Genomic DNA, 56,832 nt, shown 5'->3' on the forward strand with positions numbered 1-56,832 from the left:
AACCATGGCACGCGGCTTGCACCCTTCCCGGCACCTGACCGTCCGTGGCCCGACGCCCGCTCCCATGTCCGACGCCATCTCCTCCGTGCTGAGCCAGATCCGCAGCTACCAGAGCCAGGTGGGCCAAGCCCTGCCCGGTGGCGGCCTCGGTGCTGCCGGCGGCGTGGGTGGTGCGGGAGGCGTGGGCGGCGTGGGTGGTGCGGGAGGTGTCGGCGGTGCCCCCGGCATTGGCGCGCCGAGCTTCGGCGACGCCCTCGGCAACGCCCTGAAGAAAGTGAATAGCCTGCAGGCCGAAACCCGCGACCTGCAGGCCGCCTTCGAGCGCGGCGATCCGAAAGCCGACCTCGCCCGCGTGATGGTGGCCGCCCAGGCCTCGAGCGTCGCCTTCCGGGCCACGGTCGAGGTGCGCAACCGACTGGTGCAGGCCTACCAGGACGTCATGAACATGCCGCTGTAAGGCACGGACCGAACCCATGAATGCCGTTGTCGTCCCGCAATCCCCACCGTCTTCGCCCGGCCTGATCGCACAGATCGGCCAGGCCGGCCTGATGCGCCAGCTGTGGACGATGGGCCTGCTCACGCTGGCGATCGCCGGCGGGCTGTGGGCGTTCTTCTGGTTGCAGAAGCCGGCACTCGTGACGGTGCAAAGCGGCATCGACGCCGCGACCGCCGCCGAGTTCGCCGATGCGCTGCGCGGCGCGCAGATTCCCGTCGAGATCAATGCCGCCACCGGCGATGTGCAGGTGCCGGGTGAGCGCCTGCAGGAGGCGCGCATGGCGCTGGCCACCGCCGGCCTGAGCGGCAGTGACGGCCCCGGCATGGCCCTCATCGAGCGCGACCCCGGCTTCGGCGTGAGCCAGTTCGTCGAGACCGCCCGCTACCAGCGCGCGCTCGAAAGCGAGCTCGCCAAGACCATCAAGCAGCTGCGGCCGATCCGCGAGGCCCGCGTGCACCTCGCCTTGCCGCGTCCCTCGGCGTTCACGCGCCAGCAGCAGCCGGCGGCCGCCTCGGTGGTGATCGGCCTGCTGCCCGGCCGCTTCATGAAGCCCGACGAAGTTCAGGCCATCCAGCATCTCGTCGCCAACGGCATCCCGAACCTCACGCCGGACCGCGTCACCGTCGTCGATGAATCCGGCCGCCTGCTGACGCGTGACAAGCCGGACAGCGCGGGCGCCATCAGCGCCGAGCAGTTCGCCCTGACGCGCGAGAAGGAATCCTCGCTGGCGGCCAAAGTCGCCGGCCTGATCGAACCCCTGGTCGGCGTGGGCCGCGTGCGCAGCGAAGTGGCCATCGACATGGACTTCGCCACCGTCGAGGAGGCGCGCGAGATCTACACGCCGGAATCCGGCCAGCTGCGCAGCGAGCAGGTGAACGAAGAGCGTCGCGCCGAAGCCGCCGACCGCGGCGTGCCGGGCGCTACCAGCAATACGCCGCCGGGCCCGGATGCCGCGGCACCGGCCGATCCCGCCGCCGACCCGGCCGCCCCGGACCCCGCCGCGACCGCCGCCGCCGGCAACGCCGCGCCGGTCGATGGTGGCGCCAGCGAAACGGCGAGCAGCCGCACGCGCAACTTCGAACTCGACCGGACGCTCACGCACACCCGCCAGCCGGTGGGCCGCGTGAAGCGCATCACCGTCGCCGTCGTGCTCGACAACGTGCCGAACGTGCCGGCGCCGCTGGCCGAGGGCGAGGAAGCGCCCGAGGGCGAGCCCGCCCCGTTCCGTGCGCTCAGCGCCGACGAACTGGGCCGCATCGAGGCGCTGGTGAAACAGGCCGTCGGCTTCAACGAGCAGCGCGGCGACGTCGTCACCGTGGTCAACGCGCCCTTCATCGTGCCGGAGCCGCTGGAAGAGATCGCTGCGCCGATCTGGGAGAACCCGCTCGTCTGGCAGATCGGCCGCATCGCCATCGGCGCGCTGCTGGTGCTGCTGCTGATCTTCCTCGTCATCCGCCCGGCCATGAAGCAGCTGCTGGCCGTTCCCGTCCGTAACGCCGACGAGAACAGCCCGGCGTATGCTGCCGATGGCACCCCGCTGCTGCCTGGCAGCGCCGGTGCCGCGGGGCAGGCCGCGCTGCCGCCGGGGGCTCCCGGCACGGCGCTCGCGCTGCCCGGGCAGGCCGGCGCCGGATTCGCGCCGCCGACCAGCATCGAAGGCAAGATCGAGTACGCGCGCAATGCCGTCAAAGAGGATCCGCGCCGCGTCGCCCAGGTCGTGAAGGAATGGATGGCGAACGATGCCTGACAAGAAGAGCGAATTCAGCGGCGTCGAGAAGGCCGCGATCCTGATGCTTTCGCTCGGCGAGGTCGAAGCCGCCGAGGTGCTCAAGCACATGTCGGCGAAGGAAGTGCAGAAGGTCGGCCAGGCCATGGCCGGGGTCGGTGCCGTCTCGCGCGAGCAGATCGAGGCCGTCGTCGGCGAGTTCGCCACCGCGCTCGACAAGCAGACCTCCGTGGGCGTCGGTGCCGATGACTACGTGCGCAAGGTGCTGGTGCAGGCGCTCGGCGAGGACAAGGCCGGCAGCGTCATCGACCGCATCCTGCTCGGGCGCAACAGCTCGGGCATGGAGATGCTGAAGTGGATGGACCCGCGCGCGATCGCCGACCTGATCCGCAACGAGCATCCGCAGATCATGGCCATCGTGATGTCGCATCTCGAGCCCGACCAGGCCGCCGAGACGCTGAGGAGCTTCCCCGAGCGTGTGCGCGCCGACGTGGTGCTGCGCGTGGCCACGCTCGACAACGTTCCGCCGGTGGCGTTGAACGAACTGAACGAGGTGATGGAGAAGCAGTTCGCCGGTTCGCAGAACAGCAAGGCCACCACCATCGGCGGCATCAAGACGGCCGCGAACATCCTCAACTTCGTCGAGACCGGGCAGGACCAGATCATCCTCGGTGCCATCGGCAAGATCGACCAGGCGCTGTCGGACCAGATCCAGGACCTGATGTTCGTGTTCGACGACCTCGCGGGCGTCGACGACAAATCGATGCAGGCCATCCTGCGCGAAGTGCCCGGCGACCGCCTGCCGCTGGCCCTGCGCGGCGGCTCGCCCGAGGTCAAGGAGAAGGTGCTCAAGAACATGTCGCAGCGCGCCGCCGCCATACTCAAGGAAGACATGGACGATCGCGGCCCGGTCAAACTCAGCGATGTCGAAGCCGCGCAGAAGGAAATCCTCGCCATCGTCCGTCGTCTCGCGGACGAAGGCACCATCAGCCTCGGTGGCGCGAAAGAGGAGTTCGTGTGAGCGACGCCGCCGCCCTCTGGCGTGTACCGGCGCTCGACGCGCCGCCGCCGCCGAAGCCGCCCTCGATCGACGAGCTGCAGCGCATCGAGGACGCCGCGCGCAAGGAAGGTTTCGAAGCCGGCCGCCGCGAAGGCTTCAAGGCCGGCGAGGCCGAGGTGCGCAAGCTGGTCGCGCAGATCGAAGGCGTCGTCGAAGCCATGGCACGGCCCCTTGGCCGCCTCGATGACGAGGTGCATGCCGCGCTCGGGCAGATGGCCGTGCGCATCGCCGGTGCGCTGATCGGCCGCGCCTACGAGGCCGACCCGGAGTTGCTCGCGCAGCTGGTGCGCACCGCCATCGATGCGGTGGGCCCCGGCCAGCGCGACATCGAACTGCGCGTGCATCCCGAGGACGCCAAGGTGCTGCAGCCGTGGTTGCCGCAGTGGCCGGATGCCCGCGTCATCACCGACCCGCAGCTGGCGCGCGGCGACGTGCGCATCCATGGCGACGGCGTGCGCATCGACGCACGCACCGATTCGCGCCTGCAGGCGGCGCTCGCCGCCGTGCTTAATCCCGTGGGCGGCGGCGCATGAGCACGGCCACCGGCCAACTGCTGGCCTCGCGCGACGCCCGGCTTGCGGCGCGTCTGTCCACCCTCGAACCCCAGCTCGATCGCCTCGGCACCGTGCGCGAAGGCGTGCTGCGCCGCGCCGTCGGGCTCACGCTGGAAGCCGAAGGCTGCGAAGTGCCGCTCGGCTCCGCCGTGCGCATCGAAGCGCAGGGTGGCCAGTTCGTCGAGGCGGAAGTCGTTGGCTTCGCCGGCGACAAGACCTTCCTGATGCCCACCACCGACCTGCACGGCCTGCTGCCGCGCGCGCGCGTGGTGCCGGGCTGGGCGCGCGGGCGCGTGGCGGTGGGCGAGGGCCTGCTCGGCCGCGTCATCGACAGCGATGGCCACGCGCTCGACGGCCGGCCGCCGCCGCGCCCCGACGGCTACACCGGGCTCACCGGCGTGCCCTTGAACCCGCTCGCCCGCGAGCCGATCACCCAGGGCCTCGATGTCGGCGTGCGCGCGATCAACGCGATGCTGCCGATTGGCCGCGGCCAGCGCGTCGGCCTGTTCGCCGGTTCCGGTGTGGGTAAATCGACGCTGCTGGGCATGATGACCAAGTACACGCAGGCCGACGTCGTCGTGGTCGGGCTGATCGGCGAACGTGGTCGCGAAGTGCGCGATTTCGTCGAAAGCACGCTCGGCCCCGCGGGCCTGAAGCGCGCCGTCGTCGTCGCCTCGCCCGCCGATCGTCCGCCATTGGCGCGCATCCATGGTGCGCTGCGCGCCACCGCCATCGCCGAGTATTTCCGCGACCAGGGCTTGAACGTGCTGCTGCTGATGGATTCGCTGACGCGCTTCGCCCAGGCGCAGCGCGAGATCGGCCTTTCCATCGGCGAGCCGCCCACCACGCGCGGCTACCCGCCGTCGGTGTTCGCGCGCCTGCCCGGCCTCGTCGAGCGGGCCGGCATGGGCCCAGCCGGGCGCGGTTCGATCACCGCGTTCTACACCGTGCTCACCGAAGGCGACGACCAGCAGGAACCCATCGCCGATGCCGCGCGCGCCATCCTCGACGGCCACATCGTGCTGGATCGCCGCATCGCCGATTCCGGCCTCTACCCGGCCATCGACATCGAGCGTTCGGTGTCGCGCGTCGTCACCGAGATCGCCGACCTCGCCACGCGCGAGCGCATCCGTCGCCTCAAGCGGCTGATGGCGGCGTACTCCGCGCAGCGCGACCTGATCGCCATCGGCGCCTACCAGCGCGGCGCCGACCCGCTGGTGGATGAAGCCATCGCGCGCTGGCCGGCCATCCAGGCCTTCCTCGGCCAGGACGTGCACGAAGGCGCCAGCCTCGAATCCAGCAAGGCCGCGCTGGCCCAGCTGCTGGAGGCCAGCCCGTGAATTCCAAGCGCCTCGACCCGCTGATCCGCCGCGCCGAGAGCCGCGAGGATGCGCTCGCCAAGGAGCTCGCCAAGCGCGTGCAGGCGCACCAGCAGCAGGCGCAGCGCCTCGGCGATCTCGAGCGCTTCCGCGGCGAGTACGAAGCCCCGCCCGTGCCCGGCACCGCCGTCTCGGCCAGCCAGCTGCTCAACCGTGCGGCCTTCCTCGCCAAGATCGACGACGCCGTGGTGACGCAGCAGAAACACATCGCCACCAGCGAGGAGTCGCTGGCCATCGAACGCACGCGCCTGCTGCTCGCCAGCCGCGACAAGCTGGTGCTGGAGAAGCTCGCGGCGAGCTACCGCAGCGTCGAGCTCAAGGCCGAGGAGCGCCGCGACCAGAGCGTTCTCGACGACCTCGGTGCCCGTGCGCACCGCGAACGCCAGACCAAGGACACGCCATGACGCTGCCCAGCTTCTCCGCCGCGCTCGGTGCGCCTTCGACGACGCCCATGCCCGCTCTTGCCGACGGGCCAGCGCCCGACGGCGCCGGCGCAACGACGGATGCCGCACCGGGCGGCTTCGCCGCCGTGCTGGATGAAGCCGCGGCGAGCCTCGATGCGCTGGCCGCGAACGTGCTCGAAGGCGCGATGCCCGTGCTGCAGGCGCTGCCCGAAGTGCCGGTACCGACGCTTCCTTCGGCCGCTGCGATCGCGACGGCGCTCCCAACGACACTGCCGACGACACTCGCCACCCTTGATGCGGGCACCGGTCCGGCGACGTCGAGCGATGCCGGCCTCGACGCCGCGGCGCCGCCACCCGGTTGGCCGCCGCCGGGCCTGTCGTCCCTGTTCCCCGGCAGCCCCGTGCTCGCTGCCCAAGCCGGCGCGCAGGCCGCGGCATCGACGCTGGCCTCGGCGCGTGGTTTCGCGCTCGGCGCCCTGCTCCCCGAGGCCGTCGATGCACGCCTGCCCGACAGCACCAGCCCCTCGCCGGCCACCGGGCTCGCGCTCGACAAAGGCGTGGCGTCGACGATGGTCGCCACCGCGATGCCGATGCCGCAAGCGAACGCCGCGGGCCCCGATGCCTTGGCCGCCGCGCTGGCGCGCCAACCGGCGCCGCTGCGCTTGCCGGTGTCCGACGACAGCGATGCGTCGTCCCTCACCGCACTCACCGAAACGCTGGGCCTCGAACGGGCGCCGGACGCCGCGCCTCTCGCGCCGACGTTGCCCGCGCCTGCCCTGCACAAGCTCGACCTCGCCGCGGCCTTTCCGGCCCCGGTGCCGCTGCCCTCGCCGCGCTTCGCCGAAGAGGTGGGCGCGCGCCTGCAGTGGATCGCCGAGCAGCAGGGCGGCGAAGCCACGCTGCGCATCAGTCCCGATGGCCTCGGCCCGGTCGAGATCCGTTTGAAGCTCGACGGCGATCGCGTGGAGCTCGGCTTCACCGCCACCCAGCAGGACACCCGCCAGGCCCTGCAGGACGCGCTGCCGAAGCTGCGCGAGATGCTCGCGCAGCAGGGCCTGCAGCTGGGGCAGGCCGATGTCGGGCAGAAGCATGCGCAGTCGTCGAACGATGACGCAGCGAAGACCGCGAAGGGTTTCGCGGGCGACGACGAGGGCGAAGCGATCGTGCTTGCCACACCGGCTCGGGAAGCCCATGTGCTCATTGGTCGCGGTGGGCGTGGGGTGCTCGATCTTTACGCGTAAGCGGTGTCAGGATGCCGACTGTCCGCTGCCAAACAGACGCATCGCATGGCGGCACTTGACGCCCTCCCGGTCCTGACTTTCCTCGCTTCCGGCCTTTGCATCGCCAAGCTCAATCGCTTGACGGGTGAATTCCTCGATCGCTTGTGGCGCCTCGTTCCTGCGGCGATGAAGAACCGGCCACCCACGCTCTGGGCGTCCGGGGAAGCGCTGGCGTTCGTGCTTTCCTTCAGAGTGCCCGACCGTTATCCGGTCGACCTCAACCGACTGCATCAACGTGCGATGACTTGCCTCGGTCTGGTCGGCGCCATGCTCGGCGGGGTATTCCTGTTTTGGATCGGCCAAGCCGTGTGGACTGCTGTAAACGCTCCGGGGCGCTGAGGGGCCTGATCCTTCTCGGATTTCGAAGCACGCTGCCGGCTGCTACAGTCCCGACGACCCCCCCCACTCCGCTTTCGATGGATCGCCCGCTCCCTCCCGCTCCCTCATCGCCCCGGACGCCGCGATGAGTGAAGCCCCCCCGCTCGACACCCTTCGCCAAGTCGAAACGCCGGAAGGCGTGGCGCTGGTGCTGCGTGCTGCCGGCGCCGTGCCGCGGGCGCTGGCCTGGCTGATCGACCTCGCCGTGCGCGCCACGGTGTACTTCAGCGCCGCGACCGTGCTCGGCCTCGCCGGCGAGACCGGCGCGGGCGTGATGCTGCTGCTGCTTTTCGTGCTCACGTGGGGCTACCCGATCCTGTTCGAGGTGCTCTGGCACGGGCAGACGCCCGGCAAGCGCGCCCTCGGCCTGCGCGTGCTGCGCGGCGACGGCGCGCCGGTGGGTTGGCTGGCCTCGATCACGCGGAACTTCCTGCGCACCGTCGACATGCTGCCGGTGCTCTACGGCGCGGGGCTGGTGAGCATGCTGGCCGACGCGCATTCGCGCCGCCTCGGCGATCTCGTGGCCGACACCGTCGTTGTCTACGTCGACCCGCCGCGCCGCCCCAGCGTGCTGCCGCCGGGCGAGGTGCAGCGCTGGCCGGTGCCGCTCGGTGTCGAGGAACAGCAGGCCCTGGTGGCCTTCGGCGAGCGCAGCCGGGCCTTGAGCGTGGCGCGGCAGAACGAGCTCTGCGAGCACCTCTCGCCGGTGACCGGCCTGCAGGGCGACGCGGCGCGTGAGCGCGTGCTGGCGGCGGCGCGCTGGTTGGCCGGACGGAGCGCGGGCGATGCGTAGGCAGGAGCCCTTCGTCGCCCACCACGCGGGGGAATGGGCGCAGCTCGCCGACTGGCTCGACCGTCGCGAATCCGATGCGCCGCTCAAGCGCCCGCCGCCCGAGGCGGGCGTGCTCGCCGATGCGGATTTCCCCGCGCGCTACCGCCGCGTGTGCCAGCACTTGGCGCTGGCCAAGCAGCGCGGCTACAGCCCGGCCGTGGTCGAGCCGCTGCAGGGGCTGGTCGAACGCGGGCACCGCCAGCTGTATCGCCCGCCGCGCCCGCGCTGGCGCGCGGCCTGGGATTTCGTGCTGGCCGGTTTCCCGCGCCTCGTGCGCAAGCACGCCGGCTGCATGGCGCTCTCGGCGGCGCTGTTCCTCGTGCCGCTGGTGGGCGTGTTCACGCTGCTGCAGTTCCGCCCGGACGCGGCGTGGCTGCTGTTCGACGCCTCGATGCTGGCGCAGGCGGAAGCCATGTACGACCCGGCCGCCGAGCACTTCGGTCGTGATCGCGGTGCCGACGGCGATTTCCAGATGTTCGGCTTCTACGTGATGAACAACATCAGCATCGGCTTCCGCAGCTTCGCGTCCGGCCTGCCGGCGGGCCTTGGCGCGCTGTACGTGATGGTGTTCAACGGCGTCACGATCGGCGGCATCGCCGGGCACCTGCATGTGTCCGGTTACGGCGACACCTTCTGGCGCTTCGTCGTCACGCATGGCGCGCCGGAACTCACCGCCATCGTCATCGCCGGTGGCGCCGGTCTGCGCATCGGGCTCTCGCTGATCGCGCCGGGCCGCCTGCGCCGCCGCGACGCGCTGGTCGAGGCCGGCCGCGACGGCGCCAAGCTCTGCCTCGGCGTGTTCGTGATGCTGCTGCTGGCGGCCTTCATCGAGGCCTTCTGGTCGTCGAAGTCGGACCTGCCGGATCTCGTGCGCTTCCCGCTGGCGGCGGCGCTCTGGGCCGCCATCTTCTGGTGGCTGGCGATGGGTGGGCGAGGGCGCCGCGATGCGGATTGACCGCCTCGGCATCGCGCTGCGCGCGCGCACCTCGTGGGAGGCCGTCGATCTCGGCATCGCCCTGGCACGCCAGCACGCGCGGGTCTGGCTCGGGCCGTGGCTGCTCTGCGCCTGCGTGCTCTGCGCGCTGCTGCTGGGCCTGGGGCATCTGCTCGGCTGGCTGTGGCTGGCGCCGCTGATGCTGTGGTGGCTGAAGCCCGCCCTCGACCGCATTCCGCTGTTCGTGCTGTCGCGAGCGGTGTTTGGCCATGAGCCGACGCGCGCCGAGGTGTATCGCGCCGCATGGGGCTGGGGCTGGGGCCCGACGCTGCCGCGCCTCCTGTGGCTGCGCTTCGACCCGTTCCGCGCGCTCTCCTTGCCCAGTGATCTGCTCGAAGGCCTGCCGCGTGCCGAGCGCGGCCAGCGCCGCAGCCTGCTGCGCCGCGACGGGGCACCGCAGGCGGCCGGGCTGTGGCTGCTGCTGCCGTGGTTCGAGCTGGTGCTGGTGGCCAGTGTCTGGGCGCTGGTGGGCTTGATGATCCCGCTGGAATGGTGGGAAGCCCGTGGCGGGGATTGGATGGGTGCGCTGGGCAACGACGCCACGCCGTGGCTCGACCTCGTCCTCAACGCCGTGGGTTGCGTCGGCGTGCTGGTGATCGAACCGTTCTTCGTCGCCGCCGGCTTCGGCCTGTACTTGAGCCGCCGCGTGCACCTCGAAGCCTGGGACCTCGAGCTCGGCTTCAAGCGCATGGCCGCGCGCGCCGTGGCAGCCGGTCGCGGTGCAGGCGGCGTGCTCGTGCTGCTGCTCGCGGTGCTGGCGATGCCGACGGCGCTCGATGCGAAAGAGAAGGTGGCGAAGTCGCTCGACCTGCCCGAGCGCGCGACTCGGCTGCCCGAGGGCTTCGCCGATGACGCGCAGACCGCGCGCCTGGATGCGGCGTTGCGCGAGGCGCGCGACGATGCCTCGCTCGGCGGCACCAAGACGGTGCAGCGCTGGCGCATGAAGGACCTGCTCTCCGACCTCGACGAGGAACAGGCGCAGCCCCTGATCGACTGGCGCGAAAAGCTGGGCGAGCTCGTTGGCCGCCTCGTGGGCATGGCGGCGGAACTGCTGCTGTGGACCGTGGCCCTGTTGGCGTTGGCCTACGTGCTCTGGCGCTATCGCGATTGGTTGCCGTGGCGGCGCGAGCCTGCGGCGGAACGGCATGCGCCGCCGCCGCTGCGCCACCGGGGCCTCGCGCCGGAGGACGTCGCCGCTGCGCCGGAACTGCTGCAGCGCGCGCGTGCGGCATGGGCGCGCGGCGAGGCCCGCGAGGCTTTCGCCTGCCTGTACCGCGCCGGCCTGCGCGAGGTGTCTGCGCGACGTCCGCGGCCGCTACCGCCCGGCACCACCGAAGGCGAGCTGCTACGCGCCGCGCGCACGCTGGCGCATGCGCCGGCCGCCGAGCACGTGCGGCGTCTCGTGCAGGCCTGGCGCGCCGTGGCCTACGCCGGCGCGCGCCCCGATGCCGCGGCCTTCGAGGCCCTGATCGCCGCGTGGCCCGATGCCTTCGGCGAGGCCCGCGCATGACGCCTCGCCGTCGCAACCTCGCCATCGGCGCGGCCGCCTTGGTCTTCATCGGCCTGATGGTCGGGGCCTTCTTCGCCACCCACGAGCGTGTCACCGTCGAGCAGCCCACGCCGCCCACCGCGGAAGCGCGCGCGAACCCGCTGCATGGGCTCACGCTGGCCTTGCGCGCCGCCGGGCAGGCCGTGGTGCTGAAGGGGCATGTCGATTTCCGTCGCACCCCGCCGCCGCCGCGCGGCACGCTGGTGCTGCTGTACCCGGGAGCGCAGGTGGAAACCGACGACGACAGCTGGGCCCTGCTGGACTGGGTGGAGCAGGGCGGACGCCTCGTGCTGCCCATGCCTTCCGGCGATGCCGCGCCCTCGCTCTCCGCGATGCTCGGCGACAGCCTCGGCGTCGAAGCCTTGCGCGGTGCTGCGGCGGAGATCGACTGCCCGCGCCTCCGGCTCGCCGAGGGCGTGACGGAGACGGTGTGCGGCACCCCGTTCGCAGTGACGGAGGTGGGCGACGACGCCCTCGTGTGGCCGAAGGCCGGCCACGCCCGCATCGCCCGCCTGCGTTACGGCGAGGGCGAAGTGCTGGTGCTGAGCGAGCTCGACGCCTTCACCAACCGCCGGCTTTCGCCCCTCGGCACCACGGCCGATGCCGAGGCCGATGCCGAGCGGCAGCAGCGACGCGACGCGCAGACGCGCCTGATGGCGCAGCTGGCCGGCGCCTGGGTGGACGGCGAAGCGGTGTGGATCCTCAGCCACCGCGGTGGCTCGCTGGCCGCGCTGCTGTGGCGCGAAGGTTGGCCGGTGATGCTCGGCCTCGCGCTGGCCCTGCTGGCGTGGTTGCGCTGGGCCAGCCAGCGCCTTGGCCCGACGGTGCCAGCGCCGGCCGCGCATCGCCGCGCGCTGATGGAGCACATCGACGCCGCCGGGCAGTTCGCCTTCCGCAACGACCACGGCGCCTCCCTGCATGCCGCGCTGCGCGACGCCGTGCTCGAACGCCTCGCCCAGCGCCACGCCCTCGCCCGCCTCGACGAGGCCACGCTGGCGCGGGCCTTGGCCGACCGCAGCCGCGTCCCCGTCGACGTCGTCACCGCGGCGCTCGTGCTGCCGCACCGCGCCACGCCCGACCAGTTCCGCGAGGCCGTCGCCACGCTCGCCACCCTGCTGCACCGACTCTGATCCCTTCTACCGCCTCGCCACCCGAACCGGACCCGCGCATGAGCCCCGACCATCCCGCCCCGCCGCCGCTGCCCTTCGCCGAACTCGCCGACCGCGTCGCCGCGGTGCGCCGCGAGATCGGCCAGGCCTTCATCGGCCAGGACGCCGTCCTCGACCAGCTGCTGTTGGCGCTGCTTGGCGGCGGCCACGTGCTGATCGAAGGCGTGCCCGGCCTCGGCAAGACCCTGCTGGTGCGCGCGCTGGCCGCCGTGATGCGCTGCCAGTTCTCGCGCGTGCAGTTCACGCCCGACCTCATGCCCAGCGACGTCAGCGGCCACGCCGTCTACGACCCGAAGACCGAGACCTTCAGCGTTCGCCGTGGCCCGGTGTTCACCAACCTGCTGCTCGCCGACGAGATCAACCGCGCTCCGGCGAAGACGCAGTCGGCCCTGCTCGAAGCCATGCAGGAGCAGCAGGTGACGATCGAAGGCCAGAGCTTCCCGCTCGCTGCGCCCTTCATGACCATCGCCACGCAGAACCCGGTCGAGCAGGAAGGCACCTACCCGCTGCCGGAAGCCCAGCTCGACCGCTTCCTGCTGAAGATCCTGATCGGCTACCCCTCGCTCGCCGACGAAGTGCGCATGGTCGAAGCGATCAGCACCGGCCGTGCGCGCGCCGACTTCGATCTCTCCACGCTGAAGGCCCTGCTCGCGCCCGAGGACGTGGTGGCGATGCAGCAGGCGGTCGCGTCGGTGCGCGTCGATGCCGCCGTGCTCGACTACGCGGTGCGCCTCGTGCACGCCACCCGCGAGTGGCCCGGCATCGCCCTGGGCGCGGGCCCGCGCGGCAGCCTCGCGCTGGTGCGCCTCGCGCGCGCGCAAGCAGCGATCGAAGGCCGCGACTTCGTCTTACCCGACGACGTGCGCGACGTGCTGCTGCCGGCGCTGCGCCACCGCATCGCCCTGAGCCCGGAACTGCAGCTCGAAGGCCAGTCGCCGGATGCGGTGCTCTCGGCCTTGCGTGAACGGGTGAAGGCTCCGCAGAAGTGAGGCCGACCCGCGCCACCATCGCGCTGCTGGCCGTTTGGGGCTTCGTGGGCCTGGCGATTCCGCTCGCCGGCCTCGCGACGCTGCATTGGCTGTGGGCCGGCGGCGTGCTCGGCCTCGCACTGCTGCTCGATGCCGTGGCGCTGTCGCGCCAGCCGTCGCCCGCGTTCGAGCGACAGATGCCGGCGGTGCTGCCCTTGGGCCCGTGGGCGAGCGTCACGCTGCGGCTGAGCAACACCGCCCGCGGCGCCTTGCGCGGCACGCTGCACGACGGCCACCCCGGTGACTGGGCCGTGGAGGACCAGCCGCGGCGCTTGAGCATCGCCGCGCGCGAGGTGCTGGAGCTTGCCTACCGAACGCTGCCGCCACGTCGCGGTGAAGCGGCGTTCGAGCCCGCCTGGTGGCGGCAGGTTTCGACGCTGCGGCTCTGGACGCAGACGCGGCGCCTCGGCACGACCACGCCGGTGCGCGTGTTCCCGAACTTCGCCCCGCTCGCCGGGCTCGCCCTGCACACCGCCGAGCAGGCCACGCGGATGACCGGCGCGCACCTCGCGCGGCGTCGCGGCGACGGCACCGAGTTCCACCAGATGCGCGAGTACCGCACCGGCGACAGCCTGCGGCAGATCGATTGGAAGGCCACCGCGCGCGCGCGCCGGCTGATCTCGCGCGAGTACCAGGAAGAGAAGAACCAGCGCGTCACCCTGCTGCTCGACTGCGGGCGTCGCCTGCTCGCGGAAGACGGCGGGCTCACGCACTTCGACCACGCCCTCAACGCCGCCCTGCTGGTGGCGTACACGGCCCTGCGGCAGGGCGACGCCGTGGCCCTGCAGACCTTCGGCGCGGTCGACCGCAGCGTGCCGCCGGTGCGCGGCGTCGGCGGGTTGGACGCGCTGGTGGAGGCGACCTTCGACGTGCAGCCGGCGCCCGTCGCCGCCGATTACCTCGAAGCCGCGCGCCGCGTGCTGGCGCAGAACGCGCGCCGCAGCCTCGTCCTCGTGATCACCAACGTGCGCGACGAGGATGCCGACGACCTGCTCGCCGGGCTCGAACTGCTGCAGCGCCGGCATCTCGTCTGCGTGGCTTCGTTGCGCGAAAGCGCGCTCGACGCCGCGATGGCGGCCGAGCCGGCGCGATTCGAGGACGCGTTGCGCCTCGGCGCCACCCAGCAGTACCTCGCCTCGCGGAAGCGCGCCCACGCGCAGCTGCGGGCGCGTCGCATCGATGTCCTGGACGTGCGCTGCGAGCAGCTGCCCGCGGCCCTCGTGCAGCACTACCTCGCCATCAAGCGGGCCGGGCGGCTGTAAGGGCCGGGCGTGCGATGGCGTATCACGGACATGACCTCCGTCACTTCCACCCCTCGGCGCCAGGCCACAGTCTGAGCTCGAGGACTCTCCCTCCACGCATTGGGGAATGCGCGCATGAAACTCGTCGACATCTTCCTTGACCCGGCCAAGGTCTTCACGGCCGAAAAGGACAAGCCCACCTTCCTCCTGCCGATGGCGATCATGGTCGCCGTGTCGGCCGGGATGATCCTCGCCTACTACCTGCGCGTGGATCCCGTGTGGTTCCAGGACTTCTCGCTGACGATGATGGGCCAGGAGATGACGCCGGCCGAGATCGCCCAGGCCAAGCAGTTCATGCCCAGCGCGAAGGTGCAGGGCTACATCGGCGCCGCCGCCACGCTGATCTTCGTGCCGATCATGTATGCCGTGTTCGCGCTGTACTTCTTCCTCGCCGGCAAGATCGCCGGCGCTGGGCTCTCGTACAAGCACGGCCTGTCGCTGGCCACGTGGGCGGCGATGCCGACCGCGCTCGGCGCGCTCGTCGCCACCATCAGCGCGCTGACGATGGCGCCGCAGACGCCGCTGCACGCCATCTCCTTGACGCGCATCGACCCGCTGCTGGTGCAGCTGCCCTTCGACCATGCGCTCAGCACTCTCGCCAAGGGCTTCGACCTGCTCGGCCTCTGGGCCATCGCCCTGGGCGCCATCGGCTGGAGGGCCTTCACGCGCAGCGGCTGGGCCTCGGCCGTGGTCGTCGCCGCGCTGCCTTCGGTGCTGATCTACGGCATCTGGCTGCTGATCGCCCTGCTCTGACCCTCCCGGCCCCTCGTCCATGCGCATTCCGAAGAAAGCCTTGATCGCGGGCGGCATCGTCCTGCTCCTCGCCCTGCCCTTCATCGCCAAGCGCGGTGGCGGCGACGCGGTGGAGGTGCAGGCCGCGACCGCCGCGCCGCAGGCCATCCGCCCCACCATCCTGGCCTCCGGCACGCTGGCCTTCCGCACCGAGGTGAAGCTCACCGCGGAAGTGCTGGCCCAGGTCAGCGAGGTGCTGGTGAAGGACGGCGACCGCGTGCAGCGCGGCCAGGTGCTGCTGCGCCTCGACCCGGAGACCTACCGCAACGCCATCGAGCGCGAGGAGGCCAGCCGTCGGCAGGCCCTGATCAGCATCGAGCGCCAGCGCGTGACGCTGGCGCTTCGCGAGAAGCAGTTCGAGCGCTACCAGCGGCTGGCCGACGCACAGACGATCGACCGCGCGCGCTTCGACGAGGAGAAGAACCAGCTCGAGCTCGCGCGCATCGAACTGAAGAGCAGCGAGGAATCGCTCAAGCGTTCCGAGGCCATCCTCGCCGACGCCCGCGAGACCCTGCAGAAGACGGAAGTGGTGGCACCGATCGACGGCACCGTGGTGGGCGTCACCATCAAGGCCGGCGAGACCGCCGTGCCGTCGACGCAGGCCTTCGCCGGCGCGCAGCTGATGACCATCGCCGACACCAGCGCCATCGAGGCGCGGCTGAGGGTCGACGAGGGCGATATCGCCAAGGTCGCGGCCGGCCAGAAGGTCGATGTCTATCCGGCGGCTTTCCCCGACACCGCCGTGCCCGGCGTGGTGAGGCAGGTGGCCTTGGCGCCGATCCTCGAGAACCAGGGTCGCGCCTATGAGGTCATTGCCGAACTCACGCCGCCGGAAGGCTTGGCCATGCGCTCCGGCATGAGCGCGCGCGCCGACCTGTTCCTTGGCGATGGCGCGTCGACGCTCGCCGTGCCCGTGGAGGCGGTGATCGCCAGCGAGCCCGAGCCGCGCAAGACCGCCCACCACGTGTGGCGCATCGTCGACGGCAAGGTGAACAAGATCGAAGTGCAGGTGGGCGAGGCCGACGACCGCTGGCAGGCCATCACCTCGGGTCTTTCCGAGGGTGATCGCGTGGTCTCGGGCCCGGGCCGTGCGCTGCGCCAGCTGATGGACGGCGGCAGCGTCAAGGAGATCGAGGCCAAGCACGACGAGGACGCCGAGGACGAAGACACCGACGCCGAGGACGACGCCGGGTGATCGAGCTCGTCGGCATCCACAAGCACTACCTGATGGGCGACCAGGAGGTCCGCGCCCTCGACGGCGTCGACCTCTTCATCGACCGCAACGAGTACGTCGCGTTGATCGGCCCCTCCGGCTCCGGCAAGTCGACGCTGATGAACCTGCTCGGCTGCCTCGACACGCCGAGTGCCGGCCACTACCTGCTCAACGGCCGCGACACCGCGACGCTCGACGACAACGAGTTGGCGCACGTGCGCAACCGTGAAGTGGGCTTCGTGTTCCAGAGCTTCCACCTGCTGCCGCGCATGAGCGTGCTCGACAACGTGATGCAGCCGCTGGTCTACCGCGGCCTGCCGCGCGCCGAGCGTCGCCGCCGCGCCGTGGAATCGCTGGAGCGCGTGGGCCTGGGCAACCGCCTCGACCACCGGCCGAACCAGCTCTCCGGCGGCCAGCGCCAGCGTGTGGCCGTGGCCCGCGCGCTGGTGGGTGAACCGTCCCTGTTGTTGGCGGACGAACCCACCGGCAACCTCGATTCGCGCACGTCCTCCGAGATCATGGCGCTGTTCGACGCGCTGCACGCGCAGGGCCAGACCGTCGTCGTCGTGACCCATGAACCCGATATCGCCGCGCATTGCCACCGCACCGTGCGCATCGGCGACGGTCGCATCGTCGAAGACCGGAGGACGCGCTGATGCAGGCCCTGCTCGAAGCCTTCCGCGCGGCGCTGGCCAGCCTGATGGCCAACCGCATGCGCAGCGTGCTCACCACGCTCGGCATCGTCATCGGCACCGGCTCGGTGATCGCCGTCGTGTCGCTGGTGCAGGGGTTCTCGGCCTCGATCAAGAACCAGCTCGCCGACCTCGGCGGCAGCACGCTGACCCTGCAGGCTGTCAACACCAACGAGAACTTCCAGAGCGGCCGGCTCAACTACATCACCTTCGACGACCTCGACGTGCTGCGCTACCGCGTGCCCGGCGTCGGCCAGGTGGCGCCGATCCTCGCGGTGAACGTGCCCGGCATCAGCTACCAGGGCCGCACGGTCACGGCGCAGGTGCAGGCCAGCAACGCCGATTACGCGGCGGTGTACGCACGCTGGCCGGTGAAGGGCCGCTTCCTCGCGCCGGCGGACGATCGTGGCCGCCGCAAAGTGGCGGTGATCGGCGACAAGCTTCGCGTCGACCTCGACCTGCCCGAAGACCCGATCGGCGAATACATCCGCATCGGCAACGAGTGGTTCAAGGTGATCGGCCTGATGGAGAAGCAGGGCGACCTGCTCGGCTTCAGCCTCGACAACTACCTGATCATCCCCTTCGACGTCGGCCGCTCGATGATGGGCGCGAGCAACCGCCCCTTCATGCAGGCGAGCTTCACCGTGCCCGACCTCGAGCAGGTGAACACGGTGCGTGAGCGCGTGACCCGCGCGATCCGCACCGCGCGCCGCACGCCGGCCAGCGAGGGCAACACCTTCAAGGTCGAAGCGGCCGACGCCTTCGTGAAGCAGTTCGACCAGATCGCCGGCACGGCCACGCTGGTGGTCGGCGGCGTCGTCGGGATCAGCCTGCTCGTGGGCGGCATCGGCATCATGAACATCATGCTGGTGTCGGTGACCGAGCGGACCCGCGAGATCGGCATCCTCAAGGCGCTGGGCGCCACGCGGCGCGACATCCTCGTGCAGTTCCTGCTCGAAGCCGCGATGCTCGCCCTGCTCGGCGGAATCATCGGAATCATCCTGGGCATTGCTGCGGGCGTGGGCATCGCCGCGATGATCCCGGGCTTCCCGCCGGCCTCGGTGCCGATCTGGGTGATCGCCGCGGCGGCCGGATTCTCGGCCCTGGTGGGCGTCATCTTCGGCATCATGCCGGCCTCGAAGGCCGCGGGGCTCGACCCGATCGAGGCGCTGCGCTACGAGTAGCGCCGCCGCCCCCTCGCCGTGGGATGGTTCCTGCGTATGCTTCGGCTTTCCTGAAGCGATCCGCCACGACCATGCCGCTGCCCCGCGCCGTCGCCCTCCGACTTGCTCCGCTCGCCGTGCTCGCGTCCGCGCTGGCCTTCGCGCCGTCCGCCGCCCACGCGGCACCGGCCACCGCCGCGCCGCTCGATGCGGCCATCGCCGAGGTGCTGCCCGAGCTCACCGCGTGGCGGCGCGACATCCACCAGCACCCCGAGCTCGGCACGCTGGAAACGCGTACCGCCGCCAAGGCCGCCGCGCATCTGCGGGGCCTTGGCCTCGAGGTACGCGAAGGCCTCGGCGTCACCGGCCTTGCCGCCATCCTCAAGGGCGGGAAGCCCGGCCCGCGCATCGCGCTGCGCGCCGACATGGACGCGCTGCCCGTTACCGAAGCCACCGGCCTGCCGTTCGCGTCGACGGTGCGCACGACCTACCGCGGGCAGGACGTGGGCGTGATGCACGCCTGCGGCCACGATGCCCATGTCGCCCTGCTGATGGCCGCGGCCGAGATCCTCGTCGGCATGAAGGACGAGCTACCCGGCGAAGTGATGTTCGTGTTCCAGCCGGCCGAGGAAGGCCCGCCGCAGCCCGGGCAGATCGTCGGCGCAAAGGCGATGATCGACGACGGCCTGTTCGCCGATTGGAAACCCGACGCCATCTACGGCCTGCACGTGTGGGCGGCGCTGCCGGCCGGCACGGTGGGTTACCGCAGCGGCCCGACGATGGCCTCGGTCGATGAATGGAACCTCGTCATCCGCGGGCGGCAGACCCACGGCGCGCGTCCCTGGGACGGCATCGATCCTGTCACCATCGCGGCGCAGGTGCAGATGGCGATGCAGACCATCGTCTCGCGCCAGACCGACATCGTGCGTTCGCCCGTGGTGCTCTCCACGGGCCAAGTGCAGGCCGGCGTGCGCTTCAACATCATCCCCGACGAGGCGCGCATGGCCGGCACGCTGCGCGCTTTCGACGACGGCGTGCGCGCCGACGTGATCGCGCGCTTCGAACGCACCGCGAAGGCAATCGCCGAGTCGGCCGGCGCGACCGCCGAGCTCAGCGTCAACCTCAATGCGCCGCTCACCGCGAATACCGCCGAGCGCGCGGAGCGTGGCGGTGCGGCATTGCGCGCGGCGCTGGGCGAGGACAAGGTCGTGGAGATGCCGCTGCTGACGATCGGCGAGGACTTCTCGCAGTTCAGCACGGTCGCTCCGACGTTCTACTGGTTCGTCGGCAGCACCGGCCCGGGCATCGACCCGCGTCGCGCGCCGATGAACCACTCGCCGGAATTCCTGTTCGACGAATCGGCGTTGGAGCCGGGTCTGCGCAGCCTGCTGGCCGTGGCGCTCGACGCCCTGCATTCACCGCCGCCCGCGGCGCCGTCCGCCGCCCGCTGAGTCGATGCGCCGCCTGCCGATCCACGCGCTGGTCATCCCGTCGCTGGCCGCCCTGCTGGTCGGCTTCAACCTGCTGGCGCCGTTCGACACGCGGGTGTACGACCAGCTGATGCGCCTGCACCAGCGCGAGGCGCCGCCGGAGATCGTGCTCGTGCACATCGACGGCGAAGCCGAGCGCCGCTACCCCGACTTCATCGATCGCCGGCCGCTGGCGGTGGCCCGCCTCGTCGATCGCCTGAACCAGGTGAAGCCGCGCGTGATCGGCGCCTACCTCGCCTTCGACCCGCGCGATCCGCGCGACCGCGAAGGCCTCGGCGTGCTGCGCGAAGCGCTGGCCCGCCATGGCAACACGGTCGGCAAGGCCTTCGTGGGCGACACCGCGCACCAGAGCGCCGAGGAAGCCTTCCGCGCCGCCGAGAAGGTGGGCTTCCGCACCCTGGGCCTGCAGCTCATCGCCACCGGCGACGACAACGTCATCCGTGGCAGCTTCCATGCCGCGCCGCTGGCCGGCGCGCTGCGGCCGAGCTTCGCCGTCGCCCTGCTGCAGCAGGCCGGCGACCTCGTGCCCGAGGAGCGCCGCGCGGCCCTGCAGGCCGCGTTCGACTCGCCCACCGTCGCCGAGGACGCCTACGTCTTCGCCTTCCTGGGCGGTGGCGGCACCGTGCGTCGGGTCAGCGCCGCCGACGTGCTCGATGGCGAGGTGCATCCGGACGTCTGGCGCGACCGCCTCGTCATCATCGGGCAGTCCGAGCAGGACACCGAGATCAACCTCACCACGGCCGTCTCGGGCTGGGCCGAACACGGCCTCACGGTCGATGAGTACGAGGCGCAGGCGACCGCGGCCCTGCTCACCGGCCACGTGTTCCGCGTGCTCGCCCCGTCGACCGACGCGGCCATCGTCGGCGGCGTGCTGCTGCTCTTCGCCCTGGCCCTGAACCACCTGCGCCAGCGCCGCGCCGCGGTGTTCGCGGTCGGCTTCCTCGTCCTCGTGGGGGTGGCCTACCTCGTGGCCTACCGCATGCTGCTGTGGCTGCCGCCGGTGGCGCTGGCGATCGCCTTGCCCGTCCAGGTGTTCGTCGAAGTGATCCATCGCTACGTGCGCTCGGCCTCGATGCTGGCCGCCGAGATCGCCGTGCTGCGCCGCGAAGCCACCGCGCCGCCGGCCACGCGCCGCGGCTTCGATTTCGACGAGGCGCTGGCCGCGGTGCGCCAGGCCGTCGCGAGCATCCGTCGCCAGCGCGAGTACGTGCATCGGCTGATCGACGTGCAGCCGGCCGCCATCATCGTCATCGACGGCCAGCAGCGCCTGCGCCTCGGCAACGCCCAGGCCGTGGCCTGGCGCACCGACCCCGAGGCGCCGATGGGCACGCTGCGCGACTGGCTGGCTGCGGTCGACCTGCGCCTGCCGGCCGACGCTGGGCAGTACGTGGGCGCCGGCAGCGCGCGCCTGCTGGCGCAGTGCGGCGAACGCGAGGTGGTGGTCGCCTTCGAACCCTTGCCCGGCGGCCGCGAGCCCGACCAGCACGACACCCTGGTCTGCGTCACCGAGCTCACCGGCCTGATGGCCGACCAGCGCGAGCGCCAGGCCGCCATCGATTTCCTCTCCCATGACCTGCGCGCGCCGGCGCATGCGCTGGTGGAGCTCTGCGAAGGCGTGCTGGCCGATCCCACCCTGACGCCGTCCACCCAGCAGGTGCTGCGCAGTGCCGAGCGGCTCTCCCGCCGCATGGTGCAGATGGCGACGACCTACCTCGATTTCGTGCGCTCGGCCTCGCCGGAAGCCTTCACCCGCGCCGAGCCGGTGCTGCTCGCCGACGTGGTGCTCGAAGCGGTCGAGACCAGCACGCCGGAAGCCACGGCGAAGCAGGTGCGGCTGGAGCTGGCCCTCGACGACCAGGAGGCCGGCTGGGTGATCGGCGACGCGGCCCTGCTGCGCCGCGCGGTCGAGAACCTGCTGAGCAACGCCGTGAAGGTGACCCCGCCCGGCGGGCATGTGGACGTGCGCGTGGAACGCCGGCGCGAGGCGCTGGCCATCGTGGTCCGCGACGGCGGCCCGGGCATCGCCCCGTCGCGGCGCAGCCAGCTGTTCCAGCGCTTCGGGCCTCTGGCGCGCACGCCGAAGTCGTCGACGCGCTCGGTGGGCCTGGGCCTTGCCATGGTGATGAGCGTGGTGGCGCGCCACCGCGGCACCGTCTTCGTCGACAACCCGCCGGAGGGCGGCGCCGAGTTCCGCATCGAGCTGCCGCTCGAGCGCGAGGCTTCAGTCGCCTGAGGCGCCGGCCGCCGCGGGGGCGAGTTCCAGCCGGTAGCCTTCGCGATAGACGTTCGAGAGGCGCAGGCCGTTCTCCGCGAACATCAGCTTGCGTCGCAGCGTGTACAGGTGGGTGTCGAGCGTCCGGGCCGAGCCGCCGAGGTCACGGCCCCAGATGGCGGCCACCAGTTCCTCGCGCCGCACCAGCCGGTCGCGATGCAGGAACAGGTACCAGGCGAGGTCGAATTCCTTCGGCTGCAGTTCGATGCGCTCGCCGTCGCGGCTGAGCTCACGCGAAGCGCCATCGATCCGGTAGGGGCCGAACTCCACCCGCAGCGGGGCCGTGGTCGCGCCCTGGAAGCGTCGCGTCACGGCGGCGATCCGGGCCAGCAGGACGGTCGCCGAGGTCGGCTTGATGATGTAGTCGTCGGCGCCGACGGCCAGCGCCTCGACGATGCGCTCGTCGTCGTCGAAGCGGCTGAAGATGATGATCGGCGCCCGGCGGCCGACGGAGCGGTGGACCCAGCCCACGAGGGCGGTGCCCTCGGTGTCGGGCAGGTGCCAGTCGAACAGGAACAGTTCGTGCCGCGCCTCGCGGACCTCGGACATGAACTGCACGCCCTCGGTGAACCACTCCACCTCGTGGCCGGCGGCCCGCAGGGCGGCGATCGCGCGTTCCGCCTCGATCCGGTCGTCCTCCACCAGGGCCACGCGCAGCGGCGGGTGCGCCGTCACCATCGGGGTGCTCATGCGCGGCGGCTCCCGGGGTGGGGGGAGGCGGGCGTCGCGAAGCGGGGCGGGCAGGCGGGCATGGCGTCGAGTGTGGCGATCGATCCCGGCGAAGTGAAGCCGCGCAGAAAAAGAAAACCCGACCACGGCGGGGGCCGGGTCGGGCTCGGAGGGGGTACGACCACCAAGCAGCACGGTCGCAGGACAGGGCGGAAGCGAAGGCCGGGGGGGTGCCTCGCGTCGCGCCGCTCGAAGCGTATCGAACCGCTCCTCCACCCCCCGGGGGTGAGGGGCGCGCGAAGCATGACCGAATCCCCGCGGCGAAGAGTCAGGAATACTCAAAACGCGCCGATTGAACGACGAACGGTTTCAGCGCCTACTAGCCGCGAACCGGCCCGGAGGCCGCCGGTGGCGGGTTTCCGGCAGGTCCGGGCCCCTGCCGCGGCACGGGTCTTGCACTCCCCACCACGACCGCAAGGACCCACCCATGGCCGACAAAAAGCCCGCACCCGCCGCCGCACCCGCCGACGCCGCCGCCAAACCCAACGTGCCGCTGGTGCCGATCATCGGCGCCGCGCTCGGTTCGGCCGTCCTGGTGGCCGGCATCATGTTCTTCATGATGCCCAAGCCGGCGCATGCTCCGGCCGAGGGCGACGAGGCGGCGGAAGGCGCCGAGGCGGAGGAGGGCGAGGAGGGCGCGCCGAAGGCCGAGACCCGCTACATCGAGGTCAAGGACCCGCTGGTGGTCAACCTCACCGGCGGCAGCGCCAAGTACCTGCAGGTGCAGATCCAGCTCGCCACCAAGAGCGAGGAGGGCCAGAAGGCCATCGAGACCCACCTGCCGGCGATCCGCAGTGGCTTGCTGGTGATGTTCCGCCAGCTCACCAACGAGGAGCTGTCCCAGCCCGACATCATGGTGACCCTGCAGGAGAAGGCCCTCGGGGAGACGAACAAGGTGCTGGAGGCTGAAACCGGCAAGAAGGACACCGTGACCGCCCTGCTGTTCACCAGCTTCGTCACCCAATAAGCGACGGCCATGAGCGACCTGCTTTCCCAGGATGAGATCGACGCCCTGCTCCACGGCGTCGACTCGGGCGCGGTCGAGACCGAGACCGACGTCGATCCCGGCGTGGCGCGGTCCTTCGACTTCGCCACCCAGGACCGCATCGTCCGCGGGCGCATGCCCACCCTGGAGATGGTCAACGAGCGCTTCGCGCGCATGTGGCGCGTTGGCCTGTTCAACCTGCTGCGCCGCTCCGCCGACCTCTCGGTACGCGGCGTCGAGCTGATGAAGTTCGCCGACTACCTGCACACGCTCTACGTGCCGACGAACCTCAACCTGATCAAGATGAAGCCGCTGCGCGGCACCGGCCTCATCGTCTTCGAGCCGACGCTGGTGTTCGCGGTGCTCGACAACTTCTTCGGTGGCGCCGGCCGCTTCCCCGCGAAGATCGAAGGCCGGGAGTTCACGCCGACCGAGATGCGCGTCATCCAGCTGATGCTGAAGCAGGCCTTCGCCGACCTGGCGGAAGCCTGGGCGCCGGTGATGAACTTCGAGTTCGAGTACACGAGCTCGGAAGTGAACCCGCATTTCGCCAGCATCGTCAGCCCGCGCGAGTACGTGGTGGTCAGCAAGTTCCACGTCGAGCTGGAGGGCGGCGGCGGCGAGATGCACGTGACGCTGCCCTACGGGATGCTCGAACCGATCCGCGAGCTGCTGGATGCCGGCATCGCCTCGGACCGCTCCGAGAAGGACGAGAATTTCCCGATCCAGCTCCGCGAGGGCGTGAACCTCGCCGAGCTCGACGTCGCCGGCGTGCTCGCCACCAAGCGCCTGAGCGTGCGCCAGCTCGTCGCGCTGAAGGTCGGCGACGTGCTGCCGATCGACGTGCCTTCGAAGACGCCGCTGCACGTCGAAGGCCTGCCGCTGTTCGAAGGCGAGTTCGGCCTGCACAAGGGCAAGAACGCCGTGAAGATCACCCGCATCACACCCATGGCCGGCAGCAAGCCGCGGGCGAACTGAGGACCACCCCATGAGCACCGAAAAAGACGCCGCCGACCTCGCCATGTGGGGCGACCTCGCACCCAGCCCGGCTCCGGCCGCCAGCAGCGGCGCCACCGGCGACGCCAACCTCGACCTCATCCTCGACGTGCAGGTCACCCTGTCGCTCGAAGTGGGCCGCGCGCGCATCCCGATCCGCAACCTGCTGCAGCTCAACCAGGGCTCGGTGGTGGAACTGGAACGCGTCGCCGGCGAGCCGCTCGACGTCTACGTTAACGGCACGCTGGTCGCCCAGGGCGAAGTGGTGGTGGTGAACGAGCGCTTCGGCGTGCGGCTGACGGAAGTCGTCAGCCCCAGCGAACGCATCAAGCGCCTGCGCTGAAGCCACGCCATGAGCGAGCCCACCTCACTGTTGCTGGCGGCCACGGCCGCCGCACCCGCCGCCGCCAAGACCGTGCAGGTCGGGCAGGCCGTGCCGCAGACCGCCGGCCTCGGCGGTGCGCTGATGGCGCTGGTCCTCGTGGTCGGCCTGATCCTCTTCCTCGCCTGGGTGCTGAAGAAGCTGCCGGGCGCCGGGCTCAAGTCGATGTCCGGGCTGCGGACCGTGGCCAGCCTCGCGGTGGGGCCGCGCGAGCGCGTCGTCATCGTCGACTGCGGCGGCCAGCAGCTGCTGCTGGGCGTCACCCAGCACAGCGTCAACCTGCTGCACACCCTGCCCGAGCCCCTGCTCGACGCGCCGACGCAGGCCGGCTTCGCCGAATTGCTGGCGCGGCTGAAGGCGCGCGACTCCGCGTAATCCGGCACGCGGCTTGCACGTCACCGGGCATCCCCGCCGGATGCCCGTCGTGCCCTCTCTCTCTTCTCTCCTCCGCTACTCGTTCTTCGCGCTGGCCCTGCTCCTGCCAGCGCTGAGCTTCGCCACGCCGGCCGGCCCGCAGCCGACGGGTCTGCCCGAGGTCACGGTCGCCAACGTCGGCGGCGAGAACGTCTCGGTCTCGCTCGCGGTGCTGCTGTCGATGACGGCCATCACCCTGCTGCCGAGCCTGCTGCTGGCCTGCACCGCGTTCACGCGGATCATCGTGGTGATGGCCCTGCTGCGCATGGCGCTCGGCACCGGGCAGACGCCCTCCAATCAGATCATGGTCGGGCTGGCCCTCTTCATCACGATGATGGTGATGATGCCGGTGGCCGACCAGGCCTGGACCGCGGGCTTGAAGCCCTACCTCGACGGCACCTTGCCCTTCGACGCCGCGTGGACCGCGACCTCCGAACCCTTCCGCGCCTTCATGCTGGCGCAGATCCGCGAGACCGACCTGCTCACCTTCGCCAATCTTTCCGGGCACACGCAGGGCTTCGCCTCGCCGGAAGAGATCCCGTTCGGCGTGCTGGTGGCCTCGTTCATCACCTCGGAGTTGAAGACGGCCTTCGAGATCGGCTTCCTGATCTTCATTCCCTTCGTCGTCATCGACCTCGTCGTCGCCAGCGTGCTGATGTCGATGGGCATGATGATGATGTCGCCGATGCTGGTCTCCGCACCGTTCAAGATCCTGCTCTTCGTGCTGGTCGACGGCTGGGTGCTGGTGGTCGGCACGCTGGCGGGCAGCTTCAACCCGGCAGTGGTGAGCACGGCAGCGACCGCGGTGGGAGCGGGCTGACATGACGCCGGAAACCGCCATCACCGAACTCCGCGCCGGCCTCGAGCTGGCCCTGCTGGTCGGCGGCCCGCTGCTGGTCGTCGTGCTCGGCGTCGGCGTCACCGTCGGCCTCGTGCAGGCGGCCACGCAGATCAACGAGCCGACCGTCGCCTTCATCGCCAAGGCGGTGGCGCTGGCCGTCGCGCTCGCCGCGATGGGCAGCTTCCTGCTCGGCAAGCTCGTCGACTACACGATCGCGCTGTTCCAGCGCATCCCCGCGCTGGTGGGCTGATGGCCGCCGCCGGCAGCATCCCCGGCATCGTGCTTGACGGCGGCGACATGTTCGCCGTCATCAACGCGACGTTGTGGACCAGCCTGCGCGTTGGTGGCCTGCTGATGGTGGCGCCGCTGTTCGGTACGCGCACGGTGCCGCGCCGGGTGAAGGCCATGCTGGCGATGGCGCTCGCCTTCGCGATGGCGCCGCTGGCCGGGCCGCCACCGCCGCTGCCCGGCGTCGACCCCCTCACCGTGCTTACCGCCGCCCGCGAAGTGCTGACCGGCGTGGGCATGGGCTTCGTCTTGCGTCTTGCCTTCGAGGCTGGCGCGCTGGCCGGCGAGTTCGTCGCGCAGGGCACCGGCTTGTCGTTCGCCGTGATGGCGGACCCGCTGCGCGGCACCAACGCGGGTGTGGTCGGGCAGTGGTTCTACCTGTGCTTCGCGCTGATTTTCCTCAGCATGAACGGGCACCTGATGATCGTGGAGCTGCTCGCCGACTCGTGGAGGGCGGTGCCGCTGCAGTCGAACTGGGCGCCTACGCCCGAAGCACTGCGCGCCATCGCCGATTTCGGCGGGCAGATGTTCCTCGTCGGCATCCAGATCGCGCTTCCGGTGGTGCTGGCGATGCTGGTGATCAACCTCGCCTTCGGCGTGATGAGCCGCGCCGCGCCCTCGCTCAACCCGATCCAGCTCGGCCTGCCGGCCTCGGTGCTGGTCGGCCTGCTGCTGATGGGCACGCTCACCGGCCAGCTCCTCGGACCGCTGCGCGCGAATCTCGAAGTGGCCTTCGAACTCTCCACCGGCTGGTTGGGCTAGGACCATGGCGGAAAACGAGAACGGCCAGGAGAAAACCGAAGAGCCGACCCCAAAACGGCTCCAGGACTCGCGCGAGAAAGGCGACAGCCCGCGATCACCGGAACTCGCCACCGCGGCGGTGTTCGTCGGCGCCCTGCTCGCCCTGTTGGCCTTCGGCGGCTGGATGGCCGGACATTCGATGGCGTGGATGAGCAACCAGCTCCGCCACGCCGGCGAGGGCCAGGGCTTGGGGGCGGACCTCGTCACTCGCGCCGGCCTGTCGATCGGCGAATTGATGCTGGCGGTCGGGCCGCTGATCGCCACCTGCCTGCTGTGCGCCTTCATCGCGCCGGCCGTGATGGGCTTCAACTTCAGCACCGAGGCGCTGACGCCGAACGCCGAGCGCCTGTCGCCAATCGCGGGCTTGAAGCGCATTTTCGGCACACAGGGTCTCGGCGAGCTGGTGAAGTCGCTGCTGCGCATCGCCATCCTCGGTGCCATCGGCACGGTCTACTACCTGTCCTACGAGGACCGCCTGCTGCAGCTTTCGCAATTGCCCGTGGCGACGGCCGCGGCCCAGGGCTTTGACCTGATCCTCGGCCTGCTGATCGCGATGGGCGTGGGCCTCGTCCTCCTCGCCGTCGCCGACGTGCCCTGGCAGCTGTGGAGCTGGAAGCGCCGGCTGAAGATGACGCGGCAGGAGCTGCTCGAGGAGATGAAGGAGATGGAGGGCCGCCCCGAGGTGAAGGGGCATATCCGCCGCATGCAGCAGCAGCTCGCCAGCGGCCGGATGATGGAGGCCGTGCCCACCGCCGACGTGGTGGTGGTGAACCCCACGCACTACGCCGTCGCGCTGAAGTACGACCCGAAGAAGGCGCAGGCGCCCATCGTCGTGGCCAAGGGCCTGGACGAAGTCGCGCTGAACATCCGCAAGGTCGCGAGCGCCCACAAGGTCGCCATCGTCGAGGCGCCGCCGCTGGCCCGCGTGCTGCACGCGCAGGCCGAGCTCGACCGCGAGATCCCGGTGAAGCTCTACCAGGCCGTCGCGCAGGTGCTGAGCTACGTCTACCAACTCAAGGTGTGGACGCCGAAGCGTGGCGCGTACCCGACGCTGCCGGATTTCGGGGCGCTCGAACGCGAGCCCTGATCGCAACGCGGCGGGCGCCGCTGGTGCGCCTGCCGCGCGTAGCGCTGGGCCGCTCTTCGCGGACTCGGGGCTGTCCTGCCCCGAGCCGCGCGCTCGCCATCCATGGCTCGCTTGTCGCTGGCCCAACGCCCCGCGGGCGCGGCGCACTGCCAGCGTCGTCGCTTCGACAGCACAAAAGGTGGCGAGCTGCGTCACGGCGTGAACGCCACGCGCGCCGTGCGATCCGTAGGCGCGGCCGGATGAGGCGAATCAGGAGCCCCGACGCGGAATCCAGGCGCCAGCCCCGAAGGGGTCGCGCAGGATGCGCGAACGGCCCAAGGGGCAGGACGCCCCCTTTGGGCCGACCGCCGGGCAGGTTGCGCCGAAGGTGACGGGGCGAGCCAGCCTCATCCGGCCGCGCCTGTGGAGCGCATGGCAGCGCCCCCGGCACACGTCTTGCACGTCTCGCCCGACCCCACGCCCACGCGAGACCCGATGGCCGCCGTGATGACTCCCTTCGACCGCACCCGCCAGCTGATCCAGCAGGGGGCGGTCGTGCCGCTGGTGCTGATCGGCGTGCTGGCGATGATCGTCGTGCCGCTGCCGCCGCTGGCGCTGGACGTGCTGTTCACGCTCAACATCGCCGCGTCGCTGGTGGTGCTGCTGGCGGTGATCTACGTGAAGCGGCCGCTGGAATTCTCGATCTTCCCGACCGTGCTGCTGCTGGTCACCCTGATGCGCTTGGCACTCAACGTGGCCTCCACCCGCGTGGTGCTGCTGCACGGCCACGAGGGCCACGACGCCGCCGGCCAGGTGATCGCCAGCTTCGGCCAGTTCGTGATCGGCGGCAGCTTCGCCGTCGGCATCATCGTCTTCAGCATCCTGACGATCATCAACTTCATCGTCATCACCAAGGGTTCGACGCGCGTTTCCGAAGTGGCGGCGCGCTTCACCTTGGACGCCTTGCCCGGCAAGCAGATGGCGATCGACGCCGACCTCAACGCCGGCATCCTCACCCGCGAAGAGGCCAAGCTTCGCCGCGAGGAAGTGCGCGAGGAAGCCGACTTCTACGGCTCGATGGACGGTGCCGGCAAGTTCATCCGCGGCGACGCCATCGCCGGCATCCTGATCCTCTTCATCAACATCCTCGGCGGCTTCGGCATCGGCGTGATGCAGCACGGCCTGTCGGCCGGTGATGCCGCCGAGATCTACATCCTGCTGGCGATCGGCGATGGCCTCGTGGCCCAGCTGCCGGCGCTGCTCGTCTCCACGGCGGTCGCGGTGATCGTGACGCGCGTGTCGCGCTCGCAGGACATGGGCAACGCGATGTTCGGCCAGGTGTTCGGCCAGTATCGTGCGCTGGCGGTCACTGCCGTGATCATCGGCTTGGTCGGCCTCGTGCCGGGCATGCCCAACGTCGCCTTCTTGACGTTCGCCGCGGGGCTCGGTTACCTCGCCTGGATGCTCTACCAGCGCGAGCAGGCCGAGCAGGCGCGGGTGGCTGATGTCGAAGCCCGCAAGCTCATGGCCACGCAGACGCCGGGCGGCGCGCCGGCCGAGCTCAGCTGGGATGAAGTGCGTCCGATCGATGCGCTCGGCTTGGAGGTCGGCTTCCGGCTGATCCCGCTGGTCGACAAGGCGCAGGGCGGCGACCTGATGGCGCGCATCAAGGCCATCCGCCGCAAGCAGACGCAGGACCTCGGCTTCCTCGTGCCTGCCGTGCACATTCGCGACAACCTCGACCTGCCGCCCAACCAGTACCGCGTGGTGATCCACGGCGTACCGGTGGCCAGCGGCGAGGTCTATCCCGACCGCGACATGGCCCTGAACCCCGGGCAGGTCTTCGGCGAGCTGCAGGGCATCGCCGGACGCGACCCGGCGTTCGGCTTGGAATCCGTGTGGATCCAGCCGGCGCAGCGCGCGCAGGCCGAGTCGCTCGGCTACACCGTGGTCGACCCGGCCACCGTCATCGCCACGCATCTGTCGCACCTCGTGCGCGAGCACGCCAGCGAGCTGCTCGGCCACGAGGAAGCCCAGGCGCTCCTCGATACCTTGAAGAAGGCCGCGCCCAAATTGGTCGAGGACCTCACGCCCAAGACCCTGCCGCTGGCGGTCGTCGTGCGCGTGCTGCAGAACCTGCTGGCCGAGAAGGTGCCGGTGCGGCAGATCCGGCAGATCGCCGAGGCCCTGATCGAGCATGGCGCCACCACGTCCGATCCCGCCGCGCTGACCGCCGCGGTGCGCAACGCGCTGGGCCGCTTCATCGTGCAGGAGATCAACGGCATGAACCCCGAGCTGCCGGTCTACACGCTGGCGCCCCCTCTGGAACGGATCTTGCAGGACTCGGTGAACGGGAACACCGCAGCGCTCGAACCGAACCTGGCCGAGCGCCTGCACCAGAGCCTCGCCGACTGCGTGCAGCGGCAGGAGGCCCGCGGCGAGCCGGCGGTGCTGCTGGTGCCGGGCGGGGTGCGCGGGGTGCTCTCGCGGATGTTCCGGCACGGGGTGCCGTCGCTGCAGGTGTTGGCCTACAGCGAGATCCCCGAAGACAAACGGCTGAAGCTGGTCGGTTCGATCGGTTGAGGCCTCGAGACAACGGTTGCGGGTAGCAGGATTCGGAGAGAGCCACCATGAAGATCAAGCGCTTCGTTGCCCCGGACATGAGGACGGTGCTGCGCATGGTCCGCGAAGAGCAGGGGGCCGACGCGGTCATCCTCTCGAACCGCCCGGTGCCGGGCGGGATCGAAGTGGTGGCGGCCACGGACTACGACGAGCAGTTGGCGCAGGATGCGTTGAAGTCCCTGCTGCCGCAGAAGCCCGCCACGGCGCTCGACCAGTCCCGCGAGGCCGACATCAGCCTGCCGGCGCAGCTCGCCGGTGCCCTCCGCGCCGCTGCGCCGCCGGTGGTGGACGAGCGCCCCGCCTTGATCCCTGAAGCGCTGGTCCGAGCCATCGCCGCCAAGTCGGCCGCATCCGCCGCCGCCCCAGCGCCGGTCGCTGGCAAGCGCGCCGATTTTTCCGCCTTCCTCGCCGAGGCCAAGGAGCGCATCGCCCGCTCGGCGTCGTCCGAGATGCCGTCTTCGGAGCCCGTCCGCCCCGCCCCGGCTCCGGCGCCGCGCGCGCCCGCCGCCGCGTTCATGGACCCCGAGCCCACCGTGGCCCCGACGGCGGCCTCGCTCGATGCCCAGGCCCGCGCCACCCACCGTGAAGCCGAAGCCGTGGCCCGTCGCTCGGCGCCGCGCGCCGTGCGCATCTCGCCCTGGGACGAGGACCCGAGCCTGCTGCAGGTCCGCGCCGAACTGGTGGAGATGCGCGAGATGATGGAGCGCGAGATGCAGCGCATGACCGGCGAGCGCCTGCGCGGCAGTCCGGCGCGCGCCCTCGCCCTCGATGCGCTGGCCAGCTACGGCTGCGAGGATGCGCTGGCCCGCGAGGTCGCCGCCAAGATTCCGGTCGAGGCCGACCCCGCCCGCGCCCGCGGCCTGATGCTGGGCCAGCTGGCCCACCTGCTGCCGGTCGCCAGCTTCGATCCGCTGCGCACGCCCGGCGTGGTGGCGCTGGTCGGCCCGACCGGCGCCGGCAAGACCACGACGCTGGCCAAGCTGGCCGCCCGCTATGCGGCCGAGCACGGCCCGCGCGACGTCGCCCTGATCACCACCGACACCCAGCGCCCCGGCGGCCGCGAGCAGCTGCACGCCTACGGCCGCCAGTTCGGCCTCACCGTGGTCGAAGCCGGCAGCGAGGAGGCCCTCCACGAGGCCCTGCACCGCCTGCGCGACTACCCGCTGGTGCTGGTCGACACCGCCGGCCACGGCCAGCGCGACCGCGCCATGGTCGGGCAGCTGAACTGGTTGCGTCACGCCGGCAAGGTGCGGACGATGCTGGTCATGCCCGCGAACGCCCATAGCGCCGATCTGGATGAAGTCATCCGTCGCTTCGGGTTCGTCGCGCCCGAGGCCGCCATCCTCACCAAGCTCGACGAGACCGGCCGCCTTGGCGCCGCGCTCTCGGTGCTGGTGCGCCACAAGCTGCCCCTGGCCTACACCACCGACGGGCAGAACGTGCCCGACGACCTCAGCATCGCCGAGGCCAGCCGCCTCGTGCTGAAGCTGGAGGAGCTGCGCCGCGCTGGCGACCGACCGGCGGAGGACGCCGATGCCGCCTGAGGCCGCGCCGGCTCCGGTCCGTGTCCTCACCGTCGCCTCGGGCAAGGGCGGCGTGGGCAAGACCAATGTCTCGGTGAACCTCGCCACGGCGCTGGCCGCGCTCGGCGAGCGGGTGATGCTGCTCGACGCCGATTTCGGCCTCGCCAATGTCGACGTGCTGCTCGGCCTCACACCGAAACAGACCCTCGCCGATGTCGTCGCCGGCCGCGCCACGCTGGCCGACGTGATCCTGCCGGGGCCGCGCGGGCTGCAGATCGTGCCGTCGTCCTCCGGCAAGCGGCACATGGCGGAAATGACGCCGCAGCAGCACGCCGGCATCGTGCAAGCGGTCTCCACCTTCGACGGCCCGCTCGACACCCTCATCGTCGACACCGCCGCCGGCATCAACGACGCCGTGCTGACTTTCTGCCAGGCCGCGCAGGAAGTGCTGGTGGTGGTCTGTGATGAACCCGCCTCGATCACCGACGCCTACGCGCTGGTGAAAGTGCTGTGCCGCGAGCGCGGCATCCAGCGCGTGCACGTGATCGCCAACATGGTGCGCAGCCCGGTCGAGGGCCGCGCCCTCTACGACAAGCTGGCCCGGGTGGTCGAGAAGTTCCTGCCCGAGGCTTCGCTGGCCTACCTCGGCGCCATCCCGCAGGACGACGCCCTGCGCCGCGCCGTCCAGAAGCAGAAGCCGGTCGTCGAGGCCTTCCCCTCGGCCCAGGCCTCGGCCGCTTTCCGCGAACTCGCCACCCGCATCCACCGCTGGTCCCGAGCCACCACGCCGCGAGGACATATCGAGTTCTTCGTCGAGCGTATGCTGGAGGCCGGAGGTGCCCGCGCATGATTGCTCCCGCCGCCCAGTACCGAGCCGTGCAGCGCAGCGCCTCCGTCGAGGTGGTCGAGCGGCATGCCGACCTCGTGCGGCGCATCGCCCACCATCTCGCCGCCCGCCTGCCCGCCAGCGTCGAGGTCGATGACCTCGTGCAGGCCGGGATGCTCGGCCTGATCGAGGCCGCCCGGAACTTCGACAGCGACCAGGGCGCCAGCTTCGAGACCTATGCCTCGATCCGCATCCGCGGCGCGATGATCGACGAAATCCGCAAGGGCGACTGGACCCCGCGCTCGGTGCACCGCCGCAGCCGCGAGGCTGCCGAGGCCACCCGCCAGATCGAACAGACCACCGGCCGCGCCGCCACCAGCGCCGAAATCGCCCAGGCCCTCGGCCTCGCCCCGGAGGAGTACGCCCGCCTGCTCGAGGACGCCGTGTCCGGCCAGGTGCTCAGCCTCGATTCCCACATCGACGACCACGGCGAGCCGAACGTCGCCGCCGGGGCGGCCTATTCCCCGGAGCGTCGCCTGCAGGCCACCGAGTTCCGCCATGCCCTGGCCGCGGCCATCGGCCAGCTGCCCGAACGCGAACAGCTCGTGCTTTCCCTCTATTACGAGCAGGAAATGAACCTCCGCGAGGTCGGCGCCGTGCTCGGCGTCTCGGAATCGCGGGTCTGCCAGATCCACGGCCAGGCCATGCTGCGCCTGCGCAGCCGTTTAGGAGAGTTCGGTTCTGCCGATAACGACACGGAGGACGTCGGCTAGCCCGGACTACACTCGCCCGGCCGACGGCTGGGCGACCCCTGCGAAGGGGCGCACCACCGCACCGATTCCGCATCCTTCCATCCGAGGCACTGCTGTGAACAAGAACATGCGCATCCTGGTCGTGGACGACTTCTCGACGATGCGACGCATCGTCAAGAACCTGCTCGCCGACCTGGGCTTCACCAACACCGCCGAAGCCGAAGACGGCGGCGCGGCCTACACCATCCTCAAGCAGGGCGGTTTCGACTTCGTCGTGACCGACTGGAACATGCCCGGCACCACCGGCATCGAGCTGCTGAAGCTGATCCGCGCCGACGAGAAGCTGAAGACCCTGCCGGTGTTGATGGTCACGGCCGAATCGAAGCGCGAGCAGATCATCGAGGCCGCGCAGGCCGGGGTGAACGGCTACATCATCAAGCCCTTCACCGCCGCCACGCTGAAGGAGAAGCTCGACAAGATCTTCGAACGCCTGGGCAGCGCCGCATGACCGACCCGGCGCGCAACGCGGAAATCACCGCCCACCTGCGCGCCGCGCTGGCCGCGATCAGCGACGCCGACGACGCCAGCCTGAAGGCCGAACTGGGCGCCATCGTCCAGTGGCAGGAGCAGCCCCTGATGCAGGGGCTCGCCAAGCTGAGCCAGAGCCTCGGCGAAGCGCTCGGCGAGATCCCCGCCATCGACGCCGCGGTGGGCGAGCTGCCCGATGCCTGCGCCCGCCTCGACCACGTCGTGGCGATGACCGAGCAGGCCACCAACCGCACCCTCGACCTCGTCGAGGACTCGCAGAAGCTGATGGAGAAGCTGCTGGTCCCGAGCGCCGACCACGAGGCCCTGCTGCGCGAACTGCGCAGCAACCTCTCGGAGATGGCGCTGGCCCAGAGCTACCAGGACCTCACCGGCCAGATCATCAAGAAGGTCGCCGGCATCGTCCGTGGCGTGCACGACCAGCTCACCGCGATGGGCCTGCCGCCCACCGGCCCCGGCGCGCGCCGCAAGGACGACGACCCGCTGGCCGGTTCTGGCCCGGCGATTGCAGGGGTGGACAAGCCGCCGACCTCGCAGAGCGATGCCGACGACCTGTTGTCCGACCTCGGCCTCTAAGGGAGTGCTTCCATGTCCGCCGTTTCGCCCGACATTGCCGCCGATTTCCTCGTCGAAGCCGGCGAGATCCTCGAGCGCCTCGGCGAACAGCTCGTGCAGCTCGAGCAGGCCGCCGACGACAAAGGCCTGCTGAACGCGGTCTTCCGCGGTTTCCACACCATCAAGGGCGGTGCCGGCTTCCTCGGCCTGGTGCCGATGGTCGAGCTCTGCCACGCGCTGGAAGACGCCTTCGACAAGGCCCGCGAGGGCAAGATCCTGCTCGACGACGACGCCTTCGACTACGCCCAGCGTTGCCACGACACCCTGTCCGCGCAGATGGCGGCCCTCGGTGCCGGCCAGCCGCTCGAGCCCGCCGACCCCGAGCTGATCGCCGCGATCAAGGCCTGGGCCTCCGGCCAGACCACCACCAAGCCGGCCAAGACCGAGGCAGCCAAGGCCGCGCCCAAGCCCAGCGCCAAGGCGGCCGGCCCGGCCAAGACCGGCGGCGACACCGAACAGACCGTCCGCGTCGACACCAAGCGGCTCGACGCCATCGTCAACCTCACCGGCGAACTCGTTCTCGCGCGAAACCGCCTCAAGGTGCTGCGCGACAAGCTCAAGGACGAGGACCTGCACCGCGCGGTCACCGCCCTCGACCACGCCACCGCGCGCCTGCAGGGCTCGGTGATGCGTACCCGCATGCAGCCGGTCAGCCGCGTGTTCCAGCGCTTCCCGAAGATGGCCCGCGACGTCGCCCGCCAGCTCGACAAGCAGGTGGAGCTGACGCTCGAAGGCGCCGAGACCGAACTCGACCGCAACCTCGTCGAAGCGCTGGCCGATCCGCTGGTGCACCTCGTCCGCAACGCCATCGACCACGGCGTCGAGCGGCCGGCCGTCCGCGAAGCCGCGGGCAAGAACCCGATGGGCCAGGTGTTCCTCTCCGCGCGCCAGGAAGGTGACGCCGTCGCCATCGAGATCCGCGACGACGGCGGCGGCATGGACCCGGAGAAACTCCGTGCCAAGGCCGTCGAGAAGGGCCTGCTGGCGCCGGAGGCCGCGGCCCGCCTCGGCGCCGAGGAGTGCTTCCAGCTCATCTTCATGCCGGGCTTCTCCACCAAGGTGGAAGTCACCGACATCTCCGGCCGTGGCGTCGGCATGGACGTGGTGCAGAGCAAGATCCGCGAGCTCTCCGGCCAGATCCAGATCCAGTCGGAGCTGGGCCAAGGCTCGCGCTTCACCATCAAGGTGCCGCTGACGCTGGCCATCCTGCCGACCCTCCTGGTGCGCGTGGCCGACACCTCCTACGCGCTGCCGCTGGGCCGCGTGGTGGAGGTGCTGCCGATGCCGAAGCGCAAGCCCGACTACGTCGACGGCCAGCCGGTGCTCGACCTGCGTTCCACCACCCTGCCGCTGGTGTGGCTGCGGGCTTGGCTGCGCGTGCCTCCCTGCGAGAACGGCGAGGTGATCGTCGTGCTGCAGACCGGCGATTTCCGCTATGGCCTCGTCGTCGACCAGGTGCGCGGCCGCGAGGAGGTCGTCATCAAGGCCCTGCCGAAGCGCGTGCGCGGCCTGCCGGGCTATGCCGGCGCCACCCTGATCGGCGACGGCTCGCTGGCGCTGATCCTCGACGTCGACGGTATCCAGCGCAGCGTCAGCAGCGGCAACAGCCGGCTCAAGCGGGCCTGATCGATGGACATCCTGAGCATCGCCGGCCTCGTCCTGGCGCTCATCGCCATCGTCGGCGGGAGCATCGCCAAGGGCGCGGGGCTGTCGGCGCTGTGGAACCTCGCCGCCTTCCTCATCGTCATCGTCGGCACGCTCGGCGCGGTGCTGCTGCAGAGCGGCCTGCCCACGGTCAAGCGCGCCATGAAGATCGCGCGCTGGATCGTCCAGCCGCCGCCGGACAACCGCAGGAAGCTGATCGCTCAGGTCGTCGCCTGGGCCGGCATCGCCCGCAAGCAGGGCCTGCTGGGCCTCGAGTCGCAGGTCGCGCTCCAGCCCGACAAGTACGTCGCCAAGGGCTTGCAGATGCTCGTTGACGGCGTCGAGCCCGAGGGCATCCGCCACATGCTCGAGATCGAGATCGCCGCCGAGGAGCATGCCGATATGCAGGCCGCGAAGGTGTTCGAGGCCGCCGGCGTCTACGCGCCGACGCTGGGCATCGTCGGCGCCGTGCTCGGCCTGATGGCGGTGATGAAGAACCTCACCGACCCCTCCAAGCTCGGCGGCGGCATCGCCGCGGCGTTCACCGCCACCATCTACGGCATCGCCTCGGCGAACTGCCTGTTCCTGCCTGCGGCGAACAAGCTGAAGGCGATCATCCGCCACCGCGCCGGCGACCGCGAACTCGTGCTGGAAGGCCTCGTCTCGATCGCCCACGGCGAGAACCCGCGCAACATCGAGGCCCGTCTCGGCGGATTCCTGCACTGACCCCCGTGCCATGGCCCGCCACGCCCGCCACGAGGAGCACGTCAACCACGAAGCCTGGGCCATCCCCTACGGCGACCTGGTCACCCTGCTGCTCGCCTTCTTCGTCGTGATGTACGCCATCTCGACCCTCAACGAAGGCAAGTACCGGGTGATGTCCGATTCGCTCAACGCCGCCTTCGACGGCGTGCCGCGCAGCATCGCGCCGATCCAGATCGGCCAGCCCACCGAGGCCTCCAGCATCGCGCCGCCGCAGCCCTTCGAGAACGACCCCGGCTCGCCCAGCGTCGTAAACCTCAGCGAGCGCGTGCGCGCGGACGCCGCGATCACCCCGAACGAATTGATGCAGCTGGAGCAGCAGCAGGCGCAGGCCGACGTGCAGCTCGATGCCATCCAGCGGCAGGTCGAGCGCGCGCTCGGGCCGATGATCATGTCCGACCAGGTCACCGTCACCCGCGAGGGCCTGTGGTTGGAGGTGAACATCCGCAGCGACGTCCTGTTCGCCAGCGGCTCGGCGGCGCTCTCCACGCCGGCCCGCGAGGCCATCGACCAGCTCGCCACCGTGCTGCGCGAGTTGCCGAACGAGCTCCGCGTCGAAGGCCACACCGACAACCAGCCCATCGCCAGCGCCCTGTTCCCCTCCAACTGGGAGCTGTCGGGCGCCCGCGCGGCCAGCGTGATCCGCCTGCTCGAGGGCCGCGGCGTCGATCCGCGGCGGATGGCGGCAATCGGCTTCGGCGACAAGCGGCCGGTCGCCGACAACGCCACGCCGGCCGGACGCTCGACCAACCGCCGGGTGATGCTGGTGATCCTGGCCACCTCGCCAGGCACGCCGCGCGCCGCCGCCGCGAGGCCGTCGAATCAAGTTTCGCCGCCGCCGGCCGTTGAAACCGGTGCGGCGACGCCGACCGAAGCCGCGCGTCCGCCGGCCCCGGTGTCGGTGCCGCAGTCGCTTTCCGAGGATGTTCCCTGATGCAGGTGTGGGCGATCGCCAACCAGAAAGGCGGCGTGGGCAAGACCACGACGACGTTGCTGCTCGGACGGCTGCTGGCCGCCCGCGGGCAGCGCGTGCTGCTGGCCGACCTCGACCCGCACGCCTCGCTGACGCGGGCCTTCGGTGTTCCTTCCGAACCGCCGCCGCCCGGCACGCTCGACCTGTTCGAATCGCCGCCGAAGGCCGTCGCCGAGGTGTCGCGCGCCACGCCCATCGCCAACCTGCGCCTGCTCCCCGCCCAAGCCGGCATGGCCACGCTGGAGCGTCGCTCGGCCACCGCGCCGGGCCTCGGCCTTGCCCTCGGCCAGGGCCTCGCCGCCGCGGCCGCCGACTACGACTACGCGTTGCTGGATTGCCCGCCGACCCTCGGCCTGCTGATGGTCAACGCGCTGGCCGCGGCCGACCAGCTGGTCGTGCCCACCCAGACCGAGCCGCTCGGCGTGCATGGCATGGAGGGCATGTTGAAGACGGCCACCATGATCGAACGCTCGCGCAAGCGCCCCTTGCCGGCGCGCATCCTGCCCACGCTGTTCGACCGCCGCACCCGCGCCTGCACCGAAACCCTCGACCTCCTGCGCGAGCAGCACCCCGACCGCACCTGGGTGCAGGCCGTGCCGCTCGACACCCGCCTTCGCGACGCCGCCGAGCTCACCCACGCCGAGCTGTCGCACGAGGTCACGCAGAGCCGTGGCTTCGATGCCTACCAGCGCGCGCTGGCCTGGCTGCTGCGCGAGGCGCCCCAGCCGCTGGAGCAGCCGGCATGAGCGGTGGCCTCGTCGATGACTACCTCTCCCAGCTTCTGGGTGCCGCCGCCGCCGGGACCATGGCCGGTGAGCCCGCGCCCGCCGCACCCGCGCCTGCCGCGGCACCGGTGCCTGCGCCGCCCGAGCCCGTTGCAGCACCGCCGCCTGTTGCCGAAGTCCCCGCCTCCACGCCTGCCGTCGCCCCGGAGCCCGTCGTGACCGTGTCTACCCCGCCGCCGGCCAATCCCGACGAAATCAGCGAAGACGAGTTCGAAGCGCTGCTCGACGCGCTGCACGGCGATGCACCGCCCGGCGCGGTGACGCCGGCTCCCCTCGCGCCGGCGCCCGCGCCCAAGGCCCCGGCCAACCCCGACGAGATCAGCGAAGACGAGTTCGAAGCCCTGCTCGACGCGCTGCACGGGGGTGCCCCGCCCGGTGCGGTGACGCCAGCCCCGGTGCCGGCCGCGGCGACGCCCGCCAAGCCCGCCGCCGGCGGCGACGAGATCACCGAGGATGAATTCGAAGCCCTGCTCGACACCCTGCATGGCGGCAAGCCGCCCGGGGCCGTCGCTTCGGCCGCCAGCGTCGCCGTGGCGGCGGCCCGCGCCAGCGCGGCGCCTGCACAACGCCCCGAGGCCGAGGAGCCCGCCGAGGCCCGACCCGGCGCCGCCGACGAGGGCGACGACTGGCGGGGCCAGGAGCGTCGCGCCAGCCGGCGCAGCTCGCGCTGGCTGCGCATGCGCGTGCACGGCCAGGACTACGGCGTCGAGCTGCTGAAGGTGCAGGAGGTGCTGCTACCCGTCGGCGTCCTGCCGATGCGCGACACCGATGCCGCCATCCTCGGGGTCATGAACCTCCGGGGCGTCGTCGTCCCGGTCCTCGACCTCGGGGTCTGGCTCGGGCTTGAAGAAGTGGAGGAATCCGCACAGACCCGCTATGTCGTGCTGGAGCAGAATGGCGACTGCCTCGCGCTCAAGGTCAGCGCTGTCCTAGACGTCCACGCCATCGCGGACGGCCAGGTCGAGCCGGCCGAGAACACCTTGGCCGCCCCGGGCAGCGCGATGCTGCGCGGTGTGACACGATTGAATTCACAACCTGTGATACTCCTCGACGCGGTGGGGCTGCTAGGCTGAACGCAACCTCGTCGCCCACTGCAACGAGGCGGGGGGTGTTCCATGGATCGTCCTGGACGTCGAGGGGAAGCATGCCGACCGTAGCGTTGAGTCCCGAATGGGGTATCGAAGCCAGCGAAGGCCTCAAGGCTGCGCTGGCCGCGCATCTCGACACCGCCGATGAGGTGGTGCTCGCCGCGGGCGAAGCCGGACGCGTCCACAGCGCCTCCATCCAGGTCCTCGCCGCTTTCGTCCGAACCCGTCGCCAATCCGGCCGCACGACGCGCATCGCGCCGTGCGCCGCCGCCGTGCGCGACGCCGCGGTTTCCCTCGGTCTGGCCTCCGAACTCGGCCTCGCCTGAACTCCATTGAATCAATGAGGACTGCCCCATGACTGCGCACATCCTGGTCGTCGACGACTCGGCTTCGATGCGACAAATGGTCGCCTTCACCCTGACGGGTGCCGGGTTCACCGTGACCGAGGCGGAGGACGGCGTCGTCGCGCTGGGCAAGGCCAAGGGGGCGAAGTTCAACGCGGTCGTGACCGACGTGAACATGCCGAACATGGACGGCATCACGCTCATCAAGCACCTGCGCGAACTGCCGGACTACAAGTTCACCCCGATGCTGATGCTCACGACCGAAGCCGGCGCCGACAAGAAGGCGGAAGGCAAGGCTGCCGGCGCCACGGGCTGGCTGGTGAAGCCGTTCAACCCCGACCAGCTGGTCGCGACGGTCAAGAAAGTGCTCGGCTGACAGCGCCGCCGGCGACCCGTCGGCGCGCTCCCCATGTTTCGCGGTTGGCACTCCGGGATTCTTCGATGAGCAACGATCTCAAGCGATTCCACGCCACCTTCTTCGAGGAGAGCCGCGAAGGCCTCGAAGTCATGGAGGCCGGCCTGCTCGACCTCGAAGGCGGCCGCGGCAGTGCGGACACCATCAACGCCGTGTTCCGCGCAGCGCATTCGATCAAGGGCGGTTCCGCCACCTTCGGCTTCACCAAGGTCGCCGAACTCACCCACGTGCTGGAAACGCTGCTCGACGAGCTGCGTGCTGGAAAGCGCCCGCTGACCACCGATGCGATGGACGCGCTGCTGGCTTCCGTCGACGTGCTGCGTGGCCTGCTCAAGGCCGCCGAGCAGGGCGTGCCGCCGGCCGACGACGGCGCCGGCATCGTCGCCCAGCTCAATGGCGTGCTCACCGGCAAGGCGACGATCGCCGTCGGTGGCGGTGCCAAGCCCGCCGCTGCGGCGCCAAAGCCCAAGGCGCCCGACCAGTTCGTCATCGCCTTCGCGCCGAAGCCCTCGATGTTCATGAGCGGCAACGACCCGCTGCGGATCATCCGCGAGCTGGCCGAACTCGGCGAGATGAAGGTCGACTGTGATCTCTCCGGGCTGCCGGCCTTCGGCGATCTCGATCCGACCCAGAGCTACCTCAAGTGGACGCTGACCCTCCCGGGCTCGGCGTCGGAAGCGGTCATCCGCGACGCGTTCTCCTGGGTGGAGGACGAGTGCGACCTCTCCATCAATGGCGACGGTGGTGCCGCGCCCGCGGCGCCCGCCGCGGCGGAGCCTGCTCCCGCACCGGCGCCTGCGCCCGTGGCTGCCGAGGCCCCGGCCGCTCCCGCTGCGGGCGCGATCCCCATGGCCGCGGCCGGTGGCGGCGCGCCGGCCGGCGGTGGCGCGAACGAGGACGCTTCGATCCGCGTGCAGGCCAGCAAGGTCGACATGCTGATCAACCTCGTCGGCGAACTGGTGATCACGCAGGCCATGCTGAAGCAGGTGGGCACCGGCGTCGAAGGCCCGCTGGCCGAGCGCCTGCTCGCCGGGCTGGAGACGCTGGAGCGCAACACGCGCGACCTGCAGGAAGCCGTCATCAGCGTGCGCATGCTGCCGGTCGATGCCGTGTTCAAGCGCTTCCCGCGCCTCGTCCGCGACCTCGCCGGTCGCCTTGGCAAGCAGGTGAACCTCAAGACCTTCGGCGAGAGCACCGAGCTCGACAAGGGCCTGATCGAGAAGATCAGCGACCCGATGGTGCACCTCGTGCGCAACGCCATCGACCATGGCCTCGAGACCACCGAGGACCGCATCAAGGCGGGCAAGGACCCGGTGGGCACCATCACGCTGGCGGCCTCCCACCAGGGCGGCAACATCATCATCGAGGTCAGCGACGACGGTAAGGGCCTCAACCGCGATCGCATCCTGGCGAAGGCTCGCGAGAAGGGCATCCCGATCGCGGACAATCCCACCGATGCCGATGTCTGGAACCTGATCTTCGCGCCGGGCTTCTCCACCGCCGATGCCGTCACCGACCTCTCGGGTCGCGGCGTCGGCATGGACGTGGTGCGCCGGAACATCCAGAGCCTCGGCGGCGAGACCGTGCTTGAGAGCTTCACCGGCAAGGGCACCAAGGTCACGATCAAGCTGCCGCTGACCCTCGCGATCCTCGACGGCATGACCGTGGGCGTCGGCAACGAGGTGTTCGTGCTGCCGCTGGGCTATGTCATCGAGTCGATGAAGCCGGCCGGCGAGAACGTCCGCACCGTCAACGCCGAAGGGCGCGTGCTCAAGGTGCGCGGCGAATACCTGCCGATGGTCCACCTCGGCAACCACTTCGGCATGGGTGGCGCCGACAAGCCCGAGATCACCGTCATCGTCGAGGGCGACGGCCAGAAGCTCGCGATCGAAGTCGATGCCTTGATCGGCCAGCAGCAGGTCGTGGTGAAGAGCCTCGAGACCAACTACCGCCGCATCGACGGCATTTCCGGCGCGACGATCCTCGGCGACGGTCGCGTCGCCCTGATCCTCGACGTCCCCGGCCTCGTGCGCGGCCGTGTGAATACCAGCAGCAAGGCGGCCTGATCCTCGTCCGTCAACGTCCAATGGAGTAGCAGATGCGATCCATTGCGGTACGCACCACTCTCGGCATCGGCGGCCTCGCCATCGTCGCCTTCGGTGTCGCGGCGTGGTTGATCAATGGCAAGGCCAGCCAGGTCCAGACCGAAAGCGCGGAAAGCGAGCTGCATTCGCTGGCGGAGTCCCAGGCCTACCGCGTGCGCCTTGCGATGGAGAACACCCTCGCGCAAGTGCGCGGCCTGGCGGATGCCACCGAAGCCGAAATGGCCCGCGAGCGCCCCAGCCGCGAGCTGATCAACGACATGGCCGGCCGCTACACCCGCCGCGACACGACGGCACTCGGGTACTGGGCGGAGTTCGAGCGCGACGCCTTCGATGGGCGTGATGCCGACTATATCGGCAACGAAGCACTGGCGATCCCGACGATCGGCCGCTTCACCGTCTACTGGGTCCGCAACGACGATGGCTCGGTGACGGCAGAACCCGGCGGCGACACCGAGGACATCGGTGCGGAGGACTACTACGCCTCGGCGCGTGACCTCGGTGGCGAGACGATGTTCGAGCCCTATCCCTACGAGGTCAGCGGCGTCGAAGTGCTGATGACCAGCCTGATGGTGCCGATCTTCAAGGATGGCGAGTTCCGCGGCGTGGCCGGTGCCGACGTGACGCTGGCCGGCCTGCAGGCCGAGCTCGCCAAGGTCCGCCCCTACGGTACGGGTGTGCTTCGCCTCTACTCGCCGTCCGGCATGCTGATGGCTGGCCCGGAGGCCGACCAACTGGGCAAGCCCGCGGTCCATCCGCGCATGGACGACATCCTCGCGGCGGCGGCCAAGGGCGAGACGCTGCTGATCAGTGCCGAGGATGCCGCGGTGGGCGGCGATTCCCTGCAGCTGTACATGCCCTTCCGCGTCGGCACCAAGGACCCGAAGCACTTCGTGCTCGGCGTTTCCGCGCCGGAGGCGGCGGTGTTCGAAGGCGTGAAGAGCATCCGCAACCGCGTGCTGCTGATCGGCCTGCTGAGCGCGCTCGCGCTGGCCTTCCTCGCCCGGCTGATCCTCGTCCGCCTCGTCCGTGATCCGCTGGAGCAGACCGTCATCGATGTCTCGGCCTTGGCCCAAGGCAAGCTCGACCACCCGATCGCCGGCACGGGCGAGGACGAAGTGGGCCAGGTGGCCTCGGCACTGCGGAAGATGCAGCGCGATCTCGGCGCGCGCATCGCCGAGGAGCGTCGCGTCGCCGCCGTGAACCAGCGCGTCCGCAGCGCCCTCGATGGCGCGGCGGCCGGCGTGATGATCGCCGACGCCTCCGGCACGATCGTCTACGCGAACGATGCCGCCCAGTCCTCCCTGCGCGACATGGCTCCGGCCATCGAAGCCAGCGTGACCGGCTTCAGCCCCGCCGTGCCCGTCGGGCAATCGCTCTTCGCGGTCCACCCGGAGGCCCGCCAGGCCACCGATGCCAACGGCGGCGTGAGCGTCGCGGCACTGCGGTTCGGCGAGTTCCACGTGCAGCTGGCGCTGGCGCCGCTGCGTGATGACGAAGGGCGCTTCGCCGGCCTCGTCGCCGACTGGACCGACCGCACCGAGGAGGTGCGCACCGAGCTCGAAGTCAACGCGCTGGTGGGTGCCGCTTCGGAGGGCCGCCTCGATGGCCGCATCCGGCTCACCGGCAAGCACGGCTTCTTCCTGCAGCTGGGCACGGCCCTGAATCGCCTGCTCGATGCGACCGCTACCGGCGTCAGTGAAGTGCAGGCCGTGTTGGCGGCGCTGGCCGAGGGCGATCTGACCGTGCGCTCCAACGCGGCGTTGCACGGCGTGTTCGCGCAGATGCGCGACGACGCCAACGCCACCGCCGATGCGCTCGAGGATGTGCTCTCCCAGATCAAGGTCGCTGTCGAGCAGATCCACACCGCGTCGAGCGAGATCGCGGCGGGCAACCAGGACCTCTCCGTCCGCACCGAACAGCAGGCGGCGAACCTCGAGGAAACCGCGGCCTCGGTCGAGGAGCTCACCGCCAGCGTGCGCGAGAACGCCGATTCGGCCCGCAGCGGTCGCGAAGTGGCGGCCCAGGCGGCTGGCATCTCGGGGCGCGGCGCGAAGGAGATCGAGCAGGTCGTGCAGTCGATGCAGGGCATCGCCGATGGCGCGCGCCAGATCGAGAGCATCATCACCACCATCGACGGCATCGCCTTCCAGACCAATATCCTGGCGCTGAACGCCGCGGTGGAAGCCGCGCGCGCCGGCGAGCAGGGCCGCGGCTTCGCCGTGGTGGCGTCTGAAGTCCGCGCGTTGGCGCAGCGTTCCGCCGCCTCGGCCCGCGAGATCAAGATGCTGATCCAGCAGTCGAACCAGCGCGTCGGCGAGGGTTCGACGGTGGTCAACTCCGCCGGCCGCACGATGCAGGACACCGAGGCGGCGATCCGCCGGGTCAACGGCCTGATGCAACTCATCGCCGAAGCCTCGGTCGAGCAGGCCACCGGCATCGGCCAGGTCAGCCAGACCATCACGCAAATGGAATCCGCGACGCAGCAAAACGCCGCACTGGTGGAGGAAGCCACCGCCGCCGCCAAGTCGATGGCCGACCAGGCCGCCGCCCTGGCCGAGCTCACCACCCGCTTCACGCTGCGCGAGGAATCGGCCGCAGCGCACGGATCGTCGTTCCGCGACGACGCATGATCTCCACGTCTTCCCGAGGGTTCCGCCCATGAGCACGACCAGCAACGACGTCTCGCACGAGTTCCTCGCCTTCAAGCTCGGGCCGGAGGAGTACGGCGTCGACATCCTCTCGGTGCAGGAGATCCGGGGCTACGACACCGTCACCCGCGTCCCCGAGGCGCCCGAGTACATCAAGGGCGTGATCAACCTGCGCGGCGTCATCGTGCCGGTGGTCGACCTGCGGCTGAAGTTCAAGCTCGGCAGCGCGACCTACGACGAATTCACCGTGATGATCGTGCTCAACCTCAAGGGCAAGGTGATCGCCGCGGTCGTCGACGGCGTCTCCGACGTCGTCCGCGTCGAACCGGTCGACATCCGCCCCACGCCGGAGTTCGGCGGGATCATCGACACGCGCTACATCTCCGGCATCGCAACCGTCGGCGAGCGCATGTTGATCCTGCTCGACATCGAGGCCCTGATCCTGAGTGCCGACATCACCGGCGCCACGCCGGTGGCCGCCTGATCCAGCACCCGAGGGGAACCGCATGGCGCAGCAGGGGCTGAAGCACGTGGCGCAGCGGGCTCTCGGCCTCCTGCGGCGCATCGGATCGGGCATCGGCGGCGTGTTCCGCCATCCCGCCCTCGCGAAGTTGACCGGGCCGGTCAGCGCGGCCTGGGGGCGCTTCCGAGCGCTGCCCCCGGTGCGCATGGTGGGCGTGGCGGCGAGCCGCAGCGTCGCGATGTTCCGCACCAGCGATGGCCGCGAGTGGAGCGTGGGTGGGCGGCTGAGCATCGTCGCCGCCATCGTCGTCGTGCTGATCCTCGGACTGATCGCGCAGATCGTCTCGCGCAGCAGCGCCTCGGCGCTGAACGATAAAGCGGAGCAGGGCTTGGCCGCCTCCACCGACGCGGTGATGGCCACCCTCGAGGTCTACCGCCAAGGCCTCGACGAGGACGCACTGCGCATGTACGGCGCCTTCCTCGGCACGCTGCCGCAGACGATCATCGTCCGCAGCCCCGACGAACGCATCCCGGCCGGTGAAGGCGACGCCCCGGCCCTTCGCATGGACGATCGCCTGATCAACGGCGACACCGTGCTGGTCGACGACTTCACGACGAATACCGAGGCCGCCGCCGTGGTCTTCGTGCTCGATGGCGAAGACTTCAAGCAGATCACCTCCTCGCTGCTGGACGACATGGGCAGCCGCCCGCTCGGCACGAGCATGGCGCGGGAGCATCCGGCCTACGCGAAGCTGATGGCCGGTGAACCGCTCACCTCGGCGGAGCGCCTTTACGGCATCGACTACATCACGCATTACGAGCCGATCTTCTCCGCCAGCGGCACGACGGACGACGATGGTGGCGTCGTCGGTGCGGTCATGGTGGGCATCGGCTACGAGGCCGCGCTGACCGCGCTCAACGAAAAGCTGGCCGAGCTCGACCTCGGTGACGGCGGCCGCCTCGTGGTCGTGCAGACCCGCGATGGCGACTCGCGCTTCGTCGTCCATCCGATGCTCTACGACACCGCGTTGAGTGGCGAGGAAGCCGATCCGGCCGCCGCCAGCATCGCGGCGGCGCTGGAGAACCCGGACGGCAGCCATGTCGCCGACCTGCCGGTGTGGGCCGAACCGACCCAGCCCGCGGTCGACGAGGCGCATCTCGTGGCCTTGCGTACCTTCGAGCCCTTCGGCTGGCGCCTGATGGCGCAGGTGCCGGAGAAGGCCGTACAAGCGCAGGCCCGCGCCCTCGGCCGGCGCATCCTGCTGTTCTCGCTGATCGGCGCCGTCGTGATCGGCGCGGCGGTCGTGTGGTTGTCCCGCCTGCTGGTGGCGCAGCCGTTGAACCGCGCGGTCGGTTTCGCCAACGCCGTCGCCGCCGGCGACCTCGACGCGCAGCCCGACGCGGAAGCGCGCGCCGAGATCGGTGCGCTGAACCGCGCGCTCAGCGACATGATCAACAAGCTGCGCGAGCGCCAAGAAGTGGAGCGTCGCGCCGCGGCCGAGGTGAAGCGCCTCGCCGACGAGACCTCGGCGATCGCGAACGCCCTCGACGCCGCGTCCAGCGCGGTGATGATGACCGACCGCGACCATGTGATCAGCTACGCCAACCGCGCGATGCGCACGCTGTTCACCGATGCCGAGGCCGCCATCGCCAGCGTGGCGAAGGGTTTCAGCGCCGAGGCGATGGTCGGCTTCCATTTCGGCACCCTGTACCCGATGGCCACGCCGCCGGTGCAGGCCTTCGAGGTCGAGCGTTCCTACGGCGGCCGCACCTTCCTGCTCGAGCTGAGCCCGTGGTTCGACGACGACGGCAGCTACCGCGGCAGCGTCGTGACCTGGACCGAGCGCACCGCCGAGCTGGCCACCCAGCGCGAGGTGCAGTCGATCGTCTCCGCGGCCGCAGCCGGCGATCTTTCCGGCGCGCTGTCGCTGGAAGGCAAGCAGGGCTTCCTGCGCGACCTCGCGGCTTCGATCAACGAGCTGCTGGGCGCGACTCGCGCCGGCGTGGCCGAAGTGCAGGTCGTGCTGGCCGCGCTGGCGGAAGGCGACCTCGCGCAACGCTCCACCGCCGAGCTGCGTGGCGTGTTCGCGCAGATGCGCGATGACGCCAACAGCAGCGCCGAGCGTCTTTCCGAGGTCATCGCCGCCATTCGCGACGCGGCCGAGTCGATCACCACGGCTTCGAGCGAGATCGCCGCCGGCAACCAGGACCTCTCCAGCCGCACCGAGCAGCAGGCCGCCAGCCTCGAGGAAACCGCCTCGTCGATGGAGGAGCTCACCGCGACGGTCAAGCAGAACGCCGAGTCGGCGAAGCAGGCGACGACGCTCTCCGGCGGTGCCGCCCAGGTGGCCGTCGACGGCGGCAAGCTGGTCGATGACGTGGTGAAGACCATGGCGCAGATTCAGGCCAGCTCGAAGAAGATCGGCGACATCATCGGCACCATCAACAGCATCGCCTTCCAGACCAACATCCTCGCCATCAACGCGGCGGTGGAAGCCGCGCGGGCCGGCGAAGCGGGCCGCGGCTTCGCGGTGGTCGCCTCCGAAGTGCGCAGCCTCGCGCAGCGCACCGCGGACGCCAGCAAGCAGATCCGCGGCATCATCGAGGAATCGAACGCCCGCATCGGCACCGGCGCCAAGCTGGCCGGCCAGGCCGGGCAGACCATGCACGAAGTGGTCGGCTCGGTGCGGCGCGTCACCGACCTGATCGGCGAGATCTCGGCGGCGTCGATCGAGCAGAGCCAGGGCATCGAACAGGTCAACCAGACCATCACGCACATCGACGAGGCCACGCAGCAGAACGCCGCGCTCGTCGAGGAGGCCACGGCCGCCGCGCATTCCATGGAGGACCAGGCGGCCACGCTGGTGCAACTGGTCGCGCGCTTCCGGCTCGCGGGCGATGGCGAGGCCTGACCCATGGCTGCCATCGGGACGGGGCCCAGGGACTTCGAGTACACCGACCGCGACTTCAAGGTCGTCTGTGACCTGATCCGCAAGCGGGTGGGCATCGCGCTCACCGACAGCAAGCGCGACATGGTCTACAGCCGGCTGACGCGCCGGTTGCGCACGCTCGGCCTGTCGAGCTTCGAGGAGTACCTCGCCCACCTGCAGCGGCAACCGCAGGACGACGAGGAGTGGCAGCAGTTCACCAACGCGCTGACCACCAACCTCACCAGCTTCTTCCGCGAAGGCCACCACTTCGAGATTCTCGCCGAGCAGCTCGGCAAGCTGAAGGCGAAAGGCGGCCACGTCGATCTCTGGTGCTGCGCCGCCTCCACCGGCGAGGAGCCGTACTCGATCCTGATCACCGCTTGCGAGGTCTGGGGCACGCTGAAGCCGCCGGTGCGGCTCTGGGCCACCGACGTCGACACCCAGGTGCTCGAGACCGGCTCGCGCGGCGTCTACCCCTTCGAGCGAATCGCTGGCCTGTCCGAGGAGCGCAAGAAGAAGTTCTTCCTGCGCGGCACCGGCGGCAACGACGGCCTCGTGCGGGTGAAGCCCGCCCTGCGCGAACTCGTCGAGTTCCAGACGCTCAACCTCTTGGACGCGAGCTATCCGCGCAGCCCGGCGTTCGCCGCGGTGTTCTGCCGCAACGTGATGATCTACTTCGACAAGCCGATGCAGCGCGAGATCCTGTCGAAGATCGTCCTGAAGATGGGTGCCGAGAGCCTGCTCTACACCGGGCACTCCGAGAACTACATGCACGCTAGCGACATCGTCGCCGCCTGCGGCCGCTCGCTCTATCGCCGTGCGTCGGCCGCCGGCGGGGCCGACAGGTGAAGATCCGCGCCGCCCGCGCGCTTGATCCAGAGGCCTCGGCACGCTCGCGTGCCTCGCCCCTGGTCTACAAGGACGCGCAGCTCGGTGCCGATGTCATCAAGATCCTTCCCGCCGAGTTCTTCGTCACCGACCAGCCGGTCGGATTGATGACGGTGCTCGGCAGCTGCGTGGCCGCCTGCATCCGCGACCCGTTCACGCATCTCGGTGGTATCAACCACTTCATGCTGCCCGACGGCGACACCAGCGACGGCGCGCCCGCCCGCTACGGCCTGCACGCGATGGAACTGCTGATCAACGAGCTCATCAAGGCCGGCGCCCGCCGCGAGCGCTTCGAATGCAAGGTGTTCGGCGGCGGCAACGTGCTGAAGAGTTTCACGTCGACTCCGGTCGGCACGCGCAACGCCCAGTTCGTCTCCGAGTTCCTTCGCGACGAGAAGATCAATGTCGTCGCCAAGGACCTCGGCGGCATCCACCCCCGCAAGATCTGTTATTTCCCGACGACCGGAAAGGCCATGGTGAAGTTGTTGCCGCACGCGCACGACGACGCCGTGGCCGCCGAGGAAGTCGCCTACAAGGAGCGGTTGCGGCAGTCGCCGATCGCTGGCTCCGTGGAGCTGTTCTGATGCCCATCAAGGTCCTGATCATCGACGACTCCGCCCTCGTGCGGCAGCTGCTCACCGAGATCCTGTCGAAGGATCCCGAGATCGAAGTCATCGGCGCGGCGCCGGACCCGATCATCGCGCGCGACAAGATCAAGCAACTGAAGCCCGACGTGCTGACGCTCGACGTCGAAATGCCGCGCATGGACGGCCTGCAATTCCTCGCCAACCTGATGCGCTTGCACCCGCTGCCGGTGGTGATGGTCTCGAGCCTCACCGAGGCCGGTGCCGACGTCACGCTGAAGGCGCTGGAGCTCGGCGCCATCGATTTCGTCACCAAGCCCAAGCTCGACGTGGCGAAGGGGCTGACGGCCTACGGGCCGATCCTCTGCGAGAAGGTGAAGATGGCGGCGAAGGCCAAGATCATCAGCCTTCCCGCGCGGCCGGTGGACAAGCCCGTGTCGCACGCTCCGGCGACGGCCATGGCCTTCCGCACCACCGACAAGCTGATCGCCATCGGCGCCTCCGCGGGCGGTACCGAGGCGTTGCGCGTCGTGCTTGAAATGATGCCGGCCGACGCGCCGGCCACGGTCATCACCCAGCACATCCCGGCCGAGTTCAGCCGGCCCTTCGCCGAGCGCTTGAACAAGCATTCGGCGATGGTCGTGATGCAGGCCGAGGACGGTGCGCCGATCCTCGCCGGCCACGCGTACGTCGCGCCCGGCGGCAAGCACCTCGAAGTGGTGCGCGACGGCGCACGCTGGCGCTGCCGCGTGATCGACACCGAACCGGTGAACCGCCACAAGCCCTCGGTGGGCGTGATGTTCAGCTCGGTGCTGAAGGCGGCCGGGACCAACTGCGTGGCCGCCCTCCTCACCGGCATGGGCGACGACGGCAGCCGCGAATTGTTGACGCTGCGCCAGGCCGGCATCCGCACCCTGGTGCAGGACGAGGCCACCAGCGTGGTCTGGGGCATGCCGGGCACGGCCTTCCGGCTGGGTGCCGCCGACGAAGTGTTGCCGCTGGACAAGGTCGCTGGACGCCTGCTGGAGCTGGCGCGGAACGCCTGAGGCACGGGACTTGCAGGGGGTGGAAGGCCCCCTCCTGGCTTCAGGAGGACTCTAAAGAACACCCCGCAAGCGCCGATACCAGCGGGGAGATTGAAGGAATCCGCCATGATCCAGCGCCTGCTGAAATTCACTGCCGCGCCGCTCGTCCTGTCCCTGATCCTCATGGTGGCGAAAGCCATGGGGGTCGCGCCGGCGATCGAATGGGCCCTGCTTCTGGTCACCACCCTCGCGTGGGGCGTTGGCGTCGGCGTGCTCGCCGCCACCGGTGGCCGCAGCAAGAACGCGACGCGAATGATCGCCGAGGAGCGCGCCCTGCTCGGCGACCTGCGCAGCTTCGTCTCCAACGAGATCGAAGGCACGCGCGGCGAAGTGAACCGCACACGTGAACTGATCCGCGAAGCGGTGGCCAAGCTCGGCATCAGCTTCGACGCGATGATGCGCCGCTCGAAGGAGCAGGCGGGCGCCGTGTCCCGCATCGTCGACCGCAGCGATGGCGGCGGCGTCGACGTGCAGCGCTTCGCCCATCAGGCGGCGTCGCAGATGAGCGGCCTCGTCGAGGCGCTGGAAGAGGTGAGCGGCCAGAGTTCCGCCACGGTCAACCAGATCGACCTCATGGCCCAGCATCTCGACGGCATCTTCGCCCTGCTTGAGGACGTGAAGTCGATCGCCGACCAGACCAACCTGCTCGCGCTCAATGCCGCGATTGAAGCGGCGCGTGCCGGCGAGGCGGGCCGCGGCTTCGCCGTGGTGGCCGACGAGGTGCGCAACCTCTCCGAGCGCAGCACGGCCTTCAACGAACAGATCCGCAAGCTGGCCTACAACTCGAAGGAAGCCATCCACAAGGTGCGCGAGACGGTCAGCACCATGGCCAGCCGCGACCTCGACCGCTCGCGCGGTGCGAAGGATGAGTCGGCCAACATGCTGCGCCAGGTCGACCAGATCCAGCGCACGCTGAGCGACGGCATGCGCGAGATCCAGAGCGCGAACTCGGCGATGGAACAGCACGTCGGCGACGCCGTGCGCTCGCTGCAGTTCGAAGACATCGCCACCCAGGCGATGGGCTCGGCCCTGACCCACATGGAGCGCCTCGCCGCGATCAACCGCGAAGCGATGGGCATGCAGGAACTGCTGAACAAGGCGGGCGAGGGCAACGAGCAGGAGCTGCTGGCCGCCCTTCGCCGCCTGTCGTCGCGCATCAAGGAGTTCCGCGGCGAGTGGGAGCGCCAGCCCCACAAGCCGGTAACGCAGAACAACATGTCGGAAGGCGAGATCGAGCTGTTCTGACGCGCTGTTTGGCGCACCGTTGTCGAGATGGGGGTGGTCGCCAGTGGGTCGTCGAGCGGGTTTCGCCAAAGGACTGTTGGTTGCTGCGGCCGCGATCGCCATCCTCGCGGCACCGCTGCCTGCAGTCGCCTGCACCAAGACGGTCCGCTGGGCGAACCACCCGCCCTACGGCGTGCGTTTCGACGATGGACGCCTTGGCGGCTACTACGCGGACCTGATCACGGAGGCCCTCCGGCGGATGGACTGCGAGGTGCGCTTCGTCGAGATTTCCTGGGCACGGGGTCTGCTGGCCTTGCAGAAGGGCGAGTTGGACATCGTTACCGGCGCACTGAAGATCGCCGATCGGGGTTCCTACGCTCGCTTCTCCCAGCCCATCAACTTCTCCCCCAATGCCCTGTTCCTGACGGATCGCTCGGCGGCATCCACGCGCGTCACTGCCCTGTCGGACATCGAGGGGACCTCCCTGGTGATTGGCGTCGTCGCGGGTGTCGCGTACCGCGGTGAGTACGCGCTCTTGCAAAGGGACCCGGACTTTCGCGCCCGGCTGCGTGTGTTGACTGATCGCCGCACCGGCTGGCGCTTGCTGGCTGCTGGGCAAATCGACGGGCTTCTTGTCGATGAAGTGACCGGACTGATCGAAGGTCCGGACCTTGTGCCGAGGAGCATGACGTTGCGCAGTATCCGATTGCAGGGGGCGAAGCCCTCGCACTTCGCGTTCAGTCGAGTGCGCGTCGATGAGGCCTTTGTGGCCGCTCTCGATGACGTCATCACCGGAATGATCGCCGACGGGACGATGGAAGCGATTCGTGGGCGCTACGTTCCCTGCCCGTTCGATGCCCGAACCCGGGGTTGCATGGAGGCCCCGATGACGGGGCCGCCGCACCCGCGCTAGGGCCGTGTGGGACGTGGCGTGCGGGCCTCGGGGCGCCGCCCTGTGCACGCAGCGATGCTTTTGTGTGATGCTCTTCACGCTTGCCCCCCCCTGATCCGGATTTCAGGGTCCGCCCGTCATCGCAACGCGCTGTGCGCGACCTGCCCGACGGACCTGGTTTTTCCCTCCCGCGCCGCGGGAGCCGGCGGCACCAGCACAGGGAGCGGGCCAATGACGCACAAATCGATTGCACTGATCTTGTCCATGGGCATGGCGGCCAGTCCGGCCTGGGCCGACGACCCGATCGCTACGGATCGTCCGGATTTCGTCGAGTCGAGCCAGACCGTCGGTCTCGGCCGATGGCAGATCGAAACCAGCGTTGCCTGGGAACAGGACGAGGACGGTGCCTTCGAGGCCAGCGCGTCCTCCACGCCCACGTTGCTGCGCTACGGCTTCGCCGAGCATTGGGAGCTGCGCTTCGAGACCGATGGCCTCATCGACGCCGAGCTGCGCGGCCCGGGTTTGCGGGTGGACGAGGACGGCGTGGCCGACCTCGCCGTGGGCCTGAAGTACCACGTGCCCGGCAGCGGCGAGAACGGGGGCCCCTCGATGGCCTGGCTGATGCACGTCGACCTCGACACCGGCTCCAGCGCCTTCCGTGGCGACGGTGCCCGGCCGTCCCTGCGCTTGGTGGCGGAGTGGGAACTGCCGAACGACATGAGCCTCGGCGTGATGCCCGGCGTGATCTACGACAACGGCGATGAAGGCCGCTATGCCGCCGGAATCTTCGGCATCGTGGTCGGCAAGGGCTGGACCGATCGCTTCCGCACCTTCGCAGAACTGGCGATGCCGCAGATCGCGAGCAGCAGCGACGGCGGAACGCAGGCCGCGCTTGACCTCGGCGGCGCCTACCTCATCAACAACAGCACGCAATGGGACTTCGCCGGTTCGGTGGGTCTCAACAACCGCACGCCCGACCTTGGCCTGACCACCGGCCTGTCCATCCGCTGGTGAGGCCGCCATGTCCCTTCGATTGAACTTCCGCGGGCGGCTCCTGCTGCTCGGCGTCAGCGGCATCCTCGGTGCACTGGTCGTTGGCCTGGTGAGCCTCCGCGTGCAATCGCACCTCGGCGACCTCGTCGATGGGCAGGCCGTCAACACGCAGGCCCTGCGCAACCAGCTCGAGGCGGACATGATGCATGACGCCATCAAGGCCGACGTCTACGAGGCCCTGCACGCGCGGGCGCTTGGCGACGAGGGCAAGCTCGCTGGCGCGCGCGCCGGGCTCGACGAGCACGTGGCTTGGTTCCGGCGCGTGGTCGACGAGAACGCCACTCTGCCACTCGATGCCGACACCGCGAGTGCGGTGGCGGCGGTGCGCCCGGCCTTGGACCACTACGTGGCGGCCGCACAGGGCCTGATGGTGGAGGTCGAGGGCGGCAATGCCGCCCCTGACCTGGCCGATTTCGATACCGCCTACGACGAGTTGGCCACCAGCATGGAGGCCACCAGCGGTGCCATCGAGGGGGCGGCCACCGCAGCCTCGGATGCGGCAACCGCCGCGCGGAAGAGCGCCCTCTGGCAGATCGGCGGCCTGCTCGCGGCCGGGCTCCTCGTGCTGTCCACGCTCGTGTGGTGGACGACGCGCGTGCTGCTGCGCACGGTCGGTGGCGATCCCGCCATCGCTGCGGCGGCCTCGGGTGAGATCGCCGCGGGCCGCCTGGACGCGCCGATCCCCGTGGCCCCGGGCGATTCGACCAGCCTGATGGCCCGGCTCGCCCACATGCGCGACCAGTTGCGCACGCAGATCGAGCACGAACGCGCCGAGGCGGCCGAGAACCTCCGCCTGCGGCACGCCCTCGACAGCGCTTCGAGCGCCACCATGATCGCCGACGAGAGCCGCCGGATCGTGTTCGTCAACCGCGCCGTCATCCGCGTCCTGAAGGACGCGGAGTCGGCCCTGCGCACCGTGTTCCCGAACTTTTCGGCGGATCGCCTGGTCGGCGAAACCATCGACCAGTTCCACGTGCGCCCGGAGCACCAAGCGAAACTGCTGGGCGAACTGCGGGGCGTGCATCGCGCGCAGATCCGCGTCGGTGGCCACGACTTCCGGCTGGTCGCCACGCCGATCTTCGACGGCGATGGCCGACGCATGGGCACGACCGTCGACTGGGACGATTGCACGGCCGAGCTGGCGATGCAGCGCGAGGTCGCGGGGATCGTCACCGCGGCCTCCGGGGGCGATTTCTCCCGGCGCATCGCGCTCGAGGACAAGGAGGGCTTCTTCCGCGAATTGGCCGGCAACCTCAACACCCTGCTCGAGCGCACGCTCGAAGGCATCGCCGAGGTCAAGGGCGTGCTGCATGCGCTTGGCGAAGGCGACCTCACGCACCGCTCCGATGCCGCGCTTTCCGGCGTCTTCGCCGAGATGCGCGACGACGCCAATCGCACGGTCGAGACGCTGCAGGGCCTGATGGTCGACATCCGCCAGTCGGCCGACCAGATCAACACCGCCGCGGGCGAGATCGCGCAGGGCAACGCCGATCTGTCGGCGCGCACCGAGCAGCAGGCGGCGAACCTCGAAGAGACGGCGGCGTCGATGGAGGAGCTCACCTCCACGGTGAAGCAGAACGCCGAAGCGGCGCAGACGGCCAACAGGCTCTCGGCCGACGCGGCCAAGGTGGCCGGGGAAGCGGGTGGCGTGGTGTCGGACGTGGTGCGCACCATGGACCGCATCGACGGCACCTCGCGCCGCGTGGGCGAGATCGTCACCACCATCGACGGCATCGCCTTCCAGACCAACATCCTCGCGCTCAACGCGGCGGTCGAAGCCGCGCGTGCCGGC

General features: G+C 70.3%; 52 protein-coding genes and 1 pseudogene (1 of these 53 cut by a window edge). 52 read left to right on the forward strand and 1 reads right to left on the reverse strand.

The window, feature by feature from the left end; genetic code table 11:
- Positions 1-64 precede the first annotated feature (64 nt).
- From fliE to O9280_RS12365, 20 genes are all read left to right on the forward strand, one after another.
- Positions 65-457: a flagellar hook-basal body complex protein FliE gene (gene fliE, locus O9280_RS12270; RefSeq protein ID WP_298343058.1), complete on the forward strand. Its 393-nt coding sequence runs from the start codon at positions 65-67 to the stop codon at positions 455-457.
- A 16-nt stretch (positions 458-473) separates the two neighbouring features.
- Complete coding sequence (gene fliF / locus O9280_RS12275; protein ID WP_298343060.1) at positions 474-2,243, forward strand: flagellar basal-body MS-ring/collar protein FliF; 1,770 nt, start codon at positions 474-476, stop codon at positions 2,241-2,243.
- Positions 2,236-3,243 carry a flagellar motor switch protein FliG gene (gene fliG, locus O9280_RS12280; RefSeq protein WP_298343062.1) on the forward strand — a complete coding sequence of 336 codons (1,008 nt, stop codon included), beginning with the start codon at positions 2,236-2,238 and terminating at the stop codon, positions 3,241-3,243. Before fliF ends, fliG begins: the two co-directional genes overlap by 8 nt.
- Positions 3,240-3,815 (forward strand): FliH/SctL family protein, encoded by a 576-nt coding sequence (locus O9280_RS12285; protein ID WP_298343065.1) that lies wholly within the window; start codon positions 3,240-3,242, stop codon positions 3,813-3,815. Before fliG ends, O9280_RS12285 begins: the two co-directional genes overlap by 4 nt.
- Complete coding sequence (locus O9280_RS12290) at positions 3,812-5,176, forward strand: FliI/YscN family ATPase (protein ID WP_298343068.1); 1,365 nt, start codon at positions 3,812-3,814, stop codon at positions 5,174-5,176. Before O9280_RS12285 ends, O9280_RS12290 begins: the two co-directional genes overlap by 4 nt.
- Positions 5,173-5,619: a flagellar export protein FliJ gene (fliJ, locus tag O9280_RS12295; RefSeq protein WP_297865600.1), complete on the forward strand. Its 447-nt coding sequence runs from the start codon at positions 5,173-5,175 to the stop codon at positions 5,617-5,619. Before O9280_RS12290 ends, fliJ begins: the two co-directional genes overlap by 4 nt.
- Positions 5,616-6,860, forward strand: a complete 1,245-nt coding sequence (locus tag O9280_RS12300; RefSeq protein ID WP_298343071.1) for a flagellar hook-length control protein FliK — start codon at positions 5,616-5,618, stop codon at positions 6,858-6,860. The genes fliJ and O9280_RS12300 overlap by 4 nt, the downstream gene beginning before the upstream one ends.
- A gap of 45 nt (positions 6,861-6,905) precedes the next feature.
- The gene (locus O9280_RS12305; protein ID WP_298343074.1) at positions 6,906-7,238 is read left to right on the forward strand and encodes a hypothetical protein; all 333 of its coding nucleotides are present in this window, start codon (positions 6,906-6,908) and stop codon (positions 7,236-7,238) included.
- Positions 7,239-7,362: 124 nt separating this feature from the next.
- Positions 7,363-8,070: an RDD family protein gene (locus O9280_RS12310; protein ID WP_298343076.1), complete on the forward strand. Its 708-nt coding sequence runs from the start codon at positions 7,363-7,365 to the stop codon at positions 8,068-8,070.
- Positions 8,063-9,064 carry a stage II sporulation protein M gene (locus tag O9280_RS12315; protein WP_298343079.1) on the forward strand — a complete coding sequence of 334 codons (1,002 nt, stop codon included), beginning with the start codon at positions 8,063-8,065 and terminating at the stop codon, positions 9,062-9,064. The genes O9280_RS12310 and O9280_RS12315 overlap by 8 nt, the downstream gene beginning before the upstream one ends.
- The gene (locus O9280_RS12320; protein ID WP_298343081.1) at positions 9,054-10,613 is read left to right on the forward strand and encodes a DUF4129 domain-containing protein; all 1,560 of its coding nucleotides are present in this window, start codon (positions 9,054-9,056) and stop codon (positions 10,611-10,613) included. The genes O9280_RS12315 and O9280_RS12320 overlap by 11 nt, the downstream gene beginning before the upstream one ends.
- On the forward strand, positions 10,610-11,782 hold the full coding sequence (locus tag O9280_RS12325) for a DUF4350 domain-containing protein (RefSeq protein ID WP_298343084.1): 1,173 nt from the start codon (positions 10,610-10,612) through the stop codon (positions 11,780-11,782). Before O9280_RS12320 ends, O9280_RS12325 begins: the two co-directional genes overlap by 4 nt.
- A 38-nt stretch (positions 11,783-11,820) precedes the next feature.
- A complete protein-coding gene (locus O9280_RS12330) occupies positions 11,821-12,810 on the forward strand; it encodes a MoxR family ATPase (protein WP_298343087.1) in 990 nt (329 codons plus the stop codon).
- Positions 12,807-14,111 carry a DUF58 domain-containing protein gene (locus O9280_RS12335; protein ID WP_298343090.1) on the forward strand — a complete coding sequence of 435 codons (1,305 nt, stop codon included), beginning with the start codon at positions 12,807-12,809 and terminating at the stop codon, positions 14,109-14,111. Before O9280_RS12330 ends, O9280_RS12335 begins: the two co-directional genes overlap by 4 nt.
- Before the next feature lie 114 nt (positions 14,112-14,225).
- Positions 14,226-14,903 carry a YIP1 family protein gene (locus tag O9280_RS12340; RefSeq protein ID WP_298343093.1) on the forward strand — a complete coding sequence of 226 codons (678 nt, stop codon included), beginning with the start codon at positions 14,226-14,228 and terminating at the stop codon, positions 14,901-14,903.
- A 19-nt stretch (positions 14,904-14,922) separates the two neighbouring features.
- Positions 14,923-16,137: an efflux RND transporter periplasmic adaptor subunit gene (locus O9280_RS12345; RefSeq protein WP_298343096.1), complete on the forward strand. Its 1,215-nt coding sequence runs from the start codon at positions 14,923-14,925 to the stop codon at positions 16,135-16,137.
- On the forward strand, positions 16,134-16,811 hold the full coding sequence (locus tag O9280_RS12350; protein ID WP_298343099.1) for an ABC transporter ATP-binding protein: 678 nt from the start codon (positions 16,134-16,136) through the stop codon (positions 16,809-16,811). The genes O9280_RS12345 and O9280_RS12350 overlap by 4 nt, the downstream gene beginning before the upstream one ends.
- The gene (locus tag O9280_RS12355) at positions 16,811-18,031 is read left to right on the forward strand and encodes an ABC transporter permease (RefSeq protein WP_298343102.1); all 1,221 of its coding nucleotides are present in this window, start codon (positions 16,811-16,813) and stop codon (positions 18,029-18,031) included. The genes O9280_RS12350 and O9280_RS12355 overlap by 1 nt, the downstream gene beginning before the upstream one ends.
- A gap of 71 nt (positions 18,032-18,102) precedes the next feature.
- Positions 18,103-19,461 carry an amidohydrolase gene (locus O9280_RS12360; protein WP_298343104.1) on the forward strand — a complete coding sequence of 453 codons (1,359 nt, stop codon included), beginning with the start codon at positions 18,103-18,105 and terminating at the stop codon, positions 19,459-19,461.
- 4 nt (positions 19,462-19,465) lie between these two features.
- Entirely contained in the window at positions 19,466-21,733 is a 2,268-nt protein-coding gene (locus O9280_RS12365; RefSeq protein WP_298343106.1) for a CHASE2 and HATPase_c domain-containing protein, read from the forward strand.
- On the opposite strand, the gene O9280_RS12370 is transcribed toward O9280_RS12365, so the two are convergent.
- Positions 21,722-22,462, reverse strand: coding sequence for a response regulator transcription factor (locus tag O9280_RS12370; protein ID WP_298343110.1), 741 nt, complete (start codon positions 22,460-22,462; stop codon positions 21,722-21,724). The genes O9280_RS12365 and O9280_RS12370 overlap by 12 nt on opposite strands.
- Positions 22,463-22,928: 466 nt before the next feature.
- On the opposite strand from O9280_RS12370, the gene O9280_RS12375 reads away from it, so the two are divergent.
- The 32 genes and pseudogenes from O9280_RS12375 to O9280_RS12530 all read left to right on the forward strand — a co-directional run.
- Positions 22,929-23,468, forward strand: a complete 540-nt coding sequence (locus O9280_RS12375) for a flagellar basal body-associated FliL family protein (RefSeq protein WP_298343112.1) — start codon at positions 22,929-22,931, stop codon at positions 23,466-23,468.
- A gap of 9 nt (positions 23,469-23,477) precedes the next feature.
- Positions 23,478-24,464 carry a flagellar motor switch protein FliM gene (gene fliM / locus O9280_RS12380; protein ID WP_298343115.1) on the forward strand — a complete coding sequence of 329 codons (987 nt, stop codon included), beginning with the start codon at positions 23,478-23,480 and terminating at the stop codon, positions 24,462-24,464.
- A gap of 106 nt (positions 24,465-24,570) precedes the next feature.
- Positions 24,571-24,825, forward strand: a pseudogene (gene fliN, locus O9280_RS12385) (flagellar motor switch protein FliN); the annotation flags it as partial.
- A 9-nt stretch (positions 24,826-24,834) separates the two neighbouring features.
- Positions 24,835-25,239 carry a flagellar biosynthetic protein FliO gene (gene fliO / locus O9280_RS12390; protein ID WP_297865619.1) on the forward strand — a complete coding sequence of 135 codons (405 nt, stop codon included), beginning with the start codon at positions 24,835-24,837 and terminating at the stop codon, positions 25,237-25,239.
- 40 nt (positions 25,240-25,279) lie between these two features.
- Positions 25,280-26,098, forward strand: a complete 819-nt coding sequence (gene fliP / locus O9280_RS12395) for a flagellar type III secretion system pore protein FliP (RefSeq protein WP_298343120.1) — start codon at positions 25,280-25,282, stop codon at positions 26,096-26,098.
- 1 nt (position 26,099) lies between these two features.
- Positions 26,100-26,369 carry a flagellar biosynthetic protein FliQ gene (locus O9280_RS12400; protein WP_298343121.1) on the forward strand — a complete coding sequence of 90 codons (270 nt, stop codon included), beginning with the start codon at positions 26,100-26,102 and terminating at the stop codon, positions 26,367-26,369.
- Positions 26,369-27,169: a flagellar biosynthetic protein FliR gene (gene fliR / locus O9280_RS12405; RefSeq protein ID WP_298343123.1), complete on the forward strand. Its 801-nt coding sequence runs from the start codon at positions 26,369-26,371 to the stop codon at positions 27,167-27,169. Before O9280_RS12400 ends, fliR begins: the two co-directional genes overlap by 1 nt.
- Positions 27,170-27,173: 4 nt before the next feature.
- Positions 27,174-28,295, forward strand: a complete 1,122-nt coding sequence (gene flhB / locus O9280_RS12410) for a flagellar biosynthesis protein FlhB (RefSeq protein ID WP_298343125.1) — start codon at positions 27,174-27,176, stop codon at positions 28,293-28,295.
- Between the two features lie 474 nt (positions 28,296-28,769).
- Positions 28,770-30,857: a flagellar biosynthesis protein FlhA gene (gene flhA, locus O9280_RS12415; RefSeq protein WP_298343354.1), complete on the forward strand. Its 2,088-nt coding sequence runs from the start codon at positions 28,770-28,772 to the stop codon at positions 30,855-30,857.
- Positions 30,858-30,904: 47 nt separating this feature from the next.
- Positions 30,905-32,440 (forward strand): flagellar biosynthesis protein FlhF, encoded by a 1,536-nt coding sequence (flhF, locus tag O9280_RS12420; protein WP_298343126.1) that lies wholly within the window; start codon positions 30,905-30,907, stop codon positions 32,438-32,440.
- Positions 32,430-33,269 (forward strand): MinD/ParA family protein, encoded by an 840-nt coding sequence (locus tag O9280_RS12425; protein WP_343228756.1) that lies wholly within the window; start codon positions 32,430-32,432, stop codon positions 33,267-33,269. The genes flhF and O9280_RS12425 overlap by 11 nt, the downstream gene beginning before the upstream one ends.
- The gene (locus tag O9280_RS12430; protein WP_298343128.1) at positions 33,266-34,018 is read left to right on the forward strand and encodes an RNA polymerase sigma factor FliA; all 753 of its coding nucleotides are present in this window, start codon (positions 33,266-33,268) and stop codon (positions 34,016-34,018) included. Before O9280_RS12425 ends, O9280_RS12430 begins: the two co-directional genes overlap by 4 nt.
- 94 nt (positions 34,019-34,112) lie before the next feature.
- Positions 34,113-34,505, forward strand: coding sequence for a chemotaxis response regulator CheY (cheY, locus tag O9280_RS12435; RefSeq protein ID WP_297865631.1), 393 nt, complete (start codon positions 34,113-34,115; stop codon positions 34,503-34,505).
- Positions 34,502-35,119 carry a protein phosphatase CheZ gene (locus tag O9280_RS12440; RefSeq protein ID WP_298343131.1) on the forward strand — a complete coding sequence of 206 codons (618 nt, stop codon included), beginning with the start codon at positions 34,502-34,504 and terminating at the stop codon, positions 35,117-35,119. Before cheY ends, O9280_RS12440 begins: the two co-directional genes overlap by 4 nt.
- Before the next feature lie 12 nt (positions 35,120-35,131).
- On the forward strand, positions 35,132-36,784 hold the full coding sequence (locus O9280_RS12445) for a chemotaxis protein CheA (protein WP_298343133.1): 1,653 nt from the start codon (positions 35,132-35,134) through the stop codon (positions 36,782-36,784).
- Between the two features lie 3 nt (positions 36,785-36,787).
- Entirely contained in the window at positions 36,788-37,528 is a 741-nt protein-coding gene (locus tag O9280_RS12450; protein ID WP_298343135.1) for a flagellar motor protein, read from the forward strand.
- Between the two features lie 10 nt (positions 37,529-37,538).
- On the forward strand, positions 37,539-38,498 hold the full coding sequence (gene motD / locus O9280_RS12455) for a flagellar motor protein MotD (protein WP_298343138.1): 960 nt from the start codon (positions 37,539-37,541) through the stop codon (positions 38,496-38,498).
- Positions 38,498-39,283 carry a ParA family protein gene (locus tag O9280_RS12460; RefSeq protein ID WP_298343141.1) on the forward strand — a complete coding sequence of 262 codons (786 nt, stop codon included), beginning with the start codon at positions 38,498-38,500 and terminating at the stop codon, positions 39,281-39,283. The genes motD and O9280_RS12460 overlap by 1 nt, the downstream gene beginning before the upstream one ends.
- Entirely contained in the window at positions 39,280-40,395 is a 1,116-nt protein-coding gene (locus O9280_RS12465) for a chemotaxis protein CheW (RefSeq protein WP_298343144.1), read from the forward strand. Before O9280_RS12460 ends, O9280_RS12465 begins: the two co-directional genes overlap by 4 nt.
- Positions 40,396-40,466: 71 nt before the next feature.
- Entirely contained in the window at positions 40,467-40,736 is a 270-nt protein-coding gene (locus O9280_RS12470; RefSeq protein WP_298343147.1) for an STAS domain-containing protein, read from the forward strand.
- Positions 40,737-40,764: 28 nt separating this feature from the next.
- Positions 40,765-41,130, forward strand: a complete 366-nt coding sequence (locus O9280_RS12475; RefSeq protein ID WP_297865639.1) for a response regulator — start codon at positions 40,765-40,767, stop codon at positions 41,128-41,130.
- 65 nt (positions 41,131-41,195) lie between these two features.
- Positions 41,196-43,235 carry a chemotaxis protein CheA gene (locus O9280_RS12480; protein ID WP_298343151.1) on the forward strand — a complete coding sequence of 680 codons (2,040 nt, stop codon included), beginning with the start codon at positions 41,196-41,198 and terminating at the stop codon, positions 43,233-43,235.
- Between the two features lie 32 nt (positions 43,236-43,267).
- Positions 43,268-45,904, forward strand: a complete 2,637-nt coding sequence (locus O9280_RS12485) for a methyl-accepting chemotaxis protein (RefSeq protein ID WP_298343154.1) — start codon at positions 43,268-43,270, stop codon at positions 45,902-45,904.
- A gap of 28 nt (positions 45,905-45,932) precedes the next feature.
- Positions 45,933-46,406, forward strand: coding sequence for a chemotaxis protein CheW (locus tag O9280_RS12490; RefSeq protein ID WP_298343157.1), 474 nt, complete (start codon positions 45,933-45,935; stop codon positions 46,404-46,406).
- Between the two features lie 22 nt (positions 46,407-46,428).
- A complete protein-coding gene (locus O9280_RS12495; RefSeq protein WP_298343161.1) occupies positions 46,429-49,296 on the forward strand; it encodes a methyl-accepting chemotaxis protein in 2,868 nt (955 codons plus the stop codon).
- Between the two features lie 3 nt (positions 49,297-49,299).
- The gene (locus tag O9280_RS12500) at positions 49,300-50,163 is read left to right on the forward strand and encodes a CheR family methyltransferase (RefSeq protein WP_298343164.1); all 864 of its coding nucleotides are present in this window, start codon (positions 49,300-49,302) and stop codon (positions 50,161-50,163) included.
- A gap of 2 nt (positions 50,164-50,165) precedes the next feature.
- Complete coding sequence (gene cheD, locus O9280_RS12505) at positions 50,166-50,786, forward strand: chemoreceptor glutamine deamidase CheD (RefSeq protein WP_298343357.1); 621 nt, start codon at positions 50,166-50,168, stop codon at positions 50,784-50,786.
- Positions 50,786-51,832 carry a chemotaxis response regulator protein-glutamate methylesterase gene (locus O9280_RS12510; RefSeq protein WP_298343167.1) on the forward strand — a complete coding sequence of 349 codons (1,047 nt, stop codon included), beginning with the start codon at positions 50,786-50,788 and terminating at the stop codon, positions 51,830-51,832. The genes cheD and O9280_RS12510 overlap by 1 nt, the downstream gene beginning before the upstream one ends.
- Positions 51,833-51,994: 162 nt before the next feature.
- Entirely contained in the window at positions 51,995-53,116 is a 1,122-nt protein-coding gene (locus O9280_RS12515; protein WP_298343360.1) for a methyl-accepting chemotaxis protein, read from the forward strand.
- A gap of 76 nt (positions 53,117-53,192) precedes the next feature.
- Positions 53,193-54,008, forward strand: a complete 816-nt coding sequence (locus O9280_RS12520) for a transporter substrate-binding domain-containing protein (protein ID WP_298343170.1) — start codon at positions 53,193-53,195, stop codon at positions 54,006-54,008.
- Between the two features lie 210 nt (positions 54,009-54,218).
- Positions 54,219-55,001, forward strand: a complete 783-nt coding sequence (locus O9280_RS12525) for a transporter (RefSeq protein WP_298343173.1) — start codon at positions 54,219-54,221, stop codon at positions 54,999-55,001.
- A gap of 7 nt (positions 55,002-55,008) precedes the next feature.
- Positions 55,009-56,832, forward strand: partial view of a methyl-accepting chemotaxis protein gene (locus O9280_RS12530; RefSeq protein ID WP_298343177.1) — the 5' portion only. The gene runs 387 nt beyond the window's last position; 1,824 of the gene's 2,211 nt are visible here — the first part of the coding sequence; its start codon is at positions 55,009-55,011; its stop codon lies beyond the right edge, outside the window.

The sequence above is a fragment of the Silanimonas sp. genome (assembly GCF_027531545.1).
Lineage (GTDB): Bacteria > Pseudomonadota > Gammaproteobacteria > Xanthomonadales > Xanthomonadaceae > Silanimonas.

What these genes read in the sequence shown, in the direction of transcription:
- O9280_RS12490 (WP_298343157.1), top strand. Translation starts at nt 45,933, where the DNA reads ATGAGCACGACCAGCAACGACGTCTCGCACGAGTTCCTCGCCTTCAAG.
- O9280_RS12510 (WP_298343167.1), top strand. Translation starts at nt 50,786, where the DNA reads ATGCCCATCAAGGTCCTGATCATCGACGACTCCGCCCTCGTGCGGCAG.
- O9280_RS12375 (WP_298343112.1), top strand. Translation starts at nt 22,929, where the DNA reads ATGGCCGACAAAAAGCCCGCACCCGCCGCCGCACCCGCCGACGCCGCC.
- flhB (WP_298343125.1), top strand. Translation starts at nt 27,174, where the DNA reads ATGGCGGAAAACGAGAACGGCCAGGAGAAAACCGAAGAGCCGACCCCA.
- O9280_RS12300 (WP_298343071.1), top strand. Translation starts at nt 5,616, where the DNA reads ATGACGCTGCCCAGCTTCTCCGCCGCGCTCGGTGCGCCTTCGACGACG.
- O9280_RS12340 (WP_298343093.1), top strand. Translation starts at nt 14,226, where the DNA reads ATGAAACTCGTCGACATCTTCCTTGACCCGGCCAAGGTCTTCACGGCC.
- O9280_RS12330 (WP_298343087.1), top strand. Translation starts at nt 11,821, where the DNA reads ATGAGCCCCGACCATCCCGCCCCGCCGCCGCTGCCCTTCGCCGAACTC.
- fliR (WP_298343123.1), top strand. Translation starts at nt 26,369, where the DNA reads ATGGCCGCCGCCGGCAGCATCCCCGGCATCGTGCTTGACGGCGGCGAC.
- fliE (WP_298343058.1), top strand. Translation starts at nt 65, where the DNA reads ATGTCCGACGCCATCTCCTCCGTGCTGAGCCAGATCCGCAGCTACCAG.
- O9280_RS12290 (WP_298343068.1), top strand. Translation starts at nt 3,812, where the DNA reads ATGAGCACGGCCACCGGCCAACTGCTGGCCTCGCGCGACGCCCGGCTT.
- O9280_RS12360 (WP_298343104.1), top strand. Translation starts at nt 18,103, where the DNA reads ATGCCGCTGCCCCGCGCCGTCGCCCTCCGACTTGCTCCGCTCGCCGTG.
- O9280_RS12450 (WP_298343135.1), top strand. Translation starts at nt 36,788, where the DNA reads ATGGACATCCTGAGCATCGCCGGCCTCGTCCTGGCGCTCATCGCCATC.
- O9280_RS12515 (WP_298343360.1), top strand. Translation starts at nt 51,995, where the DNA reads ATGGTGGCGAAAGCCATGGGGGTCGCGCCGGCGATCGAATGGGCCCTG.
- motD (WP_298343138.1), top strand. Translation starts at nt 37,539, where the DNA reads ATGGCCCGCCACGCCCGCCACGAGGAGCACGTCAACCACGAAGCCTGG.
- O9280_RS12445 (WP_298343133.1), top strand. Translation starts at nt 35,132, where the DNA reads ATGTCCGCCGTTTCGCCCGACATTGCCGCCGATTTCCTCGTCGAAGCC.
- flhF (WP_298343126.1), top strand. Translation starts at nt 30,905, where the DNA reads ATGAAGATCAAGCGCTTCGTTGCCCCGGACATGAGGACGGTGCTGCGC.
- O9280_RS12460 (WP_298343141.1), top strand. Translation starts at nt 38,498, where the DNA reads ATGCAGGTGTGGGCGATCGCCAACCAGAAAGGCGGCGTGGGCAAGACC.
- fliF (WP_298343060.1), top strand. Translation starts at nt 474, where the DNA reads ATGAATGCCGTTGTCGTCCCGCAATCCCCACCGTCTTCGCCCGGCCTG.
- fliO (WP_297865619.1), top strand. Translation starts at nt 24,835, where the DNA reads ATGAGCGAGCCCACCTCACTGTTGCTGGCGGCCACGGCCGCCGCACCC.
- O9280_RS12355 (WP_298343102.1), top strand. Translation starts at nt 16,811, where the DNA reads ATGCAGGCCCTGCTCGAAGCCTTCCGCGCGGCGCTGGCCAGCCTGATG.
- O9280_RS12525 (WP_298343173.1), top strand. Translation starts at nt 54,219, where the DNA reads ATGACGCACAAATCGATTGCACTGATCTTGTCCATGGGCATGGCGGCC.
- flhA (WP_298343354.1), top strand. Translation starts at nt 28,770, where the DNA reads ATGGCCGCCGTGATGACTCCCTTCGACCGCACCCGCCAGCTGATCCAG.
- fliM (WP_298343115.1), top strand. Translation starts at nt 23,478, where the DNA reads ATGAGCGACCTGCTTTCCCAGGATGAGATCGACGCCCTGCTCCACGGC.
- O9280_RS12440 (WP_298343131.1), top strand. Translation starts at nt 34,502, where the DNA reads ATGACCGACCCGGCGCGCAACGCGGAAATCACCGCCCACCTGCGCGCC.
- O9280_RS12465 (WP_298343144.1), top strand. Translation starts at nt 39,280, where the DNA reads ATGAGCGGTGGCCTCGTCGATGACTACCTCTCCCAGCTTCTGGGTGCC.
- O9280_RS12500 (WP_298343164.1), top strand. Translation starts at nt 49,300, where the DNA reads ATGGCTGCCATCGGGACGGGGCCCAGGGACTTCGAGTACACCGACCGC.
- O9280_RS12475 (WP_297865639.1), top strand. Translation starts at nt 40,765, where the DNA reads ATGACTGCGCACATCCTGGTCGTCGACGACTCGGCTTCGATGCGACAA.
- O9280_RS12305 (WP_298343074.1), top strand. Translation starts at nt 6,906, where the DNA reads ATGGCGGCACTTGACGCCCTCCCGGTCCTGACTTTCCTCGCTTCCGGC.
- O9280_RS12310 (WP_298343076.1), top strand. Translation starts at nt 7,363, where the DNA reads ATGAGTGAAGCCCCCCCGCTCGACACCCTTCGCCAAGTCGAAACGCCG.
- O9280_RS12425 (WP_343228756.1), top strand. Translation starts at nt 32,430, where the DNA reads ATGCCGCCTGAGGCCGCGCCGGCTCCGGTCCGTGTCCTCACCGTCGCC.
- O9280_RS12320 (WP_298343081.1), top strand. Translation starts at nt 9,054, where the DNA reads ATGCGGATTGACCGCCTCGGCATCGCGCTGCGCGCGCGCACCTCGTGG.
- O9280_RS12470 (WP_298343147.1), top strand. Translation starts at nt 40,467, where the DNA reads ATGCCGACCGTAGCGTTGAGTCCCGAATGGGGTATCGAAGCCAGCGAA.
- O9280_RS12480 (WP_298343151.1), top strand. Translation starts at nt 41,196, where the DNA reads ATGAGCAACGATCTCAAGCGATTCCACGCCACCTTCTTCGAGGAGAGC.
- O9280_RS12430 (WP_298343128.1), top strand. Translation starts at nt 33,266, where the DNA reads ATGATTGCTCCCGCCGCCCAGTACCGAGCCGTGCAGCGCAGCGCCTCC.
- O9280_RS12315 (WP_298343079.1), top strand. Translation starts at nt 8,063, where the DNA reads ATGCGTAGGCAGGAGCCCTTCGTCGCCCACCACGCGGGGGAATGGGCG.
- O9280_RS12345 (WP_298343096.1), top strand. Translation starts at nt 14,923, where the DNA reads ATGCGCATTCCGAAGAAAGCCTTGATCGCGGGCGGCATCGTCCTGCTC.
- O9280_RS12325 (WP_298343084.1), top strand. Translation starts at nt 10,610, where the DNA reads ATGACGCCTCGCCGTCGCAACCTCGCCATCGGCGCGGCCGCCTTGGTC.
- O9280_RS12365 (WP_298343106.1), top strand. Translation starts at nt 19,466, where the DNA reads ATGCGCCGCCTGCCGATCCACGCGCTGGTCATCCCGTCGCTGGCCGCC.
- fliG (WP_298343062.1), top strand. Translation starts at nt 2,236, where the DNA reads ATGCCTGACAAGAAGAGCGAATTCAGCGGCGTCGAGAAGGCCGCGATC.
- O9280_RS12495 (WP_298343161.1), top strand. Translation starts at nt 46,429, where the DNA reads ATGGCGCAGCAGGGGCTGAAGCACGTGGCGCAGCGGGCTCTCGGCCTC.
- O9280_RS12400 (WP_298343121.1), top strand. Translation starts at nt 26,100, where the DNA reads ATGACGCCGGAAACCGCCATCACCGAACTCCGCGCCGGCCTCGAGCTG.
- O9280_RS12485 (WP_298343154.1), top strand. Translation starts at nt 43,268, where the DNA reads ATGCGATCCATTGCGGTACGCACCACTCTCGGCATCGGCGGCCTCGCC.
- fliP (WP_298343120.1), top strand. Translation starts at nt 25,280, where the DNA reads ATGCCCGTCGTGCCCTCTCTCTCTTCTCTCCTCCGCTACTCGTTCTTC.
- O9280_RS12370 (WP_298343110.1), bottom strand. Translation starts at nt 22,462, where the DNA reads ATGAGCACCCCGATGGTGACGGCGCACCCGCCGCTGCGCGTGGCCCTG.